This is a genomic window from Bifidobacterium sp. M0399 (genome assembly GCF_016100595.1).
GTDB lineage: Bacteria > Actinomycetota > Actinomycetes > Actinomycetales > Bifidobacteriaceae > Bombiscardovia > Bombiscardovia polysaccharolytica.
On sequence record NZ_JACFSD010000003.1, the window covers coordinates 1 to 57671 of the forward strand.

The following is a 57671-nucleotide window of genomic DNA, read 5'->3' on the forward strand; positions in this document are numbered from 1 at the left end:
ACCCGGAAGCTAAGACCCAGCACGGCAATGGTACTGCACCCGGAAGAGTGTGGGAGAGTAGCACACCGCCGCCACAACACGAAAAAGTAAAGGCCTCTGATGACAGGAATCATCAGAGGCCTTTACTGTATGCACGGACATACACTCAATGCCGCTTCTTCAGACATTGCGCCAGTTTTGAGCCTTCATCGCCTCGGTTCTTCCTTTGTCCTACAAACATGACACCGGCCCTTGTTAGAGTGAGAAGAACCTGACAACAAAGGAGATGACAGTGAAGACGATCAAATTGGGTACCTCTGGTGTCGAATTCTCTAGCGTAGCCCTTGGGGCCATGAGGATTGACAACAAGACCAGGCAGGAGGCATCAGAGATTGTAAAGGCGGCACTGGATGCCGGCATAGATTACTTTGACACCGCAGACTGCTATCACGATGGTCTGTGCAGCACCATGCTGGGCCAGGCCTTGAAGGACTGCGGTGTGAAAAGGGAGGATGTTGGTATACAGACTAAATTCGGCATCTTCCGAGATAAGGAGAGCGGCAGGGTCACCCGTTATGACTTTTCCAGGAAGCACCTGTTGGAGGCCATGGAGCAGGAGCTCGAGAACCTGCAGACTGACTACGTGGACTTCGTCCTTCTGCACCGGCCCGACACCCTGGTCGAGCTGGATCAGCTGGCCGAGGCCTTCAATGAGCTTCAATCTTCAGGCCGCGTTCGCCACTTCGGGGTCAGCAACGTCAATCCCATGCAGGTAGAGCTGCTCCAGAGTGCTCTGGATCAGAAACTTCAGGTGAACCAGTTGCAGTTCGGCCTTGGACATACCGGTATGATTCGCCAGGAGATTCATGTGAATATGGCCGACGAGGCCAGTCTAGACCACGACGGTGGGATTTTGGCTTACTCCCGCCTCAAGCGTATGACTATTCAAGCATGGAGTCCTTTCCAGAGTGGGACCGGCGAAGGGGTCATCATCGACAACCCGAAGTTCCCTGAGCTCAACGACTGCCTTGCCAAGATCGCAGATGAACATGGCGTCAGTAAGAACGCCATTGCAGTCGCATGGATACTCCGTCATCCGGCCGGGATGCAGGTCATCATCGGATCCATGAACCCCTCCAGGATTGCTGAAATGGCCTCCGGGGCGGATGTAGAACTGTCTGCTGAGGAGTGGTATCAGCTCTATGTGAGCGCGGGCAACGATATCTTCTAAATCCTGTGGTCTTCCGCGCTGTACTGTCACAGTGCCTGCCGGATCTTTGGAACAGACAATAGGGAATCGGTGGGGAAGACCGATATAACTGCTGGAAAGCAGTTATTCCCATAGTTGCAGGGTCAGTTGCTATGCGTTATTTTGTTCCCCACCGGTGCCCCCGGTAGCGCCAAAATCACGTACCACGACCAGGCAAAGGTTGCTAGGGCCGCGGAGCTATATCGAACGAGGGACGAAGCGCTGGGTCTCTCGCTGTGGCTTCTGCGGAATCTGGCATCTGGCCAGTCATGACCCAACCCTTTATGATCGCCTGCATGGGCATGATCACCGTGCTAAGCCGCGATCGGGGAAGAGGAGCTATAGCCACGCCATTGAAGAAGGGGAAGTCCAGTGCATCGGGTCGGTTGTGCTGGGCTTCCCCTTTATAATTCCTATTTTCATATTCTTCTTACTATTCCCGTAGTGGCCTGTCTGTCAGCTTGGATCATCAATACCATTTCAAATTTCCCCTGCACCCGGCCTGTAACTTGTCAGGAAAGCCCGCTTCTATCTGTTGCCAATCCGCCTCTGGCACCCGACTTTGCAGGCCGACGGTCGACGGTCCAGGTGGAAGCCTTGCCTTCGATGGATAGGAGCATGGACTCATGGGCCGACTCGGAATCCACAGCATGATCTGCGATGATGGCGCTATAGGTTCTGTGCGGGGTGTCCGTCTTCCTAATGTCTCTGTAGTAACGCCGGACTACCTCATCAAAATCGGTCAGGGTTCGCTCGGTTCGTTCGTCCTAGGGTCTGCCTTCAGCGCCCAACTCAGGGTAGCGGGTCTCGAATATCCGGGGCCGCATGCTGTGCCGTCTCTTCCAGCGCTTGGACATCATTGTCGCTAACTGGACGGCTCGGTGAAACGCCTGATGGACCGTCTCCCGTGAGCACTCGGATAATCTCGTTGGTCATCGGGTTTGAACCGGTATTGTCAGAAGGTTCCCTCGTGTGAGAGTTGCACCTGTCATAGGCTTACTCTGCTGTCAGAGGGTGCGACACACAAAAGAGCCAGCTCACATTATCGCTGACACGGCTTCGGCACCGATTCCGTTCTGCCCGATGGGCCGCTCTGCAACAGTCCCTGACTGATTCAACCCTAACGGCGTTGATGACGGCGGTCCACGAATGCCTGGGACCCCCGGTCGATCACTCCCGAGACCAGGGTGGTGAGGGCGGCTGAAAGGACAGCGAAGGCCAGGCTGGCTATAGCCCCCTGCTGCTGCCCCTCTTCGGACTCGAGCCCCCCATTACGTCGGGTCTGTGCATTGTCCCAGACTGATTGGAATATCTTGCCGGCTAGGTAGCCGGCAAGGGATGGCAAGACCCACTTGATGACCTTGTCGGTGAGGGAGTCTGGGTCAGATTTAACTGAAGAAGTCATATCGCGTACCTTGTCGTCTATTGCGTGGAAACGTTCGACGATGGCATCAGCACCGTCCTTGGAAGGCCCAATCGCACTAGTCATGATGCCATTATCCCACACTGCACCGCTTGTGCCTGATACTGAGGGCCGTCGTGGTCCATACGGATGGTGTTGCTTTCCGGTACCGCAGGGGGCGAAGGTAGAATAGGTACATGACAGTTTCACAGCCAATCGCGAGTGAAGGAGCTCGCAGCAAAGGACGCGTCGTCTTGCTGCGCCATGGTCAGACTGCATGGAGCCTGTCGGGACAGCACACCGGGAAAACGGACATACCCCTCACGGGGGAGGGGCGGGATCAAGCCAGGAAGGCGGGGGAAAGACTCAGACGGGCTTTCCCGGACGGGTTTGAACCGGAATACGTGTATGCATCACCGCTGAAGAGAGCCCAGGACACGGCCCGCTTGGCAGGTTTTGACAGAATGACCATATGTAATGACCTGGCTGAATGGGACTACGGACGGGCAGAAGGGCGGACCAGACAGGAGGTGTCGCATCTGGCCGGTCGTGAGTGGAACCTGTGGCGCGACGGCACTCAGGCTCTGGGATCGGACATGGATGGGACATGGCAGGACACCCTTCCGTCCGGAGAACATGTGACGGTCAGAAACGGACCGGGGGAGACTCTGAACCAGGTGGCCCTTCGGGCTGGGCGGCTGGTGGCCAGGCTGGAGCCTTTGGTCAATCAGGGGCGGCAAGTCCTTCTGGTGGCCCACGCCCATATTCTGCGGATTCTGACGACCCAGTGGTTGAGCCTGCAGGCAGATGATGCCTGCAAGTTCCGCCTGGACACGGCCCACTACAGTGTCCTTTCCCAGTACAAGGGCAACAATGTGATAGAGACTTGGAACTGCTGAAGATTCGGAGGGCCTTCCATCCTGGACCATACCGTCATCTTCTGTCCCAGGCACTTGTGCCTTCGGATTTGCCACTGGTAGATCCAGATGAGGGTCTTGACAGGTTTCCGCGCCATAGGTTACAGCTCCAAGGCAAAAACATCAGGGCCGCCTCGGAGTTTGCCGCCTGCGGGGGTACCAGTGCCCAGAGCCCGTTACGAGGTGGGTGGCATCGTCCTCGCCGACCAGAATCTAATGAAGGACTGCGGAGTCGGCACAGATATGGTGGCGGTAGCTCAAAACGATGCGCTGGATGAACGCATCTGTCGACTGGATCAATTAGACAGGCATGGCTGGTTTTCATGGCTGGTTTTTGAGACTCTGTGGGGGCTTGGGCGAGGCTATCATGAGAGTCAAAGTCAATGCTGACAACGTTGCTGCAAGGACCGGGTACTGGAATGACACTTATTAAAACTAAAACCGACTGGCCCATGCCGTACAATCCGAACGTGGACACAATCAGAGTTCACAGTGTTTTCGGCCCCATTCATGCGGGCGTATGGGGGTGCTGTGATGGCGGCGGAGCCTGACTGCTTCTTGGCCGTTGCATCTCTGGCGTGCGGCAATGACGAGCCGGAGTATCGCAGTGGCGGGGATCTTGCATCGGCGGGTGGCCGATGCCGACTATATTGAGGACGCGAAAGGGCGGACATTATGCCACAGCGATTCACCACGGTCTTCTTCGACCTCTATGGGACCCTTCTGGACATTAGGACCGACGAGGATGGACCTGAAGGATGGCAGTACCTCTGGGAGTATTTCCACTCCCACTGTGACATCTGGCCTGATGCCACAGCTGTCAGGAGGGATTTCAAGCGGATTCAGGCCCCATTACAAGCCGAGGCGGATCGCCGTTACGAGGTCGGTGAGGTGGAGGTCCGTAAGGTCTTCGCCGCCCTCTTTGATCAGGCTGGTCTACCCCACGATTGGCGTGATGTAGACGACCTGGCCTGGTCCTTCAGAAAGGCCACCACTACCCTTCTCAGGCCATACCCGGGTGCTTTTGACCTCTTGGAGGCTCTGAAATCGGCGGGGCTGCGGGTCGTTCTAGTCAGCAATGCGCAGGCCTCCTACACGGATCCCGAGTTGGATTTGACCGGCCTGCGTCCGCACCTGGACCGGATTTTTATATCCAGCGACTGTGGGGTGAAGAAACCCGATCCCGCCTTCTTCCGGATGGCTCTGGACGCAGAAGGGGCCGATCCGGACAGGACAGTCATGGTGGGCAACGACCGCGGTGCGGACATCATCGGAGGCAACCGCAGCGGTCTGACCACGGTCTATTTGGCCACTGGTATATCGCCGGGTAGTGACGGCGGTTTCTCGCCCGAAGCGGACCTCTCCCTTGCTGGTGCGGACTATGACCAAGTCTTCGACTTGGCCACAGGGGGGTCTCAATATCGGAGGGGACCGCAACCAGTCATAAGGAGGGGGCGATTGTAGGTTGTTCCTGGACTGCACGGATTCCGCGGATACGGGAGCATCCGACCCGCTGCCCGATCCCGAAGTGGGGAGGAGATGCAGCGGGCCGGGTTTGACCATTACCTCCAGGAATGAGCAACCGGTTTGTGAGGGGTTTTGATTTAAAGTGCCAGAACTGCGAAACTCTGTCCCCTCAGGGCCAGGGTGCCTTGGGAAAGATCGCTATTTACCATGACCAAGGGGCGGGGAATATGGTCGGTGGCACCGGCGCTGGCCAGACTCAGTGGGAGGTCCTCCTCCTTTCGGCTGGGATTGAGAGCCACCAGGAGGCGATCGTCGCCCTGGGTGCGGGTGTAAGCGAAGGAACGGCCATGCCTGGGGGCGTGGACCACAGCGAAGTCGGCGCCCGGTCTCAGGGACTGGTGCCCACTCCTCAAGGTGGTCATCTGCCTGATGAAGGTCAGGAGTGATTCCGGGTCTCCATCCTGGTCGGCCACGTTCGGGGCGTCGGGACTCCCGTCCACGGGCAGATAGAGTTCGGTCGGGTCGGCCTTGGAGAACCCTCTGTTAGCCGAGCTGTCCCACTGCATGGGGGTGCGGGAACCTGTCCGGTGATAGCCGCCCTCCTTGGTGGGCAGGGTTTGGTAGCGCATTCCGATTTCGTCACCGTAGTAGATGAAAGGAACCCCTGGCATGGTCAGGAACATTCCATAAGCCACCTTGATTTCTTCGGGGGTCAGACGGGGCGCTAGGCGGGTGGTGTCGTGGTTGCAGGTAATGAAGCAGAAGCTTCCCAGATTTCGGCTACGCAGGTATTGGGGAAGGTAATCAGCCAGGAAGTCTGATATGCCGGTCTTGCTGTCTGCCTTGAAGTAGCTGGCATCGTCAGGCCCTTCCAGCTCGTCTTCAGTGTTGCGTGTCAGGAAGTTGTAACCGTTTGGTACGCCTGCCCACCGCCAATTCAGGTAGAAGTCCATGTCGAAGCCAGCCTCCAGGGACTGCCAGGGCTTGCCCCATTCAGAGACGAATGCTGCCTGGGGGAATTCCTTCCTGATCGGCTCGAAAAGGCGATGCCAGGTGTCGATGGTGGCCGTCTTTTCCTTGTCGTCGTTCTTGACGAGAGAGTCGGCCATGTCCACTCTGAAGCCATCGCAACCCTGACTCAGCCAGAAGCGCATGACGTCGATCATGGCCTGGCGGGTGGCTGTTGGGCCTGGGTCGTCGGGTGACTGCTGCCAGGAGCGGTCCCTTGAAGCGAATCCATAGTTGAGGGCTGGTTGGCACTTGAAGAAGTTGAGGATGTAGGCGGCATCCCTGGGAGCCTCACCGCCTATGAAGGGCATGCCGGGGTAGCCCTCGAAGCTGCTGTCCGTCCAGATGTAGCGGTCGGAGTACTCGTTGCGGGAGGCCCGCCCGCTGCTGGCGAACCAAGCGTGTTCTTCGCTGGTGTGCCCGGGAACCAGATCCAACAGGACATGGATTCCCCTTCGATGGGCCTGTCCGAAGAGGTCGACCAGGTCCTGGTTGGTTCCGTAGCGGGGCGCCACCTTGGTATAGTCCCTGACGTCGTAACCTGCGTCCTTGAACGGGGAGTCAAAGCAGGGGTTGATCCACAGGGCGTTGCAACCCAAGGATGAAATGTAGTCCAACTTGGCTGTGATGCCCGGTATGTCACCGATGCCGTCATCGTTGCTGTCGTAGAAGCTTTGAGGATAGATTTCGTAGAAGACTGCTTCGTCCAGCCATGATGGTGTCTGGTGCATATATACTCGCTTTTTTCGTCTGACCTTCGTCGGTCTATCTGTATGGACGCTGACCATGGTAGAGATTGATGATGACAATGTATGCATCATAAAACGCTGGGACGGTCGATGACCGAGGCTGGCGGAACAGCGCGCCGTTGGTAGTGGGGTTCGGGCTGATTATCTGGGACAGGGCCGCATCGAGCACCCACGGCGGGTCCCAGCCAAGACCGGCTTGGGCGAATGAAGGACCAAAACACGGTAGAGACCGATACCCCGGCTCTGCGTGTTATGTCATATATCGTGGACCTCACCGCATACTTCTCGCTCACGCCTATCGGTTCGTTGCCGTCGCTCGCAATCAGTGGTAGGCAATGGTGCCCGTCTAGAATGAATGAACATGGTCACTCTTCAGGATATTGCCCGAGCCGCCGGGGTCTCGGTCGCCACTGCCTCGTGGGCTATCAATGATGACCCCAAGGCCCGTATTCCCCAAGCCACCCGCGACAGGGTACGCAGGGTGGCCTCCGAACTGGGTTACCGCCGCAACGCCCTGGCGCGTGGGCTTGCCAGGGGGCATTCCGATCTGATCGGCTTTATCAGCGACGGGGTCGCCACCTCACCATTCGCCGGTCAGGTGATTCGCGGTGCCCAGGATGAGGCATGGAGGCAGGGGAAGATTCTACTCGTCGTGGACACGGGCGGGGACAGGAAAATAGAGGAGAGGGCCTTCGAGTTTATGTTGGAACGCCGGGTGGAGGGGCTGGTCTATTCCAGCTGGGTCCACCGACGGGTCGACGCTCCTGCGGGGCTGGCCGGTGTAAACGCAGTGCTAGTCAACTGTTACGACCGGCTGGGCCGTCTGCCAGCCGTGGTCCCGGATGAGGTCGGTGGAGGGCTCAGCGCCACCCGCCTACTGCTCCAGGCCGGCCACCGGCGGATCGCCTTCATCAACGCCAGCGCCCGGACCCCGGCCTCCGTGGGTCGGCTCAAGGGCTACCGGCAGGCGCTGTCCGAGGCTGGTGTGGCCTACGACCCCTCCTTGGTGATCCGCGAGAAGGAGGCAGACCAGGAGTCGGGCTACCGGGCCATGCGCGAGGTGATGGCTACCGGTGCCACGGCCGTCTTCTGCCACAACGACCGCACGGCCATGGGCTTCTATGATGCCCTACGTGAATGTGGGCAGCGGGTTCCCGATGATATATCCGTGGTCGGCTTCGACAATCAGGAGGTGATATCCGCCCACCTCCACCCGGCTCTGACTACCGTTGGCCTGCCCCAGTATGACCTGGGGAGGTTGGGAATACGTACGCTCATGGCAAGGGGGGACGATTCGACCAACAATCCGGCTGCTGGCTCTGGCGGCCTCGAGCCGCAACTGGTTCCTTGCCCTCTGGTCGTCAGGGATTCCATAGCCCGGATCTGATCCTCTGTTGCCTCCGCCCCGGGGGCAGAAATTACCCGGTCTTCTCTGTGGCTATCTCATGCCATTCGTTCCGCTTCTTGTGGAAACTCCTGTCCGACTACTTGCCGGGTCGCCATCCCGTTTGACAGCGGCGTAGGCACTTTTATAATGGTTGCTTAACCGCTTAAACAACAGGCGGGATCCTGTCGAGGTCGTCGAGGAAGATGCGCGGCCCGGACGTATGGATCATCGGCGATATGAAAGGGTCAACATGAATAAGCTCTACTATCAATTCCCAGGCACCTGGTTTGGGGACTGCATGCCCTATGGGAAAGGCGATGAGTTCTTCCTCTTCCATCAGCGCGACACCCGCGATCCGGCCCCATTCGGGCAACCCTTCGGATGGGACCTGGCCACCACCAGGGACTTCGTCCATTACCAGGACTGTGGCACCGCCATACCCAGGGGCGGTGACGGAGACCAGGACCAGTTCATTTTCGCAGGCAGCGTCTTCGAGGGGCCGGACGGCTACCACGCTTTCTACACGGGTTTCAACCGTGATTATCCGGCCGAGGGCAAAGCCTCTCAGGTCCTCATGCAGGCCGTCAGCCAGGATCTCCGCCATTGGAGGAAGTTGGACCAGGCCCCCTCCATCGCTCCCCAGCCAGGGTACGACCCCGACGACTGGCGAGACCCAATGGTGGTCAGGGACGAGCAGGCCGGTAACTACCTGCTCATCCTGGGAGCGCGGAAGAAAGGGCCCAAGACCATGCAGACAGGCCGGACGGTCAAATTCACTTCCGATGACCTGGTTCACTGGGAGTTCGGCGGGGATTTCTGGGCCCCCGGTCTTTACACCATGCATGAGATGCCTGACCTATTCAGAATCGGGGACTGGTGGTACCACATCGTCACCGAATACAGCGACCGACATGGGATGACCTACCGGATGTCGCACAGCCTGGAAGGCCCGTGGACAGCCCCTGTGGATGACGCCTTCGACGGGAGCGGATACTATGCAGGTCGTACCTTCGAGCTGGGCGGTAGACGGGTCCTCTTCGGCTGGGTGGGGACCAAGACGGGCGACGACGACAGGAACAACTATGAGTGGGGCGGGACCTTCGTTCCCCACGAGGTCTATCAGAGGGAGGATGGGTCCCTGGGTGTGAGGCCGGTGGATACCCTCTGGGCCGCCTTCAACCCCCGCACCCCCATGGACGATGTGGACATCCAGGCACCTCATGAGAGGAAGGAGGTGGTCATTGACCTCGACTGCCCCGACCTCTTCTCATTCGAAGCTGATGTCAGATTCACCCCGGGCACCCGGTCCTTCGGTCTGCGCCTGCGGGAGGAGGCCGGGACCGGGCGGTCTTACCAGTATGACTTCCAAGTGGGGCAGGGACGTTACCTGTTCGAGGGGTCGCCCAATGACCCCTGGTTCACGGTCATGAACATAGGCCTTGAAAGGCCGATCCGTCTGGAGGCCGGACGCATCTACCACCTCCAGCTGGTGGTCGACGATACCATAGCCACCCTCTATGTGGATGGAGTGGCCCTGAATGCCCGGATTTACCGGCCGGGGCAGGCCTTGGGCATCTATGTGACCGAGGGCGGTCTTCAAGTCACCGGGATGAGCCTGGCCAAGGGCCTGCAGAAGTAGATGTCTTCCTGTCGGCCTCTGGTCGTACAGATCCGGTTCGGGCATCCTCCTGATGAATTTGTGCCATGACGGGAATAATATTTGCCTCGGGAAGTTGAGTGATGTAGGCTCAAGTTTCGGAGTGGTCATGATGGCTGCTTGCCCGGGCCGACGGGAGCCGGCCATCGGGACCACGAACGAAGCGCGAGCGGAGAACGTGAACGACGAGGTGCGGGGTCAGGCCCTACGCCCAATTTCATCAGGAGGTAACGAGTATGGCACGTGCAGTTGGCATCGATCTGGGAACCACCAATTCCTGCATTGCAACCCTAGAGGGCGGCGAGCCCACCGTAATCGTCAATGCTGAGGGCGCGCGGACCACGCCGTCGGTGGTGGCATTCAGCAAGTCCGGCGAGATTCTGGTCGGCGAGGTGGCCAAGCGTCAGGCCGTCACCAATGTGGATCGGACCATCAGCTCGGTCAAGCGCCACATGGGCACCGACTGGTCCGTCGAGATCGACGGCAAGAAGTGGACCCCTCAGGAGATTTCGGCCCAGATCCTTATGAAGCTCAAGAGGGACGCCGAGTCCTACCTGGGCGAACCCGTCACTGACGCGGTCATCACCTGCCCTGCATACTTCAACGATGCCCAGCGCCAGGCCACCAAGGATGCCGGCAAGATCGCCGGTCTGAACGTCCTGCGCATCATCAACGAGCCCACGGCTGCGGCTCTGGCCTACGGCCTGGAGAAGGGCAAGGAGGATGAGCGCATCCTGGTCTTCGATCTGGGCGGCGGCACCTTCGATGTCTCCCTGCTGGAGATCGGCAAGGATGACGACGGCTTCTCCACCATCCAGGTTCAGGCCACCAACGGCGACAACAAGCTGGGCGGCGACGACTGGGATCAGAAGATCATCGACTGGCTGGTCACTGAGGTCAAGAACAAGTACAACGTGGATCTGTCCAAGGACAAGATCGCCTTGCAGCGGCTCAAGGAGGCCGCCGAGCAGGCCAAGAAGGAGCTGAGCTCCTCCTCGTCCACCAGCATCTCCATGCAGTACCTGGCCATGACTCCCGACGGGACCCCAGTCCACCTGGACGAGACCCTGACCCGCGCGCACTTCGAAGAGATGACCTCCGACCTGCTGGGCCGCTGCCGCACGCCGTTCAACAACGTGCTGCACGATGCCGGCATTTCGGTTCAGGACATCGACCATGTGGTGCTGGTCGGCGGCTCCACACGTATGCCCGCTGTCAAGGACCTGGTCAAGGAACTGACCGGCGGCAAGGAAGCCAACCAGACCGTCAACCCTGATGAGGTTGTGGCTGTCGGTGCTGCTGTGCAGTCCGGTGTCATCAAGGGCGACCGCAAGGACGTGCTGCTGATCGACGTGACCCCGCTCTCCCTGGGCATCGAGACCAAGGGTGGCATCATGACCAAGCTGATCGACCGCAACACCGCCATCCCCACCAAGAGGTCCGAGGTCTTCTCGACCGCCGAGGACAACCAGCCCTCCGTGCTGATCCAGGTCTATCAGGGTGAGCGCGAGTTCGCCCGTGACAACAAGCCTCTGGGGACCTTCGAGCTGACCGGCATTGCCCCGGCTCCGCGTGGCGTTCCTCAGATCGAGGTCACCTTCGACATTGACGCCAACGGCATTGTGCACGTCTCCGCCAAGGACAAGGGCACCGGCAAGGAGCAGTCCATGACCATCACCGGTGGCTCCGCCCTGCCCAAGGACGAGATCGATCGCATGGTCAAGGAGGCCGAGGCCCATGAGGCCGAGGACAAGCAGCGCCGTGAGGACGCCGACACCCGCAATGCCGCCGAGTCCGCCGCCTACCAGACCGAGAAGCTGGTCAACGACAACAAGGACAAGATCTCCGACGAGGTGGCCAAGGAGGTCACCGACAAGGTCAACGCTCTGAAAGAGGCTCTGAAGGGCGAGGACATGGACAAGATCAAGAATGCTCAGAGCGAGCTGATGACCTCCGCCCAGAAGATCGGCCAGGCCCTCTACGCCCAGCAGGGCTCCGGGGATGCTGCAGGCGCCCAGAGCGCTGCGGGTGCTGCCTCGGGTGCGGGTTCCTCCTCGTCCGCCGATGACGACGTGGTGGATGCCGAGGTCGTGGACGACGACGACAAGAAGAAGGACGGCGAGTGACATGTCGGCCTTCGACAAGGATGATGCCGGGCCGCTGAAGGGCGACCCGGCCGCCGCCGGCGAACCGGACGGAAACGAGGCCAAGGCCTCTGACGCCGCCTCGACGGCCGGTCAGGAAGCGGCTCGTGGACGTCACGCCGACAAGACCGCTGCGGACGAGGGCCAGGCGGCCAGCCAGTCCTCGTCGGATTTCTCCGCCAAGGACGCGTCGTCAGCAGATGCTCAGGCTGATGACAAGACGGATGCTGACTCGGCTAAGGAAGACGGTGCCGACAAGGGATCAGAGGGGCTGACCCCTCTGGGTCAGGCCAAGAAGGAGGCCGCCGATTATCTGGAGGCCCTCCAGCGCGAGCGGGCCGAGTTCGTCAACTTCCGCAACCGTGCCAAGAAGGAGCAGGACATCTTCCGCCAGCACGGCATCGTGGATGTGCTGACCGCCCTTCTTCCAGCCCTTGATGACATTGACCGGATCAAGGAGCACGGGCAGATGGACGACTCCTTCCAGGCTGTGGCCAAGAAGATCGACAAGACCTTCGAGAAGTTCGGTGTCGAGAAGTTCGGTGAAAAAGGCGAGGACTTCGACCCCACCAAGCATGAGGCCATCCTGCACAAGCCGGACCCTGAGGCCAAGAAAGAGACCGTTGACACGGTGGTCGAGGCAGGTTATCGGATCGGCGACCGGGTGATCCGGGCCGCAAGGGTAGTGGTGACATCGCCCGGGCAGTAGCAGGGACAGTGATTGCGGACCTTCCGCAGGCTGAATCGACGCCTTCGCATGCGGCGGCTGGGTGGGGTTATGATCCCGCCCGCCGCCGCACGCGAAAGGGCGGATTCCAATTCGATATATTCGTAGCTTATGAGGAAAGGAGACATGGATGGCTGAGAATGAATGGCTGAGCAAGGACTATTACAAGGTCCTTGGTGTCTCCAAGGACGCCAGCGAAGCGGAGATTACCAAGGCCTACCGCAAGCTTGCCCGCAAATACCATCCCGATCTCAATAAGACCAAGGAGGCCGAGGAGAAGTTCAAGGACATCTCCGAGGCCTACGACGTGCTCAGCAACAAGGAACAGCGTCAGAAGTACGATGCCATCCGCCAGTTCGGCATGGGGGGAGCCCGGTTCGCCGGAGGCTCCGGCCAGGGCGGCTTCAGCACCGATGCATTCTCGGACATCTTCGGCTCCATGTTCGGCGGGGCCGGGGCGCCGGGAGGAACCCGCATCCGTTTCGGCGATGGTTCCGGACAGCCCGACTTTGCTGACATCTTCTCCTCCTTCGGCGGGGGTGCCGGCGGTGGCGGTCGGTCCGCTTACCAGGAGAGCAGGCCCAGGCCTGTCAAGGGCGAGGATCGCAACTCGAAAATTGGGCTGTCCTTCCGTCAGGCAGTCAAAGGGGCCACGGTCTCCCTGAGCGTGGGAGGCAAGCGCTTCAAGACGCATATCCCTGCCGGGGTGCGCAACGGCCAGCGGATCAGGCTGGCTGGCAAGGGTCGGCCTGGCAGGGACGGGGGCGCCAATGGCGACCTCTACCTGCAGATCAGCGTCCAGCCCAGCCAACGGTTCACCATGAAGGACAGGGATTTGGTCATGACCCTGCCGGTGACGGTAGCCGAAGCGGCTCTGGGGGCCAAGGTCCAGGCCCGGGATATCGATGACCAGATCGTCACCTTCAAGATTCCGGCTGGCTCCTCCAGCGGCGACGAGATTCGCATCGCCGGCAAGGGGGTTCAGGACCGGCGCGGCAAGGGCGACCTGGTGGGGCGCCTTGAGATCCGCATGCCCGGTCGGCTCGGCATGGCCCAGAAAAAGGCCATGCGCGACTTTGCCAAGGCAAGCGGTGACTTCGACGAGCAGATCGCCGGGGAGCGCATGAAGATATGACGATCCGGATGCCGGATCAAGTCGGAACGAGCAGCGGAAAGGAGTGATGATCATGGTCAGGGTGGATCCCGAGACCAGGCGGATTTATCTGGCCTGCGCTCGCGGTCTGGTGGCCGGGCACATCAGCCTGGATGCTGCTGACGATGCCGGTTTGGACATCGAGCTGCCGGTCTTCAGCGTTGGTCAGGTTGGGCAGTTGGCCAACATCCATCCGCAGACCCTGCGCCAATATGACAGGCTGGGTCTGATTGTGCCGGAACGGACCGAGGGGGGCGCGCGCCGATACTCCCTGCGTGATCTGGATCGGCTTGGTCAGGCTCAGCATCTGAGCCAGGACGAGTCCATCAACCTGGCCGGGGTGACCAGGATTCTGGCCCTGGCTGAGGAGAATCGTCAGCTGAGACGCCAGCTGCGTCGCTCCCACCAGTCACAGGGATCCAGCATGTTCGCAGCCGCTGCCGACGGCCGGGTCGTCGAAGTCAGGCGTTCCAGCAGGGCCCGGCTCTGGCGTCAGGACACAACGCATGACGAGGCCGACCCCACGGAGTCCAAATCGCTGATCGTCTGGAGCGTACGCTCCTGATATGGGTGAGGGGCCTGTGCTATGGTGTACAGGTTGGCCGCTTGCCCATGAGCGGCGGCTGATCGTCGCCTGAATGCTTTGAGTACGGGGAAACCGCTTGCGCGAAATTCGTCATTCTCTGCTTTGCACGCGGCCTGCGAACTGTCGACCGACAGTACCGTTTTATTCCCTGTTGTGAAAGGTCATTGTGACTGCTTCATCCATGCCCGATTCCAATTCGTCCAATTCCGGCCAATCTGCCGTAGAACATATGACTTTCGACCAGCTGGGGGTGCCTGAGCCCTTGGTCCGTGTTCTGCGCAAGGACGGCAAGACCAGCGCCTTCCCCATCCAACGGGATACCCTGCCTGATGCCCTGGCTGGCCGTGACATCCTGGGACGGGGGCGGACCGGTTCCGGCAAGACCCTGGCCTTCAGCATTCCTCTGGTGGCTCGACTGGCTGCTGGCGAGGGAGGACAGGCCCGCCATGGTCGCGGGGGCGCCGCCGGATCCGGCAGTCTGCCCCGCCCGCGTGGTCTTGTCTTGGCTCCCACCCGCGAGCTGGCCAATCAGATCGACGAGGTTCTCAACCCCCTGGCCCAGGCCTACGGCATGCGGACCTGCACAGTCTACGGCGGTGTTGGCCAGGGTCGTCAGGTCGATGCCCTTCGGCGCGGGGCCAAGATTGTGGTGGCCTGCCCGGGTCGCTTGGAGGATCTGCTCCGCCAGCGCAAGCTCAGTCTGGAGGACGTGGAGATCGCCGTGCTGGACGAGGCTGATGAGATGGCCGACATGGGCTTCTTGCCCGCTGTGGAGCGGATTCTGGCCCAGGTTCGTCCGGGCGGTCAGCGCATGCTCTTCTCGGCCACCCTGGATCACGGTGTGGATGCCGTGGTCAAGCGTTTCCTCAAGGATCCCAAGATTCACGAGGTGGATTCGGCCACCCAGCATGTGGATCTGATGACCCACCACATCTTCGAGACGACGCAGGCCGCCAAGCACGACCTGGTCCGCACGCTTGCCGCAGGGCAGGGCAAGAGGATCCTATTCACCAGGACCAAGTTCCAAGCCAAGAAGCTGGCCAAGAATCTGATTGACAACGGCATCCCTGCCGTCCAGTTGCACGGCAACCTCTCCCAGGGGCAGAGGGATCGGAGCCTCAAGGCCTTCTCGGAAGGTCTGGTCCGGGTCATGGTGGCCACCGATGTGGCGGCCAGGGGTATGGATGTCAGTGGGGTGGATTTGGTGGTTCAGGTGGACCCCCCGGCCGACTACAAGTCTTTCCTCCACCGTTCCGGGCGCACGGCAAGGGCTGGCCACTCCGGCGACGTGGTGACGGTCGTCCTACCTGATCAGCGGCGAGACACACGACGGATGCTGCGTATGGCCCATATAGATGCCAAGCCGGTCGGGGTCACGGCCAACTCCCAGGAGGTGGGTGATCTTGTGGGACCTCACGCCCCCCTGGTTGAGGGCTGGTCCTTGGATGCCGCCATGGCTGGAAGCCGAGGATCACAGGACGGCAAGCAGACCAGTTCTCGTGGCCGTCGATCCGGTGGGCCCGCCCGCGGGAGACGGGGATACAAGCGGTTCGACAGGCGGCCGATGGGTTCTGGCCGGGGATCTGATGGTGATGGGAGGAATCCCCACCGCAAGTGGGCCGATGGGCTAGATGAGGATCGACCCTTCGACGGGCGTAGGCGGCACAGCTATGCCGACTCCAATCATGCCGCCCAAGCCGGTGGTCACCGAGGCAGAGGCAATCGTGGCCGTGCAGGCGGAGCTCGTGGGCGGGGTCGCCACGATGGCGGTCGTTTCGACGACGGGGGTCGCACTTACCGCAGCGGTGATCACAGGCACGGCGGAGGCAGGCGGAGGCGGGATAATAATCCCTTCCGCCAGGTTAAGTCACGCTGATTGCTCCCGCTGAGAGGATATACCAGTCGAATTCACTGACCGGTCAGACCGCATGGGTCAAATCATGGTCCCCTCGCAGCTCTCCCGGAGTTGGACCTTCACGGGGAGCTCAGTGGAAATAGGCGGATCCTCCGGTGAGCCCAGGCGCCTGACCAGGGTGGAGACGGCGGCCCGGCCCAGATCGACCATGGGCTGGCGGACCGTGGTCAGGCGAGGCTGGGAGACGGCGGCCTCCTTGATTCCGTCGAATCCGGTGACGATGACCTGGTCGGGTACGCTTATACCCGCATCTGACAGGGCTCTCAGGACCCCAAGCGCCATCTGGTCGTTGGCGCACACCAAAGCTTGGGGGAGCGTACCCTGCCTGGCCAGGCTGGTGGCAATCTGGTAGGCGACAGATTGGGAGAATTGTCCCCTGTAGATTGGTGAGGCCGAGGGTTCCAGCCCCTCTGACCTCAGACCCTCACAGAACCCTTCGTATCGTTTTCCATTGTCTGGAGAATCATCCGTCCCCGCTATGTAAGCCATTCGTCGTACCTGGTGTTTCTCGAAAAGGTGCCTGACCAGGGTGTACATGCCTTTGCGGTTGCTCACGCGGACCAGGTCGAATTCGCTTTCCTGGCTGATCGTGGCATTGGCGATTATGACCACGGGCAGGCGTTTGCGCAGGAAGGCCAGGACGTTGTCAGGTACGGACCTTGCCAGGACAATCAGGCCGTCCACCTTTTCTGACATGCTGTTGATCAGCTGGGGGATGTCGCCATCTTTCCCCTTCAAGCCGATGCTGACCATGAGGCTGAGGCCCTGCCGCCAGGATTCCAGTTCGCACCCCCTCAAGACCTCGTCGAAGTAGAGGGAATCCGAATTGTTCTCCTGGGCGTGGGGTGGGTCGACGACTATGTCGGCGGCATCCTCAGTGACCAGTTCGAAGTCGCTGATCTGGTCCAGTTGGTCGATGTTGGGCAGGAAGAGGCCTATGGTATTGGTCCGCCGGGCGGCTAGGCTCCGTGCGCTACCGCTTGGGAGGTAGCCCAGGAGGTTTATGGCCTTGAGTACGGTCTGTCTGGTCTCGGGCCTTACCTTCTCCGGAGTGCGTAGGACCCTGGAGACGGTGGCTATGGATACGTCGGCCTCGCGGGCGACATCGTAGACGGTCGGTTTCCTTGCCATCCGCTTTCCCTCTTTCATACATCGCATACAGCATATCATTGAAACGTGTAATTGACCGTGGAATTTGATAGCGCTAACATTTTCTTTTTATCTGGCAATATGGATGACTTTATTAAGTAATCTAAGGAAAGCATACGCTAAAAATCCCATGACAAAAGCAGATTTGCGCATTCAAATGTAAGCGCATACACTAGAAAGTGCGATGGTCGATCCGGTCCGGTCACAGGAAGCCGTGCAGATCCGGGAGCCCACTTGTGCATATACGCGCCGACTGGACTCCGATAGTAGAGGACGGATTTGGCCCGTGAATGTCAATGCGGACAAAGGAGACATATGAGACGGAAAACAGTGGCGGTGAGGATCCTCGCAACACTGGTTGCGGGGGCCACCCTCTTGGGACTGGGGGCGTGCGGGAGTAAGTCCGGAGAAACGCAGCAGGCTGCCGCAGGCAATCAGATCCTCTTCGGCGGTGACAGTGGCAGTCCAACTTTCACCCGTAATTTCAACCCATTTTCAACCAGCAAGAGGATAGGCATCAACTTCATCTACGAACCCCTCGAGGTGGTTAACAGCCTCGATGGGACCTCAACCCCCTTCCTGGCCAGCGGGCACAAGATCGTGGACCCCAAGACGGTCGAGTTCCAGATTCGTGACGGGGTCAAGTGGAGCGACGGTAAGCCCTTCTCGGCGCAGGACGTGGTCTTCACCTTCAACCTGGTCAAGAAGGATGCGGCCATGGACTCCCTGGGGGTCTGGCAGCACATCTCCTCCCTTGAGGCCTCAGGCTCCAAGGTGACCTTCCACTTCAAGGACAACGACGTGCCTGCGGTGTCGATCGTCAGCCAGCAGAACATCGTCCCGGAGCACATCTGGAAGGATGTGAAGGACCCCCTCAAGTGGACCAATGAGAACCCCGTCGGGACTGGCCCGTATAAGTTGGGCACCTTCAAGCCCAACCAATACACCCTGGCGAAGAACAAGGACTACTGGCAGGCCGAGAAGGTTGCGGCCGACACTATCGTCCTGCCCGCCTCCAACAAGCAGTTGGACCTGGTCAACAAGAAGTATGACTGGGCCTACTCCTTCATCAACAACGTGGACAAGACCTGGGTGGGCGCTGACAAGCAGCACAACCACTACTGGTTCCCCCCGGGTGGCACAGTCTCCCTTTACCCGAACCTGACCAAGGCCCCCTTCAGCGACGTGAACTTCCGCAAGGGCCTCAGCTATGCCCTTGACCGCGACAAGATCGCCAAGGATGCCGAGGAGGGCTATGTGGACGGTGCCACCCAGACCGGCCTCATCCTGCCCAACCATGACAAGTGGGTCAACGATTCCATTCCCAACAAGGGAAAGGTCTCTCAGGACGAGGCCCAGTCCCTGGAGTACTTCGCCAAGGCTGGCTACAAGAAGCAGGGTGACCAGTTGGTGGACTCCAACGGCAAGCAACTCGAGGTCAACATCACCGTGCCCAGCGGCTACACCGACTGGCTGCGCGGCGTGCAGACCATGCAGGGCCAGCTGACCAGGCTGGGTATAGCCGTCAAGCTCACCCAGCCCCAGCCCGCCGCATACACACAGGCGCAGAATAATGGCGACTATGACCTCCTGATCTCCTCCTTCGGAGGTACCGGCAGCGTCTTCCAGGACTACAACGGCCTGCTCAACAGTGAGTTCGCGGTTCCTGTGGGTCAGTCGGCCAACGCCAACTTCGAGCGCTACAAGAACCCCAAGGCTGATGAACTCCTAGCCCAGCTTAAGCAGGCGGCCGATGAGAAGTCCCAGAAGGCCATAGTCGACCAGCTCCAGCAGATCGTCTACGACGATGTGCCCGTGATTGGGCTCTTCTACGGCGGTCTCTGGGGCCTGTTCAGCACACGGAACTATACGGGCTGGCCCAGTGAGGACGACCCCTATACCTCACCCAGCACCTGGACCCAGTCGGTCCTCATGGTGGTAACCCATATCAAGAAAGCCTGAGAGGTCGGGCCCATCAGGGCGCGGCCAGGAGTGGCTGGTCGGCGGTGGTCCTTCCGGGCCGTCGGGACGGCCAGCCCCTCCCGGTCTCCCTACCGGGCCGCCCCCCGCCCCTGACGGATGAAAGGTCGTCACGTGCGATATTTTTTCGGGAAAATTGGTCTATTCTTTGTTACCCTCTGGGCGGCCATAACCGTCAACTTCATACTGCCCAGGATGATGCCTGGATCACCTGCCGACGCGGCCATAGCCAAATTGTCCCAGAACGGGCCGGTCACTCCTGAGGTCAGGGCTTCCATAGAAGCCCAACTGGGCATGCCCAAGGGCAACCTGCTCAGCCAGTACTGGCAGTATCTGGGGGATGTGGTCCACCTGAACTTTGGCGTCTCGTACAGCAACTTCCCGCAGAACGTATCGGATCTGGTGGGGGCGGCCCTTCCTTGGACCCTGACACTGGTAGGGCTGGTCACGATTATCTCCTTCATCATCGGGACTGCACTCGGGGCTCTCATGGCCTGGAAGCGGGGGACCGCCGTAGACGTGACTGGTACGATCTCCAGCTCCTTCCTCTCGGCCTTCCCATCCTTCTGGCTGGCCCTCATGCTCCTCTTCTTCCTCGGTTACAAGGCCGGCATCTTCCCGACCTCCGGCGCCTACTCGTCCACCGCGATACCCAACTTCTCGATGGACTTCATATCTGACGCCGTGGAGCACTCCATACTGCCGGCACTGACCATCCTGTTGACCTCCCTGGGCAGCTATGTGATGGGCATGCGCAACACCATGATCAACACATTGGGTGATGACTATGTCACCTTCGCCGAAGCCAACGGCCTGCGCCAGCGGACGGTCATGCTCAAGTACGCGGCCAGGAACGCCCTCCTCCCCAACCTGACCTCCTTCGGCCTGGTCCTGGGCGGCGTGGTCGGTGGTTCCCTCCTGGTCGAGCAGGTCTTCAACTACCCGGGGGTCGGTCTGCTCCTCTATCAGGCCGTGACCAATCAGGACTACCCCCTGATGCAGGCCATCTTCCTGATGATCACCATCAGCGTGCTTGTGGCCAACTTCATCGTGGACATTCTTTACGGGGTCCTTGACCCGAGGACGAGGAGGTGAGGGCGATGACGAACAGCATCGTCAGCACAGGGATGCAGACTTCCGCACAGGGGGACGGGAATGACCCTCAAGGGCCGCAGGCCCGTACTGCCAGGGGCCAGAATCCTGTCCTTCGGGCCCTGGAGGTGATAGGTAAGGGGCTCAAGACGGTCTGGGAGGTGCCCAAGGCCAGGTTCGGTCTGGTCCTGTTGGCCCTGATTGTCCTTTCGGCCCTGTTTGCCCCTTGGCTCAGCCCCTATGATCCAAAGGCGGGCGATTTCGAGGCCAGCATCGGACCCAGCGCCCAGCACTGGCTGGGTACCACCAGTAACGGGCAGGACGTCCTCTCCCAGCTCCTGTGGGGCGGAAGGGTCTCCGTCATGGTGGCCATGGTCTCCGGCCTCCTATCCACCTGCATAGCCGTGTTGGTGGGCCTGAGCTGGGGCTACATCCGCTCCTTCGCCGGGGAGTTCGTCGGTTTCATCGTCAACCTCTTCCTGGTCATTCCCTCCCTCCCCCTGATGATCATCATTGCCGCCTACCTCCAGAACGGAGGTATGAGCGTGATCATATTGGTTATCGTCCTTACCGGGTGGGCCTGGGGGTCCCGGGTCCTGCGCTCGCAGACCCAGTCCCTGCGTTCCAGGGACTTCGTCACTGCAGCAGCCTTCAGCGGGGACAGTTCTTGGCGGATTATCTTCCATGAGATCTTTCCCAATATGCTCTCCCTGATCATCAACAACTTCTTCGGTGCGGCCACCTCCGGCGCCCTGTCGGAAGCAGGCCTGGAATTCCTGGGCCTGGGCGACTCAACCACGGTCAGCTGGGGCACCATGCTCTACTGGGCCCAGAACAACAATGTGATTCTGACCGGCCAGTGGGCACTCCTGCTGGCGCCCGGTCTCATGGTCGCCCTCCTGGCGGTCTCCATGACCTTCATCAACTTCGGTGTGGACCGCCTGAGCAACCCCCGTCTGCGTGAAGGGAAGGCATGATGGAACTGCTACGTGTCGAGAACCTGTCCGTCGAATATGACAGCCCCGACCAGGAACCGGTCAAGGCGGTCGAGGACGTGAGTTTTTCGCTGGATCAGGGTGAATTCGTGGGCTTGGTCGGGGAGTCGGGGTCGGGCAAGTCCACCCTGGGCTTCGCCGTCACACGACTCTCCAAGCCGCCGGCCCGGATCAGCAAGGGGCGTGTGCTTTTTGGTGGCAAGGACATTACCACCCTCAGCCAGGAGGAGCTTCGCAGGCAGCGGTGCGGCGGATTCGCCATGGTCCTTCAGTCGGGCATGAACGCCTTGAACCCAGTGCGGACCGTCCGCAAGCACTTCGTGGACATCTACAAGGCCCACGGGAACGTGGAGAAGAAGGATTACGAGGCCCATTCCAGGCAGCTGGTAGAGAAGGTAGGTCTGCAGGACTCCGTTCTCAACGCCTACCCGGGCGAACTGTCGGGCGGTATGAGGCAAAGGGTCTCCATATCCCTGGCCCTGGCCTTGGAGCCCAAGCTCATGGTCTTTGACGAGCCGACCACCGCTCTAGACGTCCTGGTCCAACACGAGGTGATGGGAACCATCCGAGAGCTGCAGAAGCAGGAGGGCTTCACCGCCATCCTGATCAGCCACGACCTCGGTGTGGTCCTCGAGTCCACCCAGAGGGTCCTGGTCATGCACAACGGGCGGATCGTAGAGGATGCACCCAGCGAGCGGATCCTGACCGATCCCCAGGACGACTACACCAAGATGCTCCTCAGCCATTATGGTGACCCCAGAGCCGAACACGTTTCAGTGCCCGGTTTGAAGCCGCGCGATGAGGCCGCCGCCTCCGGCTCGGTTGGCGGAACCCCTCCACAGGCCGACGATGAGGAAGACATGACGGTCACGGTGACCGGCGTCTCCAAAATCTATCCCGCCCGCAAGCGGGGTGAGGATTCAGTGACCGCCGTCAACAATGTCTCCTTCACTCTCTCCCCGGGCCAGTCCTTGGCGCTGGTTGGGGCATCCGGATCCGGCAAGTCCACGATAGCCAAAATGCTCACCGGTGTGGAAAGGCCCACCTCAGGCAACATCACCCTGGGCGGCAGGCGTGTGGATCAGATGAAGCGGCGCAAGGATCTTAGGTCTCTGCGTTCCGACATCCAGATGATCTTCCAGGACCCCTATTCGGCCCTCAACCCCCTCCACACGGTGGAGTACACGCTGACCAGGCCCATCCTCAATTACACGAACCTGAGGGGTGACGATGCCCGCAGGCGGATGTTGGAACTCCTGGACACGGTGGGCTTGACCCCTGTGGAACAGTATGCCGCCAAACTTCCCCACCAGTTATCGGGAGGGCAGCGTCAGAGGGTGGTCATAGCCCGGGCGCTGGCCAGCAACCCACACGTCCTGGTGGCCGATGAACCGGTCTCCATGCTGGACATGACCCTGAGAGCTGGAATTCTGGCCCTCCTTGACGACCTTAGGGTCCGGTTGAACGTGAGCATGCTCTACATTACCCACGACCTCCTGTCGGCCCGACTGATCACCGATTCAATCATGGTCCTCAACAAGGGCACGGTGGTGGAGCGGGGGCAGACGGCTCAGGTCCTTCAGCATCCTGAGAACGATTACACGATTAAGCTGCTCGACTCCATCCCCAGCCTGCGCACGCAGGCCTGAAGGTGGAAAACTACAGGAGAGACAATGATATCCCACCATGCTGTGGACAGGGGTGTGCCCTTTGGGGAACTCCCCTTGCCGGAGAACATTGAGGCCATGGCCATACATGCCCCCGTGGGCGATCTGACCGCCCTCCATGCCCCCAAGGGGGTAAGAGGAGCGCGTGGAGTGGCCATGATGATTCCCGGCTTCACCGGTTCCAAGGAAGACTTCTACCAGATCAGCTCCATCTTGGGAGAGGACGGTTGGGATGTCTGGTCCTACTCGCAGAGGGGGCAGGCAGACTCGGTAGCTCCTCGTGGTAAGACTGCCTACGACAGGCGGGCCACGGCCGGTGACGCCGTGGATGTTGCCCGTATTCTGATCAAGCACACCGGGGCTAAACGGATCCACCTCCTGGGGCACAGCTTCGGTGGGGTGGTTGCCCAGGCGGCCCTTCTGGCCGAACCTGACCTCTTTGCCAGCCTCACCCTCATGTCGTCCGGCCCCCACGGTTGGCCGGGCCGGAAGGCGGACCTGCGTCAGCGGCTCCTGGATCACCCTGGCGGGGACCTGTGGAGGCTGGACAATCCGGACAGGGCCAGCCTGCCGGACGAGGAGCTGAATCCGCAAGACAGATTCCAGCGCCTTCGGGCAGAGCGGACCAGCCGGGACCAGCTCATCGGAGCCATAGACCAGCTGGCCGACCTGCATGACAGGACCGAGCAGCTGGCTGCCACCGGCCTGCCCATGATGGTTTTTCATGGCGAGCACGACGACTTCGCCTGGCCCCAGGACTGGCAGGCAAGGATGGCCCGCCTGCTGGGCGCCCGCTATGAGGTGGTTGCGGATGCGGGTCACTGTCCCAACATCGATAGGCCTGAGGAGACGGCGGCCCTCCTGGACGACTTCTGGGCTTCTGCGCAGGATAAACGGTGAATTTCAGCAGGAACAAGCCTATTAGCAACGAAAGCGGAGAAGATGAACACAGGCACTCCACGCAGCAAGTCTCCCGATCAAGGCGCAGGTGACGGTGAAGGAGACGGGGGCCGGATGCGGCGGCCCAAAGGCATGACCGTCGAGAGGGGGGACTTCTCGGCTTCGTTCAACTTCAACGGGGATCTGACACTGATCAATGCAGGAGGCATCCAGATCAATCAGTTCAGGCCCTGCCTACATGACCGTCCCCTGGCCGGTCTCTGGCTCCGCCGCCATCGGGAGGGGCGGATCGACTCCATCCAACTGACCGGATCAGGTTCCCGGGCCTCCTTCGCTCCGGCAGCCGACAGCCCCGTCTGGGAGGGGAGGGACCTGGGTGTCCGCTGGCGGGTTCGACTTGTTCCAAACGTCATGTCTCCTGCGCTTTCCCGCGCTCTTACATCTGGTTACGAAAGCGGCGGGCCTGGTAGGGGAGCGTCATGGACCTGGGAGGTGTCGGTCACGATTGACCAGGGTGACTCAACTGGCGGCAGTAAGAGACAGGAATGGGATGACGTCATCTTGCCCGACGATCTGTGGGACCTGGTTTCCGCCCAGGATCTGGCCCTGGTGGAGCCAGCCATGGCTGCCGGCGCCGAGTCCTACATCTCCCAGTACATTGCCTACCATGTGCAGGACGTGCCCAATTTAGGCAGCGTCCTGTCAGGTCGGCAGACGATGGGTTGTGCCCCTCGGCTCCCCTTGTACGTTACGGGAATCTCACAGGGATGCAGGGCATTCATGACCGACGGTTACGACTTTTACGGGCTCGGTGCCCGTCTGGACGGTCAACCCGCGGCCCTTGGTGATGCCGACTGGGACCGGGGAGGTATAGATCAGTATGAGTTCGCCATGGCCTGCCTCCTCTCCACCAGGGTGCCGTTGACCCAAGGGGGTCTCACCTGGCAGGTGTGGAACACTGCACTGTCTGATTACAGGGGTGACCTGGGGGAGGCCTGCGCCGCCTGCGCAGAGGACTCTGAAGCAAGTCGGAGTGGGGCAGGCGAGACCGAGGCGGATGGCGGACCATCCGCCGGATCCTCTGACACCTCACCTGTCTGTCCCGCTGCCACACGGGCTGAGCCAGCAACCTCACTCCTGATCTCTTCTGCACTGTTGAATGGCGACCCCCTGTCTGAGTATGAGTTCAGTCAGCTGGGTAGAGGGCCCGTCCGCCAGCCAGAGGCGGACCAGACGGGCCATCTGCTCTCTTACTTCGGAGATGATGCCTGCCATGTGGTAAGCGCTCGCAAGGAACTGGAGGTGGCCCGCTCCCACGGGCAGATTCTCCTGTCCGGCAACCCGGATACCGACCCGTCACGGCCCACCATGGCAGCCACCACCTATGCCGAGGGTGTCTTCGCCTCACAGGTGGTCCTGGGCAACACCAATATGAACCAGCTGATTTCAGTCCAGAAGACCGGTCTGGGCCTCCTGCGCTCGCGAGGGATCCGCATCCTGGTCCGGGTGGACGGGGCCTGGCGCCTCTTGGGGGTTCCTTCGGCCTACATCATGGATCTGGGCGGATCCCGTTGGGTCTATCGTCTGGGTGATCGGACCCTGACGGTGTCCACCATCGCCCACCTGGACAGGGCCGCCATCGACATCCATCTGGAGACAGATGACCCGATCCGGGCCCTGTTGACAATCAGCCTGGAAGATCCGTCCGCCTGGATTCGGAAGTTCGCTCCTGCCGATGTAACCCGAGAGATGGGGAAATCCATTTCCTTTACCCCTGCACCGGGTAGCCTGGCGGCTGAACGTTGCCCAGGACTGAAATATGTAGTCTCATCGCCTGACGCAAGGGCCGGGGATGACGGCCTCCTTTTCGATCCAGGCGCAGGGGCCCATACCACCGATCCGGCCATGGCCACATTCCTGTCGGACGGGGGCCGTGCCCTGTCCGTCACCATCGCCGGATCCATGGATGGCGGCGCAAGCAAGAAAAGCATACCCGATACGGTCCTCGCCGCCTCCGAAAGGGAGATCCTCCACGCCCATTACCTGGCCATGACCTCTTTCATGCAGGGTCTGCATGTGGCAGGGGAGGGAAGATTCGCCGAATTTAATGATCTTCTGCCCTGGCTGGTGCAGAACGCCTTGGTTCATTTTCTGTCGCCCCACGGGCTGGAACAGTACGGGGGCGCCGCCTGGGGTACACGGGATGTCTGCCAGGGGCCCCTGGAACTAGCCCTGACCTTCGGCCATGCCGACCTGGCCCGGACCATCCTCCTCAAGGTCTTCGCCCACCAGAACCCCGACGGTTCCCTGCCGCAGTGGTTTATGTTCGACCAGTATGCGGACCTCTACCAGCACGATTCCCACGGGGACATCCCAGTCTGGCCCCTGCTGGCGCTGGCTGAGTACGTCGAAGCAGGCGGTAGGTTGGACATCCTGGATGAGCCCGTGGCTTTTTGGCGAGATGATGTCGCTCGCCCCTCCTCTGGCCTGCCCACGGTATCCGACCATCTGGCTCGGACGCTGGACTATATCCAGTCGCATAGAGTCCCGGACACCGACCTCTTCTGCTATGGCGAGGGGGACTGGGACGACACCCTTCAGCCGGCCCAGGAGTCCATGAAGAGACAGATGGCCTCCACATGGACCATCGCCCTCCTCTACCAGGCTTGCTGCGGATTGCAACCGCTCCTGGAGGCTGCCGGCCGGACCGAACTGGCCTCCCGCTTTGCCGGTGAGGCCGGCAGAATTAAGGCCGACTTCGCCGATAACTTTATCTTCCAAGGAGTCTTGGCCGGATACGTCAACTTCGTTGATGGCCAACCCCGCCCGGTCATACACCCCTCGGATAACAGGACAGGCATACGGTACAGGTTGATTCCCATGACTCGCTCCATCATCGCCGGCCTGCTCACACCTGACCAGGAGGCGGACCATGAGAGAATCATCGAAGACAATCTTCATTATCCGGACGGAGTGAGGCTCATGGACCGCCCGGCCTCCTTCCATGATGGAGTGACCAAGGTCTTCAAGAGGGCCGAACAGGCCGCCAACGTGGGCCGGGAGATTGGTCTGATGTATACGCACGCCCATGTGCGTTACACGGAGGCCCTGGGCTTGCTGGGCAGGACCCGCCTGGGTCGGGAACTCCTAAGAATCAGCCCGGTTGGCCAGTTCCGCCGCCTGACAACCAGCGAGCCCAGGCAGCGCAACTGCTACTTCGCCTCGTCGGACGCCGACTTCCCCGACAGATACACGGCCGCCTCACAATGGTCGAGGCTCAAGGAGGGAGCCAAGGACCCCGTAGGCGTGAGGGGAGGATGGAGGATTTATTCCTCCGGCCCCGGCATCTACTGCCGACAAGTGGTCCAGCACCTCTTCGGCCTCCAGCTGCACGATGGGCGGGTTGTCTTCGACCCGGTCCTGTCCCAGGAAGATGACGGACTGGAGGTGACCATGACCCTATTCGGCCAGCCGCGTACATTCCGCTACCATGTGGCTGGTGGGTCGGCCACTGGACCAGGAGACAGAGACTCAAAGGGTGCAGGTTCGGATCGTCTATGGGTTGAGGCCGATGGACGCAGGCTTGAGGGCCGAATTCTGGATTTGCCTTACCGCAAGGGCGGGTTGGAAGTGACGCAGGACCAGTTGGCTGGTGCTGCCCATATCAACATCTTCCTCAGAGTCGATGGACAGACTGTAAAGTAAGTACCGGCGCCCATACCCGTAACTGTCCGCCGGCCCGTGCCGACAAAGGAGGTAACAGGGCGACCAGCTGTTCGGCAGCAGGTCATCCGGCTGTCTTTTTCGGCGAAGTGGGCAGGGTGTGTTTATGCGCAGAGCAACAGTTTACGATGTAGCGGAGGAGGCCGGTGTCTCCATCGCCACGGTGTCGTTTACCTACCGGCATCCTGGTCGTGTCAAGGACACAACTAGGGCTAAGGTTCTGTCTGCTGCAAGAAAGTTGAATTACGTGCCCAGTGCCAGTGCCCGTGGACTTGCACGCGGGAGAACCGGTGTACTTGGTCTTTACTCATTTGATCTCCTGTTGGAACATCCATTGGGTCAGCCCCAGGATTTTCGAGAGGAAGATGAAGAGGACGAGCCGGACCTCCGTGCCTATCCACTGTATGTGGATGAAGTTCAGCGGGGCTTTGAGTTGGCCTGCTGGCATAGGGGCCAGGCGGTCCTCCTTAGTAGTGCCACGGCCAGCGCTAAGGGGGAAACCGTCACCGACATAGCCGGCAGGGTGGATGGCTTAGCTCTTTTCTCCTGGAGTGGCAAATTGTCAACACTGGAAAGCCTGGCTAAGACCATACCTATCGTCATGCTCAGCCAGAGTGGAGGAGATTTGCCTGTCCTTTACCTTTCTGTTGACAATCAGACTGGTATGACTGAGATGGTGGATCATCTTGTAGAAGTGCATGGGGTGCGCAATATGGCTTTCGTTGGTAGCCAGGAGTATCCGGAGGTCCGTGAGCGGTTCGAAATTATGTGCTCCCGCCTGTCGCAAAGGGGTTTAATTGCGCCGGAGTCGGCTATCGATGAAGGATTTGATTCTCCACAGTCTTTCGCCAGTTTGCAAAAAACGGTTGCTGAGGGCAGGCTGCCCGATGCCCTCGTCTGTGCTAATGATCAGACAGCACTTGGAGTTTTGGATGCTCTCCGCGAGCTCGATGTCAAAGTCCCTGATGATGTGATTGTCGTTGGTGTGGATGGGATTTTGGCCGGCCGGTTCGCGAGTCCGCCTCTGACGACCATCCAGCTGCACATGGAACAGTTGGGTAGGGTGGCAGCTGACCAATTGGCTCAGCGTGATGGCAGGCCGTGGTCGGAACCTAAGACGATGACTGTCTCCGCGAGACTTAGGGTACGACAGAGTTGCGGCTGCAATCCTAGCAAGCAACGTACACGAAGTCTTTAAACATCGGGTTGGTCCTGGCCGGCGTACTGATTGATTGAATGGAGCGTGTCAGCCATTTTCTAAGTGCACAAATTGACTACCGCTATCTAAGCGCATAGAATCAAAATATAATCTAAGCCCTTAGATTACTGTGAGTATTGCTTCAAGGAGGAATGTGATGCACAGAGGGATTCAACGGATGCGTTCTGCGGTAGCCGTACTGGCTAGTTTGGCAGTAGTGGCTGCTCTTGCAGGTTGCGGCCGCAAGGCTGACGACTCATCCAATAACGAAAGTGTTGGGAAGACTACCATCGATTCAAAGCCAGCTAAGGGGGAGCTGACGATATGGGCTATGGGAGCAGAGGGAGACAAGCTGCCATCCTTGATCAAGGACTTCGAAAAAGACAACCCTGACGTGCATATAAAAGTGACTTCTATCCCTTGGTCTTCTACACACGATAAATTGCAAACTTCTATTGCAGCCGGCCAGGAACCTGATGTGGCGCAGATGGGTAATACTTTCATGGCAGAATTCGGCAATGCTTTTGACGAGGTACCGGCAAATCTCGATTTGAGTGACCTGGCTCCGGGGGCCGTGGATGGTGCGAAAGTCAAGGGTAAGCAACTCGGCGTTCCTTGGTACATAGATACCCGCGTCTTGTTTTACCGTACGGATATCGCAAGAAAAGCGGGATGGGATCATGGTCCGCGAACTTGGGATGAACTCCGCAGGATGGCACAGGATATGCAAAAGCAGGATGGAGTCCAATACGGAATGTATATCGGTCCTTCTGGTACCGATAATTTCGGCGGTTTATCGCCCTTCATATTCTCCGCGGGTGGAAACCTGTGTAATGAGGATTGTAGCAAGTGGACAATTGACACGCCGGAAGCCCACAAAGCAATTACTTTTACCAGCAACCTGTTCAAGGACAAGATTGCTGATGCGAACGCAGACGTCAGCCCAGGAGCCGATATAGCATCATTCGCTTCTGGGAAAACACCCATGATGATGCAGGGGCCTACAGGTATAGGTCAGGTTGAACAGGTCGGAGGAAAGGATATTACAAACAAGTTCGCCACTTCCCCCATCCCTAAGGATAAGAGCGCCATATCCTATTCCGGTGGTTGCGAGATGGTCGTTTTTAAGAATTCCAAGAATAAGAATGCCGCTTGGAAATTGGTTCAGTGGCTGAGTAAGCCTAAGGTGCAGGCCAAATGGTATAAGCTTTCGACTGACTTGCCAGCCTCGGAGAAAGCATGGGAAGACCCGATTCTTAAAGGAGACGATAAGTTAGCGGCATTCGCCACGCAGATGAAGAACATGCGGTCCGTTCCTGCTGTGACCACCTGGACCCAAGTAAGTTCTCAAGGTGACAAGATCATGGAGGAGATTAACAAGGGCGCGGTCAGTGTTGATGAAGGCCTGTCCAAGCTTCAGTCTGCAGCTGATGCGGCTGGGATGGGCAAGTAAGCTATGAAGCTCTTCCGTAGCTCATCCGATGTCGGCGGTGCTTCCGCCGTCATGCGTCGCCGGCGGACCCTGGTGGCCTGGGGGTTTGCCCTCCCATTCACATTGGTCTTCTGCATTTTTATGCTTCTGCCTCTCCTCTCATCTCTGTTCATGTCCTTCACCGACATGACCTCCAGGGATCTGAGGACGCCGTTCAATGTGAACTTCATGGGGCTGTCACAGTATGTGGCCCTCTTCAAGGATCCGCAGTTCCTGCGATCTCTGAAGATCACCGGTATTTTCGTCCTGGTGGGTCTCCCCCTGACCATGGCCCTGGCCCTCTGTTTTGCCGTGGCCCTCAATAAGGGTTCCCAGCACCTGAACGCCTTCTTCCGGGCCCTCTACTATGCACCGGTGGTGGCCAGCGTGGTTGCCGTATCCGTGGTGTGGCGCTACATCCTTCAGAGGGACGGCTTGCTCAACTCAGCACTGGCCCTTATCGGGGTGCAGGGTCCGGACTGGCTCCACGACACCAGATACGCCCTACCGGCCCTGATCGTCATGACTACCTGGCGGAACATGGGCACCCTAATGATCATCTTTCTGGCTGGATTGCAGACCGTGCCAGAGGACGTCAAGGAAGCTGCGGCCATTGATGGGGCCTCTCGGAGGAGGATCTTCTGGAGCATCACCCTCCCCCTGCTCAAGCCCACCCTCCTGCTGGGGGCGGTTCTTCTCTCGGTCACCTACCTCCAGTTCTTCGAGGAATCTTTTGTGATGACCCAGGGGGGACCGTTGAATTCCACCCTATCGGCCTCCTACTACGTCTACCAGAAGTTCAGTTTCGGTCAGTATGGGATTTCGTCGGCGGCCAGCTATGTCCTCTTCGTGATAATCGCCTTGGTCAGCGCCCTGCAATTCAAGGTGTTGAGGTCCGATGACTGAGGAAGGGGAGAGAGCAATGAAAGCACATATGGAAGTGAGAAGCGTCGGCTTCCGCTCTTCTTCCACCGCCGGTGCCCTTGATGCCCGCAGGGTCCCGTCTCCACTGAGGGAGAACACGCCTACACCCTGGCAGAGGTTCATGAGGGGGAGGGGCCTATCCTATATGGTTCTAGCAGTGGTGGGCGGTTTCTGGGTCTTCCCATTCATCTGGATGGCGCTGGGCTCGCTAAAGACCCAGCGTGAGATTTTGGTTTCACCGCCCACCTTCCTCCCCGAGAATCCGACCACGGCCAACTACACCAAGTGGTTCAGCGAACTCCATTTCGGTACCTTCTTCGCCAACAGCCTCATCGTGGCCGTGGTGACCGTGCTGGGGAACGTGGTCTTCTGCTCCATGGTTGGGTATGCCCTAGCCAAGATCGACTTCGCCGGCAAGAAGATCCTCTTTGGGGCCGTCATGGTCACCCTGATGGTCCCCAGCGTCTCCACCTTCGTCCCCCTCTTCGTAATCATTGCCAACATGGGGTTGTCTAACTCCTACCTGGCCCTGATCCTCCCCTTCCTGACCCAGCCCATCGGGGTCTTCCTCATGCGGCAGTTTATCTCGGGCATCCCGGACGCCCTACTGGAGGCCGCGCGGGTGGATGGGGCCGGCGAGCTGAGGATATTCTGGTCCATCGTCCTCCCCCAGTGCGGGCCACCACTGGCCACCCTGAGCATCCTCACCTTCCTGTCTTCCTGGAACAATTTCCTGTGGCCGCTTGTCGCCATGCAGACGGAAGATAAGTACACGCTCCCGGTAGCTCTTTCGCTCTATTCAACCGGTCAGAACGCCACGAATTATGGTGTCCTCCTGGCAGGGGCCGTGCTGGTCATCACTCCCATACTTTTGCTCTTCGTTTTTCTGCAGAGGTACTTCATACAGGGAGTGGCCATGACCGGCATCAAGTGAAGGCAGCAGGTGAGGGGATGACCGGCACCCTCGTCTGGAAGATGCAGGCAGGCCGGTTCAACGGGCGACCCTAGGAGGGGCCGCCCACCCAATCCAGCAAGGAAGGTACATTCACATGCCAACGCCTACATACACCTTTCCACAGGATTTCCTCTGGGGAGCGGCCACGGCTGCCCACCAGATAGAGGGCAACAATGTCAACGCCGACTGGTGGGAGCGTGAGCACCGGCCGGGCAGCGACATCAGTGAGCCTTCGGGGGATGCCGACGACAGCTACAACCGTTACGCGGAGGACATATCCCTCCTGGCCGATAGCGGGTTGAACACCTACCGCTTCTCAGTGGAGTGGGCCAGGGTGGAGCCTGAGGAGGGATTCTTCTCTCAGGCCCAGCTCCTGCACTACCGGGCCATGATCGAAGTCTGCCTCCAGGCCGGGGTGACCCCCATGGTCACCCTGAACCACATGACCCTTCCCCGCTGGCTGGCCAGGCGAGGGGGCTGGCGCGATCCTGCCTCCACAGACCTCTTCGGCCGATATGTGGAGCACCTCATCCCCATTCTGGAAGGCGTTACCTGGGTCTGCACAATCAACGAGCCCAATATGGTGGCTCTGACCCAAGGGGGGCAGGAGGGCAGCGACATGGCTGCCGCCTCTCTGCCCACCCCTGACCCGGTCATCTCAGAATCATTGGTCAAGGCCCACAGGAAGGCTCGGGAAGTCCTTTCCCGCCGACCGGGAATCAAGTCCGGTTGGACCATTGCCTGTCAGGATTTCCAGGCCTTGCCGGGCTGCGAAAAAGACATGGAGGAGTACCGCTACCCCCGTGAAGACTTTTTCACCCAGGCTGCACGAGGTGACGACTTCATAGGGGTGCAGGCTTACCTACGCACCTTCATCGGCCACGACGGCCCCCGGCCGGTCCCGGAGGATGTGGAGAAGACCCTGACCGGCTGGGAGTATTACCCTGCCGCCCTGGGGGAGGCCGTGCGCCACACTTGGCAGACCGCCGAGCACACCCCCATCGTGGTCACCGAGAATGGAATTGCCACAGCAGATGACAGTCGGAGGATCGACTACACCTTCGACGCCTTGGCCGGCCTTCATCAGGCTATGGATGAAGGCGTGCATGTGGAGGGCTACCTTCACTGGTCCCTCCTGGACAACTACGAGTGGGGTTCCTACGAGCCTACCTTCGGCCTGGTATCCGTGGACCACGAGACTTTCGAGCGTCACCCCAAGCCATCCTTGGCCTGGCTGGGTCAGGTGGCCCGTTCCGGCCTTCTTGCTCATCCCCAAGGCTAATACAGACACGAGCACGAACGTCCGGCCCCGAACCGACTTCATATCGGTCCGGGGCCGGATGCTACCACATACCGCCCTGCGCTTACTGGTTGGTCGGGCGCGATGCCCTTGCCTGCACGGAGCCAGATCAAGAAGTCACGGTGGATACGAATCGAGAGATTCAGCCGATGAGCCAGCTGACGGGCCAAGCATGCATGCGCGGAATTACTGCTGAAAAGTGGAGCTGAGGGTAGTCGAAACCCCGACCTCTTCGATGCGAACGAAGCGCTCTACCAACTGAGCTACAGCCCCATTCGTTGCCCGACCGTAGCCGAACAACAGACTGTACTGTATCGCAGGGTGGGCACAAACGCAATTTGGACGGTCTGTGCCATGACTCCGTGTTACGACCCATGGTTCGGTTTTTGCGGATGCCGGATGGGTTGTCATATTCAGTCGCTGAGGTTCTCGTCCTGGTCAGCGGCTACCTGAGCGGATTCGGCCCTTTTGCCCCTGCCTGCTCTGGCCTTGATCAGTCCGATAACGGTCGGCATGACGGATATGAGCAGAATAAGGATGATGACCAGTTCGAAATGCTCTTGGACGGCCGGGATACCGCCGAAGAAGTAACCCAGGAGGGTGAAGAGGGTGGACCAGACCAGGCCCCCCAGAACACTGAAGGGTGTGAACCGGCTCCACTTCATCCCCGAGATCCCCGAGATGAAAGGCATGAAGGTCCTGATGAAGGGGAAGAAGCGGCCTAGGAAAACAGCCAAGGGGCCCCACTTGTCTATCATTCCCTCTGTTTTGGCCAGCCGCTCCGGGGTCAAGGCCTTCACCCTGCCTGACCTGATGATGGCCCGTCCGAAAAAGTGCCCTATGAAGTAGTTGCTCTGGTCGCCGAGTATCGGAGCCAGGCAGACGACCGGCAGGAGGATGTCCAATGCCATCCCGCTGGTGGGGTCGTGTGCGAAGACGCCGGCCGCGAATAGGAGGGAGTCACCGGGCAGAAAGGGCATGAAGACCACGCCCGTCTCGATGAAGATGATCAGGAAGATGAATGCATATGTGGGCACCAGTCCCATGGCAATCCACCCCGCGATAGCGCTGCGCGGATCTTTGAGTAGGTTGATGAGCCAGTGTATGAATCCCATTTGTCAAAGACCGTCCTGTTATGTTGAAACACGAACAGTTTCAAACTGTAACAAGTCTGGTTCATGGCAGGTTGGCATTCACCAGACCCTTGCGAGGAAGACACAACCACCGGCCTCTGGCACTGGGCCTGTGCGAGGGAGGTAAATTGTTCCTATGGTGACTTAATTCGAAGGGTAACGGCTGGTGTCCATGGTCAAAGCCGTCATCAATGACTCCAGTCCAGCCAGTCGTTAGGTCCGCCTGACGTGCAGGTGGAAGGCGGTGGCCTGTCATGGGCTCCCGAGGCCTATCTGCGGATGCCGTACCTGACGGACTCCCTGATAGGGATAGCAAGAGGCGTTTCCTATTTGCGATTATTGGGATTCCCCTGCTAGTCTAATTGACATAAGAGGAATTGTTAATTTAATATCCTATTTACAGGGCTTTGGTAAAACCAAAGCGAAAATACATGGCTGTATTCCATTTGACCATGTACCGCATTCGAAGAAGCGAAGTGGCTGACCGAAGGAGGAAGGGTGCAGGTTAATCATCAAGATGCGAACGTCGTTTTGGACCGGGCCGTCGGGTCTCCCGCGTCCGAAGCGACGCTGTCCCATAGTGCGCGAGCGTCCGCGCCGAAAAGGAAAAGACGGTTTCCAGGGAAGGTAGAATCCTCCAAGCGCCACGGTTTCAATCTTTGGCTCCTCATCGTTCCCCTTCTCATTTTCGTAGTTCTCTTTAGTTATCTCCCTCTGTTCGGGTGGGTTTACGCCTTCTTCGACTACCAGCCCCCTATCCCTCTGTCGAAGAGCAAATTCGTGGGCCTCCAGTGGTTCGAGATGATGATTCAGAACCCCGCTCAGCTCCGCGCGGTCTGGCAAGTGCTCATCAACACTTTCGGCATTAGCGGCCTGGGCATTCTGACCAGCATGTTCCCCCTCTTCTTCGCCATCGCTCTCAACGAGATTAGATCCCGTTGGTTCAAGAACGTCGTCCAGACATTGACCACCCTGCCCAACTTCATCAGCTGGGTCCTGGTCTACGCCGTGGCATTCGCCATGTTCTCCTCCTCCGGAATGGTCAACGAGACCCTGATGGACCTCCATCTGATCACAGACCCCATCAAGTTCCTCGATTCCGACTCGCACACCTGGCTGAAGATGATGGCCTGGGGCTTGTGGAAGGGACTGGGCTGGGGGTCGATCATGTACCTGGCGGGCATCGCTGGCATTGATCCGGAGCTTTATGAGGCCGCTGAGGTGGATGGGGCCAACCGATTCCAGCAGATCATCCATGTGACGATTCCGCAGTTGATGCCCACCTACTTCGTGCTCCTGCTCCTGTCAGTCTCCAACTTCCTGAACAACGGGATGGATCAGTACTTCGTCTTCCAGAACGCCTTCAACCTCAAGCACATCCAGGTGCTTGACCTCTACGTCTACAACGTGGGCATGGGCCAGAACAGCCTCTCTCTCGCCACGGCCATATCCATGCTGAAATCCCTAGTCAGCGTGGTCCTCTTACTGAGTGTCAACGCACTGTCCAAACGTGTGCGCGGCGAGTCGATCATCTGAGGTCCCGAGCGGAAAAGGAGAGCTGAAATATGAGTGACGCCATCGACACATCTGCCGGGACCTTGGACGGGTCCCACCTGATTCGCAGATCAAAAGGGGAGAAGGTCTACAATGTTTTTAACATCGCTTTCTTCGTCCTCTTCGCCTTCATCTGTACATATCCCTTCTACTACCTGATCATCAACAGCATCTCCGACAATGATGCGAGTGCGGCTGGTGATGTCAACTGGTTCCCCCAAGGTTTCCACCTGGAGAATTACAAGGCCGTCTTCAAGCTGGAGGGTCTGGGGGATGCTGCCATGGTCTCCCTGGGACGTACCGTGATCGGCACGGCCCTGACTGTCATGGCCAGCGCCTTCCTGGGCTTCATGTTCACTCAGAAGAAGATGTGGCACCGGTCCTTCTGGTATCGGTTCGTCATCATCACCATGTACTTCAATGCTGGTCTGATCCCTATGTTCATCACAATGAAGAACCTGGGTCTGACCAACAACTTCTGGGTGTACATCCTTCCGGCCATCGTGCAGCCTTTCAACATCATCCTGGTGAAGACCTACATCGAGTCCATCCCCTCCTCCCTTCAGGAGGCGGCCGAGGTGGACGGCGCTGGCACAATGACTGTTTTCAGAAAGATAATACTGCCTATGTGCACGCCGATCCTGGCCACAGTGGCTATCTTCTCGGCCGTAGGGCAGTGGAACTCTTTCCAGGACACCCTGCTTTACATGTCGGATTCCAAGCTCTACTCCCTGCAGTACGTGCTCTACCTCTACATCAACCAGGCGGCTGCCCTGGCCTCCTCGGTCAAGGCTAGCGGCACGGGCAGCGCTCTGAATGCGGCTGCTATGGCCACCCAGCAGACCCCGACCTCGATTCGCATGACTGTTGCCGTGATCGTGGTGCTGCCCATCCTCTTCGTCTATCCCTTCTTCCAGCGCTACTTCGTCAAGGGCATGATGCTCGGCGCTGTCAAGGGGTGAATCTTCCTCCTCCTCTCCGTAAAGCGGCATCCGGTCGGGAGGGGGAATTCGATCGGATCTGCCTGTGGGAGGTGAGATTAGTAGGACGGGTGGTTCCGGCCAATCGAGAAGGAAAAAAAGAACGGGAGAGCCGACTGGGGGCGTCGGCTTCCGGTCTGGCCCCAAGGGGTCGGACCGCTCCGGAAGAACCAAACAATAAGAATCAAAGATAGAAGAAAAAGGAGGAACAATGTCCCTCAAGAAGAAGGCATCAATGGCGATGGCCTTGATCCTGTCCTCGGCCATGGCCCTTGCAGGCTGCGGCGGTGAGAGCAGCAGCGAGGCTGCTGACGACAAAGGCCTGATGAATGTGGAGATGTTCTCCATGTCCGCCACCGCCCAGGGAGAGCAGAAGGGCTGGTTCGCCAAGATACTCAAGGACAAGTTCAATATGAAGATGAAGGTGGTTGCGCCTGCTCAGACGGGTAACGCGGAGACCATCTTCCAGACCAGGGCGGCCACTGGCAACCTGGGTGACCTGATTCTGACCAACACGGACAACGGTCGTCTGCAGAAGCTGGTCGATTCCAACCTGATTGCCGACATGACCCCTTACATGAAGAATGAGAAGAATCTAAAGAAGTTCCAGGGTGCCCTGGACAGGGTGACCAAGGTGGCGGGTAAGGATGGTGTCTGGGGGGCCCCGTCCGATGTGGCCACGCAGTCGCCCTCCAAGCCTTCCGCTGGTGACGAGCCTGGCACAGCCCCCCACATCCGCTGGGATTACTACCGCGAGGTGGGCTACCCCAAGATTAACAATCTGGATGACTTCCTCGACGTTCTCAAGCTCATGCAGGACAAGGCCCGTGAAGACACCGGGAAAAAGGACATCTATGCCCTCAGCCTCTTCAAGGACTGGGACCAGGAGATGATGAAGTACCCGATGGATATGGCCTCCTGGTACGGGTACAATCCCATGAACACAGTCCTTACCCGGGCCGACGGGAAGGACGACCAGCCTGTTACCAAGGAGGGTGGCATCTACGAGCAGATGCTGCGTTTCCTCAACAAGGCCTCCAGGATGGGCCTGGTGGATCCGGATTCCTCCACCCAGACCTGGGACAACATTTCCCAGAAGGTCCACCAGGGCAAGGTCCTGGCAGACATTTGGAGCTGGCTGGGCCAGCCAGCCGTCAATACCGTGGGCAACAAGGCCAAGGGGGTTGGATTCATGCTGGCCCCAGTACCCGGCCTGAAGGTCTACGCGGACGGGTTTATGCCCGACGGTCATGACCCGGTCATCGCCGTGGGTGCCAAGGCCAAGAACAAGCAGCGCCTGGTCGACTTCATCGACTGGCTCTACTCGCCCGAGGGTGTCTATGCCACGGCCACCGGTGCCATGGGACAGGCCTGCCCGGAGAAGATGTGCTGGGAGCGGACCAAGGACGGCAACAAGATGACCGACCTGGGTATCAGGGTCATGTTCGGGACTGATGAGGAAGATCCGAACAATACTCAACCGGTGCCTGCCAAGTTCGGCGGCGGTCAGTACGGCAAGGGAGTGTCGATGATGCACTTCACCGGCATCCACAAGAACGACATCGACCCGACCACCAAGGAGACCTATAACCCCCAGCTGTGGAAATCTGAGCTGGCCAAGCCTGACGCCCTCAGGGATGACTGGTCCGCCCATATGGACGGTGCTAAGACCGCTCTTGAGTGGCTGCAGAAGCACGACGAGGCCATGGTTGCCGTCGGGGCAGGCTTCGTGGCTCCGACCGAGGACTCCTCCATCAAGGCCCTGCGTGGCCAGGTCAAGTCCGAGATCGTCTCCCAGTCCTGGAAGGCGGTCTATGCCAAGGATGACAACGAGTTTGACACCATCCTGAAGACCATGAGAGACAACCTGAAGGGGCTTGGATACGAGCAGGTCGAGAAGATCGACATGGCCAACGCCAAGGCCCAGACCAAGGCCCGTCAGAAGATCGTCAAGGAATGGGAGGAACAGCACGGCAAGTGATCCGGTCCGCTGAAAGACGGCCCGGGTTCTGACGGGGGCTGTACAGGCCCCCGTACGGCCGCGATGACCTCCCCGGTCCGGCCAAGAAAATCCGATACAGATTTTCTTGGCCGGACCGGGGAGGTTGGACGGTGGTAAGAGACGCCACGGGTTGGGTGGCGGATGACAAAGAAGGAAGATAATCCATGAACCTCAAGAAGAAGGCAATGGCGGCGATCGCCGTCGCCATCACCGGTGCCATGTCCTTGGCGGGCTGTGGTGGCGGTGCTAATTCAAGCGATGGCCCGGACGACCACTCTGAAATGACCGTTGAGATGTTCTCCCAGGACGCCACGGCCCAGGGTATGCAGAAGGGCTGGTTCGCCAAGCTGATCAAGGACAAGTTCAACATCAAGCTCAAGGTCATCGCACCGGGTGTCACCGGCAACAGCGAGACTCTCTTCGAGACCCGTTCGGCAGCCGGGAACCTGGGCGACTTGATTCTGACCCACACCGGCAATGGCCGCCTGCAGAAGCTGGTTAAGGCCGATCTGATTACTGATCTGACCCCCTACATCAAGAACGAGAAGTATTTGAAGAAGTACAAGGGCGCCCTGGACAGGGTGACCAAGGTGGCGGGTAAGGATGGCGTCTGGGGTATCCCCGGAAACGTGTCCTCCCAGTCCCCGCTCAAGTCGAACGCTGGAGATGAGCCCGGCACGGCTCCCCACATCCGTTGGGACTACTATCGTGAGGTCGGTTACCCGGAGATTAAGAACCTGGATGACTTCCTCAACGTTATGAAGCTCATGCAGGACAAGGCCCGGGCCGACACCGGCCAGAAGGACATCTACGCTCTCAGCCTCTTCAAGGACTGGGATGGGGAGATGATGAAGTTCCCCATGGATATGGCCTCCTGGTATGGGTACAACACGATGAACTCGGTCCTGACCAAGGCTGACGGCTCCGATGACCAGACCCCCATCCAGGAGGGCGGCGTCTACGAGAAGCTCCTGCGCTTCCTCAACAAGGCCCAGAGGATGGGCCTGATTGATCCGGATTCTTCCACTCAGACCTGGGACAACATCACCGCCAAGACCAGCCAGGGCAAGATGCTGGTCGACATCTGGTGCTGGCTGGGCCAACCCCGCATCAACTCTGCTGCCAACAAGGCCAAGGGAATCGGGTTCATGCTGGCGCCCCTGCAGGACATGGACATTTATTCAGACGGCTTCGCCCCCGATGGGGTGGATCCCATCCTGGCAATCGGTGCCAAGGCCAAGAATAAGCAGCGCCTGGTTGACTTCCTCAACTGGCTTTACTCGCCTGAGGGTGTCTATGCCACGGCCCAGAACGCCGGTGGCCCCGTCTGCCCGGAAAAGCTCTGCTGGACCAGGAGCTCTGAAGGCAACAAGATGACCGATTTCGGCCTTAAGGCCATGAATGAGGCCGACGGACTGAAGGTCCCCGCAGAGTTCGGCGGCGGTGACTACAACAAGGGCATCTCCATGATGCACTTCCAGGGGCTGAACCAGAACGACATCGACCCGTCCACCAAGGAGACCTACAATCCGGCCCTGTGGAAGACCGAACTGGCCAAGCCCAACGCTCTGAGGGATGACTGGTCCGCTCATATGGACGGTGCCAAGACGGCCCTGGAGTATCTGGAGAAGCACAAGCAGATCGTGGTCGCCCCCGGCTCAGGGTACATCCCGCCCGAGGAGGACTCCCAGATCACCGCAGTTCGCGGCCAGGTCAAGTCCGAGATCGTCTCCGAGTCCTGGAAGGCGGTTTATGCCAAGGATGACAACGAGTTCGACACCATCCTGAAGACCATGCGCAACAACGTGAAGGGGTTGGGCTACGAGAAGATCGAGAAGATCGACATGGCCAACGCCAAGGCTCAAACTAAGGCACGCCAGGACATTGTGAAGGAGTATGAGAACAGGACCAAGTGATTCCACGATTCCGGCCTGCCTGGCGGTCCATGATCCGCCAGTAGAGCCGGGGTCCTATCGGTAAGCGATGGGGCGGTGTCCGCCAGGTTTGGGGCCGGCGGACACCGCCTTTTTCTGTACCCTATATGCCACTCTTGGCAGCCTGGATACAACTGCGGTTCATGCGAGCGACTTATGCCCGGTCAACCACGCGAAAGGTGACGGCACCGCCTTGATCACAGAGAACCGTTCTTATAGGTGGTCGTGGTGTCTCCCTTGGCACCCCGCTCGAAACGGTCGAAGGCCCGTAGATAGATCAGTGACTTGGCGTATGTCAGCCAGGAGAAGCCGAAGATTATGGCCATGACCCGCAGGAAGGGCACATAGTAGACGAGGAAGGCGAAGGCCACGTCGATGGCCAGGAGACAGATGGCGTAGAGGGGGATCCCCATGGGAACCCCGACGGAGAGTTTGAAGAAACCCCAGACCGTATTGGTGTAGCGGGATTGCAGGGGGTAAAAGAACTCGTATGAGAGGACGAGCAGAACGGTTCCGATGATCAGGACAATGAGGGCGAGGTAGGTCATTGCCCCCTTCATGCTCAGCCAGAAGGCCAGCGAGTAAATGACGATGGCACCCAGTGCCACGTGGATGATGAAGGCGATTATGGACTGCTTGAACTCCCGGATGAAGCGGTGCAGGTACTGTCGGCAGAGGGGGATGTCGTCGTGGTCGTCATAGGCGAAGACCGTGCCGTAGAGGGCGCTGCGGGCGGGCCCTATCGTGATCAGGGGTATGCAGGTGACGACGAAGAGCAGGTTCAGAGCTGTGAATCTGAGCAGGGTGTTCACGAACTGCCAGAAGGGGCTTTCGAGGTTGAAGTGCATAATCCGCCTTTCCTCTTTGACTCTACCTGTCAGTGCACCCGGCGGGGGCGGCGGCACGCGGGCAGGAGACTGGGCGCGGCCATCCTGTTGTTCTGTCTTCTACTCCGTCGGCTACAGGAACAGCTGTCGGACGGGTCTGTCAGAAAGGTGACCGATCTTGCCTGGACCCATGGGTGGGAGCGGTCCTGTCTTACGTGGTGACATGCCTTGTAGCATACCGCGGCTTGACAGCTAAGTTAAATCGGTGTACTAATCTATTTACAAACATATAAATAAGCCTACTACGGTAAACACGGCGCCGAAAAGTAGTGGAAGCATTCGGCGCATGGCTGGCAACGCAATGGAGCGGGCTTATAGGAAAGACAGGAGGGCAGGATGTCAACTGGCGACATTCCGTTGAACGCCACCCGGCGGGGTAAGACTAAACGCCAAGGGGGCATAAGCGGCAAGAAGAGACACAGCATCAACCTCTTCCTCTTGACCGTCCCCTTTCTGATACTGGTCATCCTCTTCAGTTACTATCCACTGCTCGGATGGGTATATGCCTTCTATGACTATCAGCCACCCATTCCCCTTTCGGAGAGCCAATTCGTCGGCTTCCAGTGGTTCAAGATGATGATCCAGAATCCGGCCCAGCTGCATACGGTCGGCCAGGTCCTGATCAACACTTTCGTGATGAGCGGCCTGGGCATTCTGACCTCATTCTTCCCGCTGTTCTTTGCCATCGGCCTCAATGAGATTCGCAGCAAGCACTTCAAGAACGTCATCCAGACCCTGACTACCCTGCCCAACTTCATCAGCTGGGTCCTGGTCTACGCCGTGGCATTCGCCATGTTCTCCTCCACTGGCATGGTCAACCAGCTCCTGCAGAACATCCACCTGATCTCACAGCCTATTCACTTCCTGGATTCCGATAGCGGGACCTACATCAAGATGCTCCTGTGGAGCCTGTGGAAGGGTCTGGGCTGGGGGTCCATCCTCTACCTGGCCGGCATATCCGGCATCGACCCCGAACTCTACGAGGCCGCCCAGGTGGATGGGGCCAACCGATTCCAGCAGATCATACACGTTACGATTCCGCAGCTCATGCCCACATACCTGGTCATGCTGATGCTGAGCGTCTCCAACTTCCTGAACAACGGGATGGATCAGTACTTTGTCTTCCAGAACGCCTTCAACCTCAAGCACATCCAGGTGCTTGACCTCTACGTCTACAACGTGGGCATGGGCCAGAACAGCCTCTCTCTTGCGACGGCCATATCCATGCTGAAATCCCTGGTCAGTGTGGTCCTTTTGTTCCTGGTCAATTGGGCCTCCAAGCGGACCCGTGGCGAGTCAATCATCTGAGCGTGAGGGGAAAACAATCATGAGCGACAGCATGGCAATCGAATCGAAGGGCGTCTCTCCCCTCCTGCAGCGGACCAAGGGCGAGAAGGTGTTCAATGTCTTCAACATCGTCTTCTTCATCCTCTTCGCCTTTATCTGTACATATCCTTTCTACTATCTGATCATCAACAGCATCTCCGACAACACCCTGAGTGCCGCCGGCAAGATCACCATTCTGCCCAAGGGAATCCACTGGAGCAACTATGTGGAGGTCTTCAAGCTGGAGGGCCTGGGCACAGCAGCCATGGTCTCCCTGGGGCGTACCGTGATCGGCGCTGCCCTGACCGTACTGGCCAGCGCCTTCCTGGGCTTCCTCTTCACCCAGGAGGGAATGTGGCATCGCAAGCTCTGGTACCGCTTCATCATCGTGACCATGTACTTCAATGCTGGTCTGATCCCTATGTTCATCACGATGAAGAACCTGGGTCTGACCAACAACTTCTGGGTGTACATCCTGCCGGCCATCGTGCAGCCCTTCAATATTATTCTGGTGAAGACCTACATCGAGTCCATCCCCAAGTCTCTCCAGGAGGCGGCCGAGGTGGACGGCGCCGGCACACTGACGGTCTTCTTCAAGATCGTCCTGCCCATGTGCACGCCAATCTTGGCTACGGTGGCCATCTTCTCGGCCGTGGGGCAGTGGAACTCCTTCCAGGACACCTTGATCTACATGACTGATTCAAAGCTCTACTCTCTGCAGTATCTGCTCTATCAGTACATCAACCAGGCAAGCTCCTTGGCCAGTGCAGTCAAGGCCAGCGCGGGCGGCGCCCTGAATATGGCGGCCCTGGCCACCCAGCAGACCCCGACATCAATTCGCATGACTGTTGCCGTGATCGTGGTGCTGCCCATCCTCTTTATCTACCCGCTCTTCCAGCGCTACTTCGTCAAGGGCATGATGCTCGGCGCCGTCAAGGGCTGATCGAGAGGAGGTGCAGCCTAGCCGCCGTGCGGGCCTGATCCCACGCGGCGGCCAGGAAGCGTTCATGTCGATTCATCAAGGAGGACAAATCGATGAGAGATGCAAGGCCGGCAGTGGCCCCGCCGGTCCGAAGGAGATCAACCACGGGGTTGACCATCACCGCTCACGGAGTCGTTGGCGGTGGGCAGGGGCCTGGGGGCCGGGAGCATGGACTGAGGAGGACCACGCAGGCCGTTGAGACAATCGTAAGAGACATAGGGATGTAAGCGGAAGTCAGAACCCTCCTGATGACCTGCAGCCCGCCGACTTGCCGAAGGTGACAGGACGGGCCCAGGAGCCGGACGGTGTCTGGAAAGGGGAAACAATGCAAGCCAAGAAGCTGACGGCGGTGGCTGCCGCTGTCATAACCGTGTCCATGGCCCTGGCGGGCTGTGGCGGCGGAGACAATTCCGCCAACGAGAAGGACGACGGGTCGCTCATGCAGGTGGATGTCTTCGATGGTCTGGCCAACTACCAGGGCATCCAGAAGGGCTGGTTCGCCAAGATGGTCAAGGACAAGTTCAACCTCAAGTTGAACATCGTGGCCCCCAATGTGGCGGGCGGGGGTAGCACCCTCTTCGACACCCGTTCAGCAGCCGGGAACCTGGGTGACATCATTATCACCGGCTCCGGCTCCGGCCAGGCGGCCAAGCTGGTCAAGTCCCACCTGATCGAGGACATGACGCCGTACATGAAGAATGCGAAGAACATCAAGAAGTACAAGTCCGCCACCGACGCCCTCAACAAGGTGGCCGGGCAGACAAGCGGGGTCTGGGGGGTGCCCGGGTCGGTCACTTCTCTGCCGCCCACGGAGCCCTCCGAGGGGCTGGAGCCCACCTTCGGCCCCTACGTGCGGTGGGACATCTACAAGGAGGTAGGCTATCCCAGGATCGCCGACATGGATGACCTGGTCAATGTCCTCAAGCAGATGCAGGACAAGGCCCGGGCAGATACCGGCGACAAGAGCATCTACGCCATGTCCCTCTTCAAGGACTGGGACGGCAACATGATGAACAACGCCAAGCAGCCCACCTGCTACTACGGTTACGACGAGATGGGCTTCGTTCTGGCCAAGGCCGATGGCTCTGACTACCAGTCGGTCACACAGAAGGGCGGGATGTACGAGAAGGCCCTCCAGTTCTTCAACAAGGCATCACAGGCTGGCCTGGTCGACCCCGAGTCGACCACCCAGAACTACGACACCATGTACGCCAAGTACCAGCAGGGCAAGATTCTCTTCTCCTTCTGGCCATGGCTGGGGCAGGCCGCCTACAACACCACGGACAACAAGGCCCAGGGCAAAGGCTTCATGATCGCCCCGCTGGAGGACATGAAGATCTTCTCCTATGGCGCCACGCCTGATGGGGGCAGCACCTTCATCGCTCTGGGTTCCAAGGCCAAGAACAAGCAACGCCTGGTGAACTTCATCGACTGGCTTTACTCGCCTGAGGGGGTCTACGCCTCCGGTGCCCAAACCGGCGGATCCGCTGGTCCTAAGAACCTGAACTGGACGGTCAAGGACGGCAAGCCGGTTCTGACCGATTTCGGCGAGAAGGTCCTCTTCGGCAACGGTGCCAACGTGCCGGCGGATTGGGGTGGCGGCACTTATAAGGACGGGGTTTCGGCCTTGAACTACCCGACTGTGATCGTCCAGGACAAGGATCCCTCCACGGGCTACCCCTACAACGCCAGCATGTGGCCCTCGCAACTGGCCAAAAATACGGACCCGCTGAGCACTGACTGGTCCGCCCACATGGGCGGGGCCAAGACCACCATGGAATATCTGAGGAAGAACGACAAGATCATGGTGGCCCCGGGTTCCAGCTACGTGACCCCGGACGAGTCCTCCCAGATCAAGACCCTCCGCGGCCAGGTGAAGACCGAGATCGTCAACGCCTCCTGGAAGGCCTCTTTCGCCAAGGATGACAACGAGTTCAATGCCCTCCTAGATGAGATGCGCTCCAAGGTTGACGGGATGGGCTACAAGCAGGTTCTCGATGTGGACATGAAGGACGCCAAGGACCAGAACACGGCCCGGGTAAACATCAAGAAGCAGTTCGAAGACAAGAAGTGAAGCATAGTATGAGCGTCCGGCCCCCGTCGGGAGCCCCGGGGGGTTCGGGCCTCACATGAAGACTTGACCACCTTGCTGGGCCTGTGTCGAGCGACCGGCACGAGCCGACCAAGGGAGTCTGAAAATCAGACTATTGCAGAGAAAGGTAACAAGGAAACCATGAAGAAGAGCAAACTCGCAGTGGTGATGGCAGCGGTGCTGTCAGCCTCGCTGGCCTTGGCCGGCTGTGGCGGCGGAGGAGACAACTCGGCCAACGAGAAGGATGACGGCTCCTTGATGAAGGTGGACGTCTATGACGACCTGGCCAACTACCAGGGCATCCAGAAGGGCTGGTTCGCCAAGTTGATCAAGGACAAGTTCAACCTCAAGTTGAACATGATCTCGCCCAATGTGGCCGGCGGTGGCAGCACTCTCTTCGATACCCGTTCGGCAGCCGGGAACCTGGGCGATCTGGTCATCACCGGAGCTGGCAACGGCAGACTGACCAAGTTGATCAAGGCCCACCTGATCGATGACATGACACCGTACCTGAAGAATGCCAAGAACATTAAGAAGTACAAGTCCGCCACCGATGCCCTCAACAAACTGGCTGGGCAGAGCAGCGGGGTCTGGGGGGTGCCGCAGAGCGTCTCCACCAAGAGCCCGACCGACCCCTCCGAAGGTAACGAGCCTGTTTTCGGCCCTTACATCCGCTGGGACTACTACCGTGAGATTGGCTACCCCAAGTTCAACAACCTGGATGACTTCCTGCAGGTTCTCAAGCAGATGCAGGACAAGGCCCGGGCAGATACCGGCGACAAGAATGTCTATGCCTTCTCCCTCTTCAAGGACTGGGACGGCAACATGATGAACAACGCCAAGCAGCCCACAACCTACTTCGGTTACGACGAGATGGGCTTCGTTCTGGCCAAGGCCGATGGTTCTGACTACCAGTCGGTCACACAGAAGGGCGGGATGTACGAGAAGGCCCTCCAGTTCTTCAACAAGGCCAACCAGATGGGCTTGGTCGACCCCGAGTCCTCCACCCAGAACTACGACACCATGTCGAACAAGTACAAGCAGGGTAAGATCCTCTTCTCCTTCTGGAGCTATCTTGGTCCTGCCGCTTACAACACCACGGAAAATAAGGCCCAAGGCAAGGGCTATATGCTGGCCCCCATGGGTGACATGAAGATCTTCTCCTACGGAGCCACCCCCAATGGCGGCGCCGCCATTATCGCCGTCGGGTCCAAGGCCAAGAACAAGCAACGCCTGGTGAACTTCATCGACTGGCTCTATTCCAAAGAGGGCGTCTATGCCATGGCCGGCAATGTCAAGGGTATGAACTTCGACATCAAGGACGGCAAGCCCGAGCTGACCGACTTCGGCAAGAAGCTTCAGAGCGACAAGTCCTCCAAGGTCCCCGCCCAGTTCGGCGGCGGCTCTTACGCCGACGGTGTATCTGCCCTGAACTTCACCACTGAGCTGGCCACTGACATCGATCCTGATACCAAGGAGCCCTACGACTCCAGCATGTGGAAGTCCACCATCGACCAGTTCAGCAACTCGGCCCTGGACAAGGATTGGTCCGAGCACATGGACGGGGCCAAGACCTCCATGCAGTATCTGGAGAAGGCGAACAAGCTCATGATTGCCCCCGGCTCCAGCTTCATCCAGCCCGATGAGTCCTCCCAGATCTCTACCCTGCGTGGTCAGGTGAAGACCGAGATCGTCAACACCTCCTGGAAGGCAGTCTTCGCCAAGGATGACAACGAGTTCAACAGCCTAATGGACGAGATGCGTTCCAAGGTCGACGGACTGGGCTTCAAGCAGGTACTGGATGTGGACATGAAGAATGCCAAGGACCAGAACACGGCCCGAGTCAACATCAAGAAGCAGTTCGCCAATCGCGAGAAGTCGGAAAGCAACTGATTCCGCGCCGGACGGTGAGGCAGGGGAGCTCTGGTGACCCTGCCCGCTGTCAGGCATGTACCGGTGGGGAGCGTTAGTCGGGCGGGTGGTCAGCCACCCTCTGCCGCGCTCCCCTTGCCATGCCGGTGGCACAGTGGATGGTTCTACAGTCACCGGTGATGAAGCAGCATCGGTCCCGATCAGGGGCCGTGCTGCGAATGACAGAAAAAGACAGAGAAGGAAAACGAGGTGCGAGAGCTGCATGCTTCCATTTGAAAAGAATTCAAGGATTGTCTTCTGCGGAGACTCGGTCACTGATGTCAACCGTGATTACAAGGCCGTTCCAGCCGGCTGGGGCTCCTTCGGCGACGGCTATGTCAACCTGGTCCACGCCCTTCTTACCGCAGTCTATCCTGATCGGGAACTCATGATCATGAACGAGGGAGTCAGCGGAGACGATATCAAGTTGATGGCAGCCCGGTGGGACAGGGATGTGCTCGATATGAAGCCCGACTACGTCTCCGTTATGATAGGAATCAATGATGTCTGGCGTCACTTCGACGGTCCCTTCCGCCAGGCGGACTTGGTCTCTTTGGATGAATTCGAACAGACCTACGAGGATCTGATGGGCAGGACCGAGCCTCGTGTCAAGGGCCTGATTATCATGAGTCCCTTCATGATGGAGCCCAACAGGGATGATCCGATGAGGGCCATGGTCGACCGTTATGCCGAGGTGGCCAGGAAGGTGGCGGACCGGCATGGGGCCACCTACGTGGATGTCCAGGCTGCCATGGACCACTTCCTCGAGAAACAGAGCAGCTACATACTCAGCATGGACCGTTGCCACCCCGGGATCGAGGGGCATATGCTGGTGGCTAGGACCTGGCTCCAAGCCGTCGGCTTTGACTGGGAAAGGACCACATTCGATGACGAAAAGTGAACAGGAGCCCCGTCCCCTGCGTGAAGACGTAGTCGGGGCCGACAATCTTTCGCGGGTGGATGACGAGATCAGCCGTGGCGCCTTCAAGGCCGATTGGGCCTCGCTGTGCGCCATGGAGCCTCCCACCTGGTTCGCCGATGCCAAGTTCGGCATCTTCACCCACTGGGGCCTGTACAGCGTGCCCGCCTACAATAACGAGTGGTACTCGCGCAACATGTATATCAAGGGGTACCCGGAGTTCGACCACCATGTGAAGACCTACGGACCTCAGAAGGAGTTCGGTTACAAGGACTTCATCCCGATGTTCAAGGCGGAGCGTTTCGACCCCGACCAGTGGCTGGACCTCTTCCGCCGGGCTGGCGCTCGCTACTACATGCCCGTGGCCGAGCACCACGATGGATTCCAGATGTACCGCAGCGATCTGTCGGAATGGAACGCCTTCGACAAGGGGCCCCATCGTGACCTGATAGGTGAGCTGCGGCGGGCCACTCTGGATCAGGGCCTTCACTTCGCCCTGTCCGACCACCGGGCTGAGCACTGGTGGTTCATGGGCCACGGGCAGGAGTTCGACAGCGACGTGCATCAGCCTATGAAGAGGGGCGACTTCTACTGGCCTGCCATGCCCGAGCCTGACAACCAGGACCTCTTCAGCAAGCCCTATCCCACCAAGGAATACCTGGACGATTGGCTCCTGCGGGTATGCGAGGTGATCGACGCCTATAGGCCCGAACTCCTCTATTTCGACTGGTGGGTCCAGCATGAGGCGTTCAAGCCCTATTTGCAGCGCCTGGCCGCTTACTACTACGACCGATCCGTGGAGTGGGGGGCCCCGACCGCCATCTGTTACAAGATGGACGGCATGGCCTGGGGTTCGGGCATCGTAGACGTGGAGCGCGGCGGCTTTGCCAACCCCACCCCCTTCGTCTGGCAGACGGACACTGCCATCGCCCGCAACTCCTGGTGCCACACGACCACCTTGGATCACAAGTCGGTGGCTGAAATTCTGGCCGCCCTCCTCGACGCGGTCAGCAAGAACGGCAATCTCATGCTCAACATTGGTCCTTGCGCCGACGGGTCCATCGACCCCGAGGAGGAGGAGATGTTGGAATCCATCGGTCGTTGGATGGATGTGAACGGGGAAGGAATCTATGGATCCCGCCCCTGGTGGATCGCTCAGGAGGGCCCCACCCACCCGGCAGAGGGGTCCTTCGCGGACCAGACCGAGGCCGTCTTCACCTCCGAGGATTTCCGGTTCACCTCAGCATCAGGAGCTATCTACGCATACCAGCTCAAGCCCGCCGCAGACGGACGGGCCCTGATTAAGGCCTTCGCCCCACGCGGCAAGGAGGGGTCGGTCTTTCAGGGGATTGTCCGCCAGGTTAGCCAGTTGGGTGCAGGACCAGTCAACTACCAGCTGACGGACCAGGGACTGGCGGTTCAAGGCCTCAAGGACCCCGTCGCGACCACGGTCGCAGGCCTGCCCTTGGGCATCCGGATCGACGTGGAGTGAGATCCGCGTCCTGCAGGATTTCTCTCACCGGATCTAGGACATAGTGGCCGACAACAACAAGGAAAGATAGGAAAACATGAAGTTTCTCAACGGAGAGTGGCTGGTGCGAGACGGTTTCGACGTCAAATATGCGGCCAACATCTACAGCGCGGACGTCGAAGAGAAGAGGCTGACCCTCTACGCCCCCTTCCAGGTGATCAGGAATCCCGGCATGACCCTGGACGGAGGGTTGCTCACCATCGAGGTGACGTCCCCCCGTCCCGACATCATCACCACCCGGATCATCAACTACAGGCAGGACCACAGCCATGACCCCCGGTTCGCACTTAACCGGACCGATCCCCCGGTGAAGATCGAGGAGAGTGAGAAGGGATGGACCTTCACCAGTGGCAGCCTGGCCCTGAAGATCGCCAAGGGTGACGCCATCGACTTCGAGTACGTGTATGAGGGCCGTCCGCTGACCAAGTCGGTGTGGAGGGGCAAGGCCCTGGTGACCGATGACGATGGCAGGCCACACGTGGTCGAGTCTCTCAATCTGGGCGTGGGGGAGAAGATCTACGGTCTGGGCGAGCGTTTCACCAACTTCGTCAAGAATGGGCAGACGGTCACCATCTGGAATCAGGATGGCGGTACAGGCACGGCCCAGGCCTACAAGAACGTCCCCTTCTATATGAGCAATCGGGGATACGGAATCTTCGTGGATTCCACTGACAAGGTGGAGTTCGAGATCGGTTCCGATGAGGTCTCCAAGGTCCAGTTCTCCGTCCCCGGCCAGGAGCTGACATACTCGGTGATCGGCGGCCAGGACCTCAAAGGGGTGCTGAACACCTACACCGATCTGACCGGCAAGCCCCCTCTGGTCCCCGACTGGAGCTTTGGTTTGTGGCTGTCGACCTCCTTCACCACCGACTATGACGAGAAAACCGTCAACGAGTTCGTCGACGGTATGGCGGAGCGGGACATCCCTCTATCGGTCTTCCATTTCGATTGCCGTTGGATGGACGACCTGGAATGGTGCAACTTCGAGTGGAAGCACTCCGCCTTCCCGGACCCCGAAGGGATGCTGGCCCGCCTCCACCAGAAGGGTCTCAAGGTCTGTGCCTGGATCAATCCCTACATCGCCCAGAAGTCCAAGCTCTTCAAGGAAGGGGCCGAGAAGGGGTACTTCATCAAGCGCACCGACGGCCAGGTCTGGCAGTGGGACAAGTGGCAGGCGGGCATGGCCATCGTCGACTTCACCAACCCCGAAGCAACGGCCTGGTACCAGAGCAAGCTCAGGCACCTGCTGGATCAGGGTGTGGACTGCTTCAAGACCGACTTCGGCGAGCGCATCCCCACCGAGGGCGTGGTCTATTACGACGGGTCCGACCCGGTCAAGATGCACAACTATTACACCCTCCTATACAACAAGGCCGTCTATGACCTCTTGGTCGAGGTGAAGGGGGCCGACCAGGCCATCCTCTTCGCCCGCTCCGCGACGGTGGGTGGCCAGTGCTATCCGGTCCACTGGGGTGGGGACTGCACCTCCAACTACCCCTCCATGGCCGAAAGCCTGAGGGCCGGCCTCTCCTTCGGCATGAGCGGATTCGGTTACTGGAGCCACGACATCGCCGGCTTCGAGGATCAGCCCACCCCCGACATCTACAAGCGCTGGACCCAGTTCGGCCTCCTTTCCTCGCACTCCCGGTACCATGGGTCCACCGCATATAAGGTTCCCTGGCTATACGGGGATGAGGCCGTCGAAGTCACCCGTGAGTTCGCCAAGCTCAAGCAGCGTCTTGTGCCCTATCTGATCAAGATGTCGCATGAGACCCATGAGACGGGCCTGCCCATGATGAGGGCCATGGTCCTGGAATTCCCCAGTGATCCGACCTGCGAGGACATCGACACCCAGTACATGTTGGGTGACGACATCCTGGTGGCCCCAATCTTCAACGAGGACGGGAACGCCCGCTTCTATGTGCCAGATGAGGGCACGGGCCGACCCTGGGCCAACATGCTGACCGGGAAGACCTATGAGCCTGGACGCTGGTACCAGGAGACCTACGACTACCACACCCTGCCGGTCCTGGTCAGGCCCGGCACCGATCCTCTCCACGTGTGAGCCAGATCCTAGTGCTACGTGCTACATGCGAGACCGGGTGTCGCTTTCGGCATCCGGCCCCTGTGCCCGGTGCGGTCCTCCCCGGGCCAGTAGGTCAGAGGAGGACTTGGATTGCATAAATGAAAACGCTAATGGATGCATGTGCTCGTAGGTTTCCCCTCCGATTGGAGACCCTGCCGTCAGGGCGGTGCATCCCTTATCGATACAGCCTTATCGGCAGAAAGAAGTGGATGGTTCATGACGACCGCCCTTGAATTCGTCAGACAGTTGGGCCTGGGTTGGAACCTGGGCAACACCTTCGATGCTTTTCCCCTCCAAGGAGAGCATGAGAAGGCCGTGAAAGAGGGTCGGACCTGGACCCCGGAGGATCAGGAGAAGCTCTGGTTCAACCAGCCCTTCACCCCTGAGTGCGCCCGCCTGGTCAAGCAGGCCGGGTTCGACACCATCCGCATCCCGGTGACCTGGGTGGAGTGGATTGACGGGGAGGGCCACGTGGACTCCATCTGGATGAACGCGGTCCGCCGGGCCGTCGACTGGAGCTTGGATGCCGGGCTCAAGGTGATAGTCAATGTCCATCACGATGGTGGTGAGGGTGATCTCCCTTGGATCCGCAAGGCGGACAAGGACCCGGATGGAGTCTGCAGTCGGTTCTCCGGACTCTGGCGTGAGATCGCCGACACCTTCAAGGATTACGGGCAGGACCTCATTCTGGAGGGTGGCAACGAGATTGGCTTCGATGGCATGGACCGGGACCAGGCCTATGCACTCTTGGAAAGGCTCAACCAGATTTTCGTTGACACGGTCAGGGGCAGCGGATCGCACAACGCCGACCGCTTCCTGCTGATTCCCGGTTACAACACTGACACGGCCATGACCTGTGACTCTCGTTACCACCTGCCTAAAGACAGCGTAGCGGACCGGCTGATCGTATCCATCCACTATTACTCCCCGGCCGACTTCGCCCTGGCAACACACGACACCACTTGGTGCAAACCAAGGCAGGAGTGGGGCAGTGAGGCGGACGTCAAGGCAATGGAGGCCGATTTTGCCACCCAGCGCCGTCGCTTTGTCGATACCGGCATCCCCGTGATCATCGGAGAGTACGGTCTGCTGACCGAGGCCGTGGACGGGAAGGACCACGCCAGTAACCTCAAGTGGATATCGACCGTTCTAAACTGCTGCCGCGAGAACGGATCCTGCCCGGTCCTCTGGGATACCTCCACCAAGGAGATGTGTTTCCTGGACCGGACCACTGGCCGCTTCTTCGACCCCGACATGGCCTCCTTATTCGCCCAGGCCAGGGCGGACCGCCAGTAGGGAGGTGCCGCGATGACCCTGTTCAACTGCAAACCCGCCCGCCGGATCGCCTCAGGATTCCACCCGGATCCGACCATCTGCCGTGCCCCCTCGGGCCGCTACTTCCTGGCCAACAGCTCTTTCGAGTATTTCCCGGGCCTTCCCATATACGAGAGTGGCGACGGGAAGCATTGGGCCCTGGTAGGGAACGCCATGGACCGCCCCTCCCAGTTCCCCTGCGAGGGCATGGGCAACAGCGGGGGCATCTATGCTCCCACCCTGCGCTGGCATGATGGCCTGTTCTACCTGATCGTCACCAACGTCAACAAGGGGACCATGATCATGACCGCGCCGGACCCCCACCAGGGATGGTCCGATCCTCTGTGGATCAAGGGGTGGCCCGGTATCGACCCCACCCTTCTCTTCGATGACGATGGAACCGTCTACATCTGCGGCAATGAAAGCGACCAGGTTGACCAGGAAGGTAATAGGGAGGTCCCCGGTATCTATCTGTCCCGTCTGGATGTGGGCACGGGAACCGTCCTGTCTAAAAGGGAGAGAATCTGCGGAGGGACCACCGGGGCAAATCCTGAGGGGCCCCACATGTACAAGCGGGATGGCCTCTACTATCTGATGTGGGCGGAGGGAGGCACCGAGGCTGGTCACATGGAGAACATGGCCCGTTCCGCCTCGCCCACAGGCCCCTACGAGATGTGTCCGGGCAACCCCCTGATCACCAACCGGAGCACCCACCTGACCCTTCAGGCCATCGGCCACTGCGACTGCGCCGGATTCGATGAGGACCGCACCCTGATGGTCTTCCACGGAACCCGGAACAACCATGAGTATCCCGCCCAGGGCTGGATGGGCAGGGAGTCATATGCGGTCTGGTTCGCTTGGAAGGATGGATGGCCCACCCTGGCCGACCAGTCCTACGATGTCCCCCTTCTGGGCGAGGGGGAGGCCCTTGAGGATCAGATTGACTGGATCACCCCCTCCCTGGACAGGGCCGGTCGTTTCAGCGTGACCGGTTCGGGTGACCCAACGGCAGCCCGCATACTGGTGGAGGCCGCCGGCCATGACTTCGGCCTGGACGACGGGGCTCCCATGATCGGAACCCGACAGACCGACTTCCGCTGCACCTTCGAGGCCACCCTCCCAGACCCGGCCCAGTTGACTTGTGGCCAGGCCGGATTGGCCGTCTACGCCAATGCCGGCCATTACATGGATCTGTCGGTGCAACCTGCGCATAACGGTCTGGTACATGTCCAGGTCCAGGTACACAACGCCGGCCTGGTCAGCCTGGTGGGGTCCGCGGACCTGCCTGCCGGGGCACCCATAGGCCTTGAGATCAGGGGGGGACGAGATGGGTTACGCCTTCCGTGCTTCGGGCCGGGACGGGGATCATGATCTGGGTCATGCCCCGGGCAAGGTCCTCAGCTTCACCAACGCCGGCGGCTTCACCGGAATCCTTCTGGGGGTCTACGCCCACGGATCCGGACAAGTCGCCTTCGATCCGGTGGCCTACCGGGTCTGAGCAATCCGTACATTCGCAAAAACAACAAGAGAAGTCGCCCGCTATGGAGCCATTTGGTGCCCGTCGGACGACCTGAAGGAGATTGATCATGAAACCCACATTCAGCAGCTTCCTGTTCGGGGGCGATTGGAATCCGGAACAGTGGCCCGAGGACACCTGGGAACAGGACATCGAAAAACTCGAGGACGCCCACATCAACGAGGCCACCATCAACGTCTTCTCCTGGGCCCTTCTGCAACCTTCGGAAGACAGATATGACTTCTCCATGCTCGATAAGATTGTGGCCCTCCTGGTCAAGCACCGGTTCAACATCGTCATGGCTACGGGGACGGCGGCCCTGCCTGCCTGGATGGTCAGGACCCACCCAGAGGTGATTCGGACCGACCAGGAGGGCAGGCATCGCGTTTTCGGTGGGCGACACAACTTCTGCCCCACCAGTGAATACTTCCGACAGGCATCCGGGGCTCTGGCAGACCACCTGGCCGAACACTACGCCGACACCCCGGGCCTGGTGGCCTGGCATGTGGGCAACGAGTACGGCGGTGGCGGCGGCCTGTGCTACTGCGAGGGCTGTGCCCGGGCCTTCCGTGTCTGGCTGAAGGAGAAGTACGGCACGGTCCAGGCCCTCAACCAGGCCTGGTGCGCCAACTTCTGGAGCCACACCATCTACGACTGGGATGACGTGGTTCCACCAGTGACCTACGGCGACGGGATCGGTGAGAACAAGTGTGTGATCTCCGGGTTGCAGATGGATTACCGCCGCTTCCAGGAGCAGGCACAGCTGGCCTGCTTCACCAATGAGCGCGACGCTATCCGCCGTCATGACGGTTCCACGCCGATTACCACCAACCTGATGGGGACTTTCAAGGACCTGGACTACTTCGAGTGGGGCCAGCAGATGGACTTGGTCAGCTGGGACAACTATCCGGGCATGGACACCCCATCCAGCTTCACTGCAATGTCCCACGACCTCATGCGGGGGGTGGGCGGAGGCCGACCCTTCATGCTGATGGAGCAGACGCCCAACCAGCAGAACTGGTTCCCCTTCTGCAAGGTCAAGCGGCCCGGCGAGGTCCGCGAACTCAGTTGGCAGGCCGTGGCCCATGGGGCCGACACGGTTCAGTTCTTCCAGATGAAACAGTCCCGGGGTGGCTGCGAGCGCTTCCACGGGGCTGTCATAGACCACAGCGGCAGTGAGGAATCCCGGGTCTTCAAGGAGACCGCTGCCCTGGGGGCCGAGCTGGATCGGGTGGGGGCCTGTCTCATGGGTAGCCGAGTGGTGGCCAGGGTGGCCATCATGTTCGACTGGCAGAGCTACTGGTCCCTGGAAGGTTGTGTGGGCCCCACAGCAGGCTTCTCCTACCCCCAGGAGGTCCATCGCTTCTACCGGCCCCTCTACCGCCGCAACCTGGCCGTGGACTTCATTCCCAGCACAGCCCCGGTCGAGACTCTGAAGAGGTATGACCTGATCCTGGCCCCGGCCCTGATCTCCCTTTTGCCCGGTGTGGCAGACCACCTGGAGTCCTATGCGTCCGATGGCGGCACCTTCGTCACCGGCTACATGGCCGGTATCCACGATGAACGCGACCTGGTGGTTCCAGGCGGGTATCCGGGTGCCCTGAGGGGGCTGACCGGGGTCTGGGTCGAGGAGATCGATGCCCTGGCGCCTGACGAAACCATACCGGTGGAGGGCCTGGCAGCTGCTGACGGCCAGCCTGCTGGTCAGATCGTGGCCAGCCTGATTCATTGCGAGGGAGCCAAGCCCCTTGCCACCTACGGGGGTGGTGACTTCTACGCCGGCAACCCCGCCCTGACGGTGAACGATTTC

At 59.5% G+C, this 57671-nt stretch carries 41 protein-coding genes and 1 tRNA gene (1 of these 42 running past the window's edge); 36 read left to right on the forward strand and 6 right to left on the reverse strand.

Annotated elements, in window-relative coordinates:
- Nucleotides 1-271: 271 nt before the first annotated feature.
- The gene (locus H3V09_RS06985) at nucleotides 272-1210 is read left to right on the forward strand and encodes an aldo/keto reductase (protein WP_198191616.1); all 939 of its coding nucleotides are present in this window, start codon (nucleotides 272-274) and stop codon (nucleotides 1208-1210) included.
- A gap of 1138 nt (nucleotides 1211-2348) precedes the next feature.
- On the opposite strand, the gene H3V09_RS06990 is transcribed toward H3V09_RS06985, so the two are convergent.
- Nucleotides 2349-2717 (reverse strand): DUF4235 domain-containing protein, encoded by a 369-nt coding sequence (locus tag H3V09_RS06990; RefSeq protein WP_121913075.1) that lies wholly within the window; start codon nucleotides 2715-2717, stop codon nucleotides 2349-2351.
- 110 nt (nucleotides 2718-2827) lie between these two features.
- Here H3V09_RS06990 and H3V09_RS06995 point away from each other — a divergent pair, with 110 nt between their 5' ends.
- Together H3V09_RS06995 and H3V09_RS07000 are read left to right on the forward strand one after the other, a co-directional pair.
- Nucleotides 2828-3529 (forward strand): histidine phosphatase family protein, encoded by a 702-nt coding sequence (locus tag H3V09_RS06995; protein WP_121913005.1) that lies wholly within the window; start codon nucleotides 2828-2830, stop codon nucleotides 3527-3529.
- 693 nt (nucleotides 3530-4222) lie between these two features.
- Entirely contained in the window at nucleotides 4223-5011 is a 789-nt protein-coding gene (locus tag H3V09_RS07000) for an HAD family hydrolase (RefSeq protein ID WP_198191615.1), read from the forward strand.
- A 140-nt stretch (nucleotides 5012-5151) separates the two neighbouring features.
- Here the strand turns inward: H3V09_RS07000 and H3V09_RS07005 are convergent, their stop codons facing one another.
- Entirely contained in the window at nucleotides 5152-6753 is a 1602-nt protein-coding gene (locus H3V09_RS07005) for an alpha-amylase family glycosyl hydrolase (RefSeq protein ID WP_198191614.1), read from the reverse strand.
- 379 nt (nucleotides 6754-7132) lie between these two features.
- Between H3V09_RS07005 and H3V09_RS07010 the strand changes: the two genes are divergently transcribed.
- The 7 genes from H3V09_RS07010 to H3V09_RS07040 all read left to right on the forward strand — a co-directional run bounded on the left by H3V09_RS07010 (nucleotide 7133) and on the right by H3V09_RS07040 (nucleotide 16301).
- Nucleotides 7133-8158 carry a LacI family DNA-binding transcriptional regulator gene (locus tag H3V09_RS07010; protein ID WP_232339523.1) on the forward strand — a complete coding sequence of 342 codons (1026 nt, stop codon included), beginning with the start codon at nucleotides 7133-7135 and terminating at the stop codon, nucleotides 8156-8158.
- Between the two features lie 250 nt (nucleotides 8159-8408).
- Complete coding sequence (locus tag H3V09_RS07015) at nucleotides 8409-9797, forward strand: glycosyl hydrolase family 32 (protein ID WP_198191612.1); 1389 nt, start codon at nucleotides 8409-8411, stop codon at nucleotides 9795-9797.
- Between the two features lie 254 nt (nucleotides 9798-10051).
- The gene (gene dnaK, locus H3V09_RS07020) at nucleotides 10052-11941 is read left to right on the forward strand and encodes a molecular chaperone DnaK (RefSeq protein ID WP_198191611.1); all 1890 of its coding nucleotides are present in this window, start codon (nucleotides 10052-10054) and stop codon (nucleotides 11939-11941) included.
- A gap of 1 nt (nucleotide 11942) precedes the next feature.
- Nucleotides 11943-12668: a nucleotide exchange factor GrpE gene (gene grpE, locus H3V09_RS07025; protein ID WP_232339522.1), complete on the forward strand. Its 726-nt coding sequence runs from the start codon at nucleotides 11943-11945 to the stop codon at nucleotides 12666-12668.
- A 148-nt stretch (nucleotides 12669-12816) separates the two neighbouring features.
- Nucleotides 12817-13821 (forward strand): DnaJ C-terminal domain-containing protein, encoded by a 1005-nt coding sequence (locus H3V09_RS07030; RefSeq protein ID WP_198191610.1) that lies wholly within the window; start codon nucleotides 12817-12819, stop codon nucleotides 13819-13821.
- Between the two features lie 52 nt (nucleotides 13822-13873).
- Complete coding sequence (locus H3V09_RS07035) at nucleotides 13874-14404, forward strand: heat shock protein transcriptional repressor HspR (RefSeq protein ID WP_110424916.1); 531 nt, start codon at nucleotides 13874-13876, stop codon at nucleotides 14402-14404.
- A 202-nt stretch (nucleotides 14405-14606) separates the two neighbouring features.
- Entirely contained in the window at nucleotides 14607-16301 is a 1695-nt protein-coding gene (locus tag H3V09_RS07040) for a DEAD/DEAH box helicase (RefSeq protein ID WP_198191629.1), read from the forward strand.
- A 57-nt stretch (nucleotides 16302-16358) separates the two neighbouring features.
- Here H3V09_RS07040 and H3V09_RS07045 read toward each other — a convergent pair whose 3' ends face one another.
- On the reverse strand, nucleotides 16359-17471 hold the full coding sequence (locus tag H3V09_RS07045; protein ID WP_046322252.1) for a LacI family DNA-binding transcriptional regulator: 1113 nt from the start codon (nucleotides 17469-17471) through the stop codon (nucleotides 16359-16361).
- A gap of 333 nt (nucleotides 17472-17804) precedes the next feature.
- Between H3V09_RS07045 and H3V09_RS07050 the strand changes: the two genes are divergently transcribed.
- From H3V09_RS07050 to H3V09_RS07100, 11 genes are all read left to right on the forward strand, one after another.
- The gene (locus H3V09_RS07050; RefSeq protein ID WP_198191609.1) at nucleotides 17805-19451 is read left to right on the forward strand and encodes an ABC transporter substrate-binding protein; all 1647 of its coding nucleotides are present in this window, start codon (nucleotides 17805-17807) and stop codon (nucleotides 19449-19451) included.
- A 132-nt stretch (nucleotides 19452-19583) separates the two neighbouring features.
- Nucleotides 19584-20564, forward strand: a complete 981-nt coding sequence (locus H3V09_RS09015) for an ABC transporter permease (protein ID WP_029677546.1) — start codon at nucleotides 19584-19586, stop codon at nucleotides 20562-20564.
- 5 nt (nucleotides 20565-20569) lie between these two features.
- The gene (locus H3V09_RS07060; RefSeq protein WP_198191608.1) at nucleotides 20570-21538 is read left to right on the forward strand and encodes an ABC transporter permease; all 969 of its coding nucleotides are present in this window, start codon (nucleotides 20570-20572) and stop codon (nucleotides 21536-21538) included.
- Nucleotides 21535-23205: an ABC transporter ATP-binding protein gene (locus H3V09_RS07065; RefSeq protein WP_198191607.1), complete on the forward strand. Its 1671-nt coding sequence runs from the start codon at nucleotides 21535-21537 to the stop codon at nucleotides 23203-23205. The genes H3V09_RS07060 and H3V09_RS07065 overlap by 4 nt, the downstream gene beginning before the upstream one ends.
- Nucleotides 23206-23229: 24 nt before the next feature.
- Complete coding sequence (locus H3V09_RS07070; RefSeq protein WP_198191606.1) at nucleotides 23230-24123, forward strand: alpha/beta fold hydrolase; 894 nt, start codon at nucleotides 23230-23232, stop codon at nucleotides 24121-24123.
- Between the two features lie 114 nt (nucleotides 24124-24237).
- Nucleotides 24238-27828 carry a hypothetical protein gene (locus H3V09_RS07075; protein ID WP_198191605.1) on the forward strand — a complete coding sequence of 1197 codons (3591 nt, stop codon included), beginning with the start codon at nucleotides 24238-24240 and terminating at the stop codon, nucleotides 27826-27828.
- Nucleotides 27829-27952: 124 nt separating this feature from the next.
- Entirely contained in the window at nucleotides 27953-29044 is a 1092-nt protein-coding gene (locus H3V09_RS07080) for a LacI family DNA-binding transcriptional regulator (RefSeq protein WP_198191604.1), read from the forward strand.
- Nucleotides 29045-29201: 157 nt separating this feature from the next.
- Nucleotides 29202-30497 (forward strand): sugar ABC transporter substrate-binding protein, encoded by a 1296-nt coding sequence (locus H3V09_RS07085; RefSeq protein WP_198191603.1) that lies wholly within the window; start codon nucleotides 29202-29204, stop codon nucleotides 30495-30497.
- A 3-nt stretch (nucleotides 30498-30500) separates the two neighbouring features.
- Nucleotides 30501-31421: a carbohydrate ABC transporter permease gene (locus H3V09_RS07090; RefSeq protein ID WP_198191602.1), complete on the forward strand. Its 921-nt coding sequence runs from the start codon at nucleotides 30501-30503 to the stop codon at nucleotides 31419-31421.
- Between the two features lie 16 nt (nucleotides 31422-31437).
- Nucleotides 31438-32373: a carbohydrate ABC transporter permease gene (locus H3V09_RS07095; RefSeq protein ID WP_232342072.1), complete on the forward strand. Its 936-nt coding sequence runs from the start codon at nucleotides 31438-31440 to the stop codon at nucleotides 32371-32373.
- Between the two features lie 115 nt (nucleotides 32374-32488).
- Complete coding sequence (locus tag H3V09_RS07100; protein ID WP_198191600.1) at nucleotides 32489-33676, forward strand: glycoside hydrolase family 1 protein; 1188 nt, start codon at nucleotides 32489-32491, stop codon at nucleotides 33674-33676.
- Nucleotides 33677-33894: 218 nt separating this feature from the next.
- On the opposite strand, the gene H3V09_RS07105 is transcribed toward H3V09_RS07100, so the two are convergent.
- Both H3V09_RS07105 and H3V09_RS07110 read right to left on the reverse strand, forming a co-directional pair.
- Nucleotides 33895-33967 (reverse strand) — tRNA-Ala (locus H3V09_RS07105).
- Nucleotides 33968-34107: 140 nt separating this feature from the next.
- Nucleotides 34108-34809: a VTT domain-containing protein gene (locus H3V09_RS07110; protein WP_144178250.1), complete on the reverse strand. Its 702-nt coding sequence runs from the start codon at nucleotides 34807-34809 to the stop codon at nucleotides 34108-34110.
- Nucleotides 34810-35607: 798 nt separating this feature from the next.
- Between H3V09_RS07110 and H3V09_RS07115 the strand changes: the two genes are divergently transcribed.
- The 4 genes from H3V09_RS07115 to H3V09_RS07130 all read left to right on the forward strand — a co-directional run bounded on the left by H3V09_RS07115 (nucleotide 35608) and on the right by H3V09_RS07130 (nucleotide 41279).
- Nucleotides 35608-36363, forward strand: coding sequence for an ABC transporter permease subunit (locus H3V09_RS07115; protein WP_233439351.1), 756 nt, complete (start codon nucleotides 35608-35610; stop codon nucleotides 36361-36363).
- Nucleotides 36364-36392: 29 nt separating this feature from the next.
- The gene (locus tag H3V09_RS07120) at nucleotides 36393-37343 is read left to right on the forward strand and encodes a carbohydrate ABC transporter permease (RefSeq protein WP_144178249.1); all 951 of its coding nucleotides are present in this window, start codon (nucleotides 36393-36395) and stop codon (nucleotides 37341-37343) included.
- A 229-nt stretch (nucleotides 37344-37572) separates the two neighbouring features.
- Nucleotides 37573-39342, forward strand: coding sequence for an ABC transporter substrate-binding protein (locus H3V09_RS07125; RefSeq protein ID WP_198191599.1), 1770 nt, complete (start codon nucleotides 37573-37575; stop codon nucleotides 39340-39342).
- Nucleotides 39343-39527: 185 nt separating this feature from the next.
- The gene (locus tag H3V09_RS07130) at nucleotides 39528-41279 is read left to right on the forward strand and encodes an ABC transporter substrate-binding protein (protein ID WP_110424749.1); all 1752 of its coding nucleotides are present in this window, start codon (nucleotides 39528-39530) and stop codon (nucleotides 41277-41279) included.
- Nucleotides 41280-41494: 215 nt separating this feature from the next.
- Here the strand turns inward: H3V09_RS07130 and H3V09_RS07135 are convergent, their stop codons facing one another.
- Nucleotides 41495-42145 (reverse strand): YesL family protein, encoded by a 651-nt coding sequence (locus H3V09_RS07135; RefSeq protein WP_198191598.1) that lies wholly within the window; start codon nucleotides 42143-42145, stop codon nucleotides 41495-41497.
- Between the two features lie 375 nt (nucleotides 42146-42520).
- On the opposite strand from H3V09_RS07135, the gene H3V09_RS07140 reads away from it, so the two are divergent.
- From H3V09_RS07140 to H3V09_RS07185, 11 genes are all read left to right on the forward strand, one after another.
- Nucleotides 42521-43492: an ABC transporter permease gene (locus H3V09_RS07140; protein WP_198191597.1), complete on the forward strand. Its 972-nt coding sequence runs from the start codon at nucleotides 42521-42523 to the stop codon at nucleotides 43490-43492.
- A gap of 19 nt (nucleotides 43493-43511) precedes the next feature.
- Entirely contained in the window at nucleotides 43512-44453 is a 942-nt protein-coding gene (locus H3V09_RS07145; RefSeq protein WP_232339520.1) for a carbohydrate ABC transporter permease, read from the forward strand.
- Nucleotides 44454-44817: 364 nt separating this feature from the next.
- The gene (locus tag H3V09_RS07150; RefSeq protein ID WP_198191596.1) at nucleotides 44818-46566 is read left to right on the forward strand and encodes an ABC transporter substrate-binding protein; all 1749 of its coding nucleotides are present in this window, start codon (nucleotides 44818-44820) and stop codon (nucleotides 46564-46566) included.
- 159 nt (nucleotides 46567-46725) lie between these two features.
- Nucleotides 46726-48477 (forward strand): ABC transporter substrate-binding protein, encoded by a 1752-nt coding sequence (locus tag H3V09_RS07155; protein ID WP_046322271.1) that lies wholly within the window; start codon nucleotides 46726-46728, stop codon nucleotides 48475-48477.
- Nucleotides 48478-48718: 241 nt separating this feature from the next.
- The gene (locus tag H3V09_RS07160) at nucleotides 48719-49396 is read left to right on the forward strand and encodes an SGNH/GDSL hydrolase family protein (protein ID WP_198191595.1); all 678 of its coding nucleotides are present in this window, start codon (nucleotides 48719-48721) and stop codon (nucleotides 49394-49396) included.
- Nucleotides 49383-50906 carry an alpha-L-fucosidase gene (locus H3V09_RS07165; protein WP_198191594.1) on the forward strand — a complete coding sequence of 508 codons (1524 nt, stop codon included), beginning with the start codon at nucleotides 49383-49385 and terminating at the stop codon, nucleotides 50904-50906. The genes H3V09_RS07160 and H3V09_RS07165 overlap by 14 nt, the downstream gene beginning before the upstream one ends.
- Nucleotides 50907-50982: 76 nt before the next feature.
- Entirely contained in the window at nucleotides 50983-53010 is a 2028-nt protein-coding gene (gene yicI, locus H3V09_RS07170; protein ID WP_198191593.1) for an alpha-xylosidase, read from the forward strand.
- A 237-nt stretch (nucleotides 53011-53247) separates the two neighbouring features.
- Nucleotides 53248-54327 (forward strand): glycoside hydrolase family 5 protein, encoded by a 1080-nt coding sequence (locus tag H3V09_RS07175; protein ID WP_198191592.1) that lies wholly within the window; start codon nucleotides 53248-53250, stop codon nucleotides 54325-54327.
- A gap of 12 nt (nucleotides 54328-54339) precedes the next feature.
- On the forward strand, nucleotides 54340-55716 hold the full coding sequence (locus H3V09_RS07180) for a glycoside hydrolase family 43 protein (protein ID WP_232339519.1): 1377 nt from the start codon (nucleotides 54340-54342) through the stop codon (nucleotides 55714-55716).
- Nucleotides 55673-55843 carry a hypothetical protein gene (locus tag H3V09_RS09020; RefSeq protein ID WP_232339518.1) on the forward strand — a complete coding sequence of 57 codons (171 nt, stop codon included), beginning with the start codon at nucleotides 55673-55675 and terminating at the stop codon, nucleotides 55841-55843. The genes H3V09_RS07180 and H3V09_RS09020 overlap by 44 nt, the downstream gene beginning before the upstream one ends.
- 88 nt (nucleotides 55844-55931) lie before the next feature.
- On the forward strand, nucleotides 55932-57671 hold the 5' portion of the coding sequence (locus H3V09_RS07185) for a beta-galactosidase (RefSeq protein WP_198191591.1). It continues 300 nt past the right edge of the window; the window shows 1740 of its 2040 coding nt (coding positions 1-1740); the start codon lies at nucleotides 55932-55934; its stop codon lies beyond the right edge, outside the window.

Excerpts from the sequence above, each read along its gene's own strand:
- H3V09_RS07040 (WP_198191629.1), top strand. The coding sequence starts at position 14,607 with ATGCCCGATTCCAATTCGTCCAATTCCGGCCAATCTGCCGTAGAACAT.
- H3V09_RS07140 (WP_198191597.1), top strand. The coding sequence starts at position 42,521 with ATGTCAACTGGCGACATTCCGTTGAACGCCACCCGGCGGGGTAAGACT.
- H3V09_RS07060 (WP_198191608.1), top strand. The coding sequence starts at position 20,570 with ATGACGAACAGCATCGTCAGCACAGGGATGCAGACTTCCGCACAGGGG.
- H3V09_RS07135 (WP_198191598.1), bottom strand. The coding sequence starts at position 42,145 with ATGCACTTCAACCTCGAAAGCCCCTTCTGGCAGTTCGTGAACACCCTG.
- H3V09_RS07095 (WP_232342072.1), top strand. The coding sequence starts at position 31,438 with ATGAAAGCACATATGGAAGTGAGAAGCGTCGGCTTCCGCTCTTCTTCC.
- H3V09_RS07175 (WP_198191592.1), top strand. The coding sequence starts at position 53,248 with ATGACGACCGCCCTTGAATTCGTCAGACAGTTGGGCCTGGGTTGGAAC.
- H3V09_RS07010 (WP_232339523.1), top strand. The coding sequence starts at position 7,133 with ATGGTCACTCTTCAGGATATTGCCCGAGCCGCCGGGGTCTCGGTCGCC.
- H3V09_RS07160 (WP_198191595.1), top strand. The coding sequence starts at position 48,719 with ATGCTTCCATTTGAAAAGAATTCAAGGATTGTCTTCTGCGGAGACTCG.
- H3V09_RS07085 (WP_198191603.1), top strand. The coding sequence starts at position 29,202 with ATGCACAGAGGGATTCAACGGATGCGTTCTGCGGTAGCCGTACTGGCT.
- H3V09_RS07075 (WP_198191605.1), top strand. The coding sequence starts at position 24,238 with ATGCGGCGGCCCAAAGGCATGACCGTCGAGAGGGGGGACTTCTCGGCT.
- H3V09_RS07035 (WP_110424916.1), top strand. The coding sequence starts at position 13,874 with ATGGTCAGGGTGGATCCCGAGACCAGGCGGATTTATCTGGCCTGCGCT.
- H3V09_RS06990 (WP_121913075.1), bottom strand. The coding sequence starts at position 2,717 with ATGACTAGTGCGATTGGGCCTTCCAAGGACGGTGCTGATGCCATCGTC.
- H3V09_RS07110 (WP_144178250.1), bottom strand. The coding sequence starts at position 34,809 with ATGGGATTCATACACTGGCTCATCAACCTACTCAAAGATCCGCGCAGC.
- H3V09_RS07080 (WP_198191604.1), top strand. The coding sequence starts at position 27,953 with ATGCGCAGAGCAACAGTTTACGATGTAGCGGAGGAGGCCGGTGTCTCC.
- H3V09_RS07145 (WP_232339520.1), top strand. The coding sequence starts at position 43,512 with ATGAGCGACAGCATGGCAATCGAATCGAAGGGCGTCTCTCCCCTCCTG.
- H3V09_RS07070 (WP_198191606.1), top strand. The coding sequence starts at position 23,230 with ATGATATCCCACCATGCTGTGGACAGGGGTGTGCCCTTTGGGGAACTC.
- H3V09_RS07130 (WP_110424749.1), top strand. The coding sequence starts at position 39,528 with ATGAACCTCAAGAAGAAGGCAATGGCGGCGATCGCCGTCGCCATCACC.
- H3V09_RS07015 (WP_198191612.1), top strand. The coding sequence starts at position 8,409 with ATGAATAAGCTCTACTATCAATTCCCAGGCACCTGGTTTGGGGACTGC.
- H3V09_RS07050 (WP_198191609.1), top strand. The coding sequence starts at position 17,805 with ATGAGACGGAAAACAGTGGCGGTGAGGATCCTCGCAACACTGGTTGCG.
- H3V09_RS07045 (WP_046322252.1), bottom strand. The coding sequence starts at position 17,471 with ATGGCAAGGAAACCGACCGTCTACGATGTCGCCCGCGAGGCCGACGTA.
- H3V09_RS07125 (WP_198191599.1), top strand. The coding sequence starts at position 37,573 with ATGTCCCTCAAGAAGAAGGCATCAATGGCGATGGCCTTGATCCTGTCC.
- H3V09_RS07120 (WP_144178249.1), top strand. The coding sequence starts at position 36,393 with ATGAGTGACGCCATCGACACATCTGCCGGGACCTTGGACGGGTCCCAC.
- grpE (WP_232339522.1), top strand. The coding sequence starts at position 11,943 with ATGTCGGCCTTCGACAAGGATGATGCCGGGCCGCTGAAGGGCGACCCG.
- H3V09_RS07155 (WP_046322271.1), top strand. The coding sequence starts at position 46,726 with ATGAAGAAGAGCAAACTCGCAGTGGTGATGGCAGCGGTGCTGTCAGCC.
- H3V09_RS07065 (WP_198191607.1), top strand. The coding sequence starts at position 21,535 with ATGATGGAACTGCTACGTGTCGAGAACCTGTCCGTCGAATATGACAGC.
- yicI (WP_198191593.1), top strand. The coding sequence starts at position 50,983 with ATGAAGTTTCTCAACGGAGAGTGGCTGGTGCGAGACGGTTTCGACGTC.
- H3V09_RS09020 (WP_232339518.1), top strand. The coding sequence starts at position 55,673 with ATGGGTTACGCCTTCCGTGCTTCGGGCCGGGACGGGGATCATGATCTG.
- H3V09_RS07150 (WP_198191596.1), top strand. The coding sequence starts at position 44,818 with ATGCAAGCCAAGAAGCTGACGGCGGTGGCTGCCGCTGTCATAACCGTG.
- H3V09_RS07180 (WP_232339519.1), top strand. The coding sequence starts at position 54,340 with ATGACCCTGTTCAACTGCAAACCCGCCCGCCGGATCGCCTCAGGATTC.
- H3V09_RS07100 (WP_198191600.1), top strand. The coding sequence starts at position 32,489 with ATGCCAACGCCTACATACACCTTTCCACAGGATTTCCTCTGGGGAGCG.
- dnaK (WP_198191611.1), top strand. The coding sequence starts at position 10,052 with ATGGCACGTGCAGTTGGCATCGATCTGGGAACCACCAATTCCTGCATT.
- H3V09_RS07165 (WP_198191594.1), top strand. The coding sequence starts at position 49,383 with ATGACGAAAAGTGAACAGGAGCCCCGTCCCCTGCGTGAAGACGTAGTC.
- H3V09_RS07005 (WP_198191614.1), bottom strand. The coding sequence starts at position 6,753 with ATGCACCAGACACCATCATGGCTGGACGAAGCAGTCTTCTACGAAATC.
- H3V09_RS07030 (WP_198191610.1), top strand. The coding sequence starts at position 12,817 with ATGGCTGAGAATGAATGGCTGAGCAAGGACTATTACAAGGTCCTTGGT.
- H3V09_RS06995 (WP_121913005.1), top strand. The coding sequence starts at position 2,828 with ATGACAGTTTCACAGCCAATCGCGAGTGAAGGAGCTCGCAGCAAAGGA.
- H3V09_RS07090 (WP_198191602.1), top strand. The coding sequence starts at position 30,501 with ATGAAGCTCTTCCGTAGCTCATCCGATGTCGGCGGTGCTTCCGCCGTC.
- H3V09_RS07000 (WP_198191615.1), top strand. The coding sequence starts at position 4,223 with ATGCCACAGCGATTCACCACGGTCTTCTTCGACCTCTATGGGACCCTT.